The following is a 57,671-nucleotide window of genomic DNA, read 5'->3' as shown; positions in this document are numbered from 1 at the left end:
GGGTTTCTCAGAAGGCGAATGCCTATGCTTAGGCATAGCTCTCCCGATTGACTCCCCTTTGCCAGCCTCTCTGGACTGTCTTTAAAAGGGTAATATGAAATTTTCATGTTGTTTAGTTTTCTAATATAGTAACTTGATCTATTTCATCTACTTCTGTTAATGTAACGGTAATTTTTTCAGATTGGGAAGTCGGAACGTTTTTGCCGACGAAATCCGCTCGAATCGGCAATTCCCTATGTCCCCTATCCACTAATACGGCAAGCTGGATCTGCGAAGGTCTTCCCAAATCCACCAGAGCATCCATTGCCGCTCTAACGGTTCTGCCTGTGAAAAGAACATCATCCACTAAAATCACTTTCTTGTCAGTGATATTGACCGGAATGTCTGAACCTTTTACGATGGGTTCCCCATCATTGGTCTTTTTCGAAAGGTCATCGCGATAAAGCGTAATATCCAGTTCACCCAGTTCTATTTCCTTGCCTTCTATTTGATTGATGCGCTTTGCAAGTCGGTCAGCGAGGAAAATCCCGCGTGTACGTATCCCGATTAAGACGCAATCTTCTATACCCTTATTTTTCTCAATAATTTCATGGGCAATTCTCGTCAAGGCTCTGCTAATGGCCTTCTCATCAAGTACTATGGCTTTCTCATTCAACACGTCGGCCACCCCGATTCCATTTTTCTGATAGGTCAATTTCAACAAAAAATCCTCATGCCAAGAAGGCATGAGGATTTTATCGCCATGGGCATAATTATCCCATTTTGCGTATCCGTTTCCTTCTCAGTCTCTCTGAACTGTGTTAAAGGTTCTTATTAAGTTGTTATTATAATATATCAGAAAAACGAATTTGTCAATCCTTACTTCTACGCAATTGATTAATTAGATTTTCTAACTCTTCCGGAATCGGAGCTTCGAATTCCATATACTCATTTGTACGAGGGTGAATGAAACCTAGAAGTCCGGCGTGCAATGCTTGTCCATCTAATTTCAGGGTCTTTTTCGGACCATATTTAGGATCACCCGCTAGCGGGAAGCCAATGTATTTCATGTGAACACGAATTTGATGTGTCCTTCCTGTTTCAAGCTGGCATTCCACTAAAGTGAAATCCTTGAAGCGTTCGATGACCCGGAAATGCGTGACAGCATTTTTGGCATTCGAATCTGTGACAGTCATGCTTTGGCGATCTTTTTTATCGCGGCCGATCGGAGCATCGATCGTTCCGAAGTCATGTGGGATCACACCATGAACTACAGCTTGATACTTACGGGTAACCGTTTTGTCCACAAGCTGCTGTACCAGTTTTTCATGTGCCATATCATTTTTGGCAACCATCAATAGACCTGAAGTATCTTTATCGATTCGATGGACGATTCCAGGCCGCATGACACCGTTGATTCCAGAAAGGTCCTTGCAGTGTGCCATCAATCCATTTACAAGCGTACCGGATACATGACCAGGTGCAGGATGGACGACCATACCGCTCGGTTTATTTACCACAAGTACATCTGCATCTTCATAATAGATATCCAAATCCATTTCCTCTGCTACCGCATCCAATTCCTCAAGTTCAGGAATCGTCACTTCGATTGTATCGCCAGGAACAGCTTTGTAATTCGTCTTTATCGCCGTGCCATTTACCAAAACATGATCATCCTTAATCCATTGCTGGACCTGAGTACGTGACCATTCCTCATTCAAAGTGGAAAGAGCCTTATCAATCCTGACTCCTTTTAGTGTTTCATCGATGCTGTATAACCTTTTATCCATTATCTTTCTCCTTAGCGTTTTTTTCTTCTAAAAACATATGAATCACGAGCAGTCCGACACCAATTGAAAGCGCAGCATCAGCAACATTAAATACCGGGAAACTGTAGCTGAAAATATAGGTATGAACGAAATCCACCACTTCCTGACGAACAACACGATCGATGAAATTACCAATCGCACCGCCTAGCATGAGAGCAAGTGCAGCTCCAAGCAAAACGCTTTCCTTCGCCATTTTCTGAATATAATAGACAAGTCCAATAATGACAGCGATGGTGATGATGTAGAAAAACCACATTTGACCTTGTAGAATTCCCCATGCTGCCCCACGATTACGATGCGAGGTGATATATAGAAGGTTTTCAATAATTTCAATGCTTTCTCCGTACTCCATTTTTTTCACAATCATCCATTTTGTCAGCTGATCGAGAGCTATGACCAAAAGGGCAATCAAATAATAAAACACATTTTTTCCCCCAAACTAATCAAATCTTCACTTTTGAATTGTAGCATAAACTAGAAATAATGACTAATCCGAAAAGCAGAATCTGCTGTCGGTACCTGAAGAATATAGGGCAGATTGAATAAAGGCAATTCCCTATTGAGGTTAAACACAAAAAAGCCGGTCCCTTCATGAAGGGACCGGCTTTCCTTTTTTGAATTATTGATTCACGAAATGCTCTTTCACGACTGTAGCACAACGCGGGCAAAGTGTCGGATGTTCTTCCACTTGACCTACTTCCTTCGAAACATTCCAGCAACGTTCACACGTTCCACCTTCTGCTTTTGTAACAAGGATCGCTATATCCTCAAGTTTAACCGCTTCTGCCGGGGCACTTGCCACATCACCAGCGATTTCGAATTCGGATACGATGAATAGCTGTTCAAAGCTTTCCTTGATGCCATCAAGCAGATTCTTCGTTTCTTCATTAACATAGACCATCACTTTAGCGTTCAGTGATTTTCCGATGACCTTCTGGTTACGGGCTTCTTCTAATGCTTTAAGTACATTATCACGGACATCCATGAACGCCGTCCATTTTTCTTCAATGACTTCAGCATCATCAATTGAAATTTCTTCAGGCATCAATGTCAGCTGTACACTTTCTTCCGTTACACCCGGAATGAACGCCCATACTTCATCAGCTGTATGCGAAAGGATCGGTGACACCAATTTCGTTAAGCTGACCAATGATTCGTAAAGGACCGTTTGAATAGCCAAACGCTCTTTACCATTTGGTGCTTCACAATAAAGAATGTCTTTTGCATAATCAAGGTAGAATGAACTTAAATCCTGTGTACAGAAATTATTGACCATATTATAAATTGTAGCAAACTCATAATTTTCATAACTTAACTTCGACTGTTTGATCAGTTTATTCAATTTAACCAGCATGTATCGATCGACTTCAGGCAATTCTTGAACTGCCACTTTATCGGTTTTTGGATTGAATCCATCCAAGTTCCCTAACAGGAAGCGGAATGTATTACGGATTTTACGATAAACTTCCGAAACTTGTTTTAAAATAGGATCGGAAACCCTGACATCCGATTGGTAATCCACCGAAGCTACCCAAAGGCGTAAGATATCTGCTCCAAGTTGGTTCATGACCTTTGATGGCAGCACAACGTTCCCAATTGACTTACTCATTTTACGGCCTTCTCCATCCAATGCGAACCCGTGGCTAAGTACACCTTTATATGGCGCTTTGCCTGTAACCGCAACACTTGTTGAAAGTGATGAGTTAAACCAGCCGCGATATTGATCGGAACCTTCTAAATAAAGGTCAGCAGGACGCTGCAAGTCATCTCTTTCTTCAAGTACCGCTTGATGGGAAGAACCGGAATCGAACCATACGTCCATGATATCCGTTTCTTTCGTGAAAATACCATTCGGGCTGCCTTCATGTGTATAGCCTTCAGGCAGAAGTTCTTTCGCTTCACGCTCAAACCAGATGTTTGAACCGTGTTCGCGGAATAGGTTTGAAATATGGTCGATGGTTTCATCCGTAATGATCGGCTCGCCATTTTCTGCATAAAACACTGGAATTGGCACGCCCCAAGCGCGTTGGCGGGAAATACACCAATCCCCGCGGTCACGAACCATATTGAATAGGCGCGTTTCGCCCCAAGCCGGTACCCATTTGGTTTCTTCAATCGCTTCCAGAAGCTCACTGCGGAAGTCTTTGATTGAAGCGAACCATTGTGCTGTTGCACGGAAGATCGTCGGCTTCTTCGTCCGCCAGTCATGTGGGTAAGAGTGCGTAATGAACGTCAAGTTCAATAACGCGCCTGCTTCAGTTAATTTTTCGGTAATTGGTTTATTCGCTTGATCATAAAATAATCCGGCAAATTCCCCTGCCTCTTCCGTCATGACTCCTTTTTCATCTACAGGACAAAGTACGTCCAAGCCATATTTTTGCCCAATGATAAAGTCATCTTCACCATGGCCAGGCGCCGTATGAACACAGCCCGTTCCAGCTTCAGTCGTTACGTGCTCACCTAACATCACTAAAGATTCGCGGTCATAAAGAGGATGTTTGGCAACAGCGCGGTCCAACTCGCTACCTTTTACCGTTTTTTCGATAGACGGGTTTTCCCAGCCTAATGTTTCCGTTACCGATTCAAGCAGTGCCTCAGCAAGTAAGAATTTTTCATTTTCGACAGCCACTACTACGTAATTTAATTGCGGATGCAATGAGATACCAAGATTGGCAGGAATCGTCCATGGAGTTGTCGTCCAGATGATGATTTTGACGCCTTCATCGATTACACCTTTGCCATCTGTGACTTCAAAAGCAACATAGATCGACGCAGAGCGTTTGTCTTGATATTCAATTTCAGCTTCGGCTAGCGCTGATTCACTTGAAGGGGACCAGTAAACAGGTTTTTTCCCTTTATAAATGTAGCCCTTTTTCGCCATTTCACCGAATACCTTGATTTGCTGCGCTTCATATTCAGGCTTTAATGTGATATAAGGATTATCCCAATCACCACGGACCCCTATTCTCTTAAACTGCTCACGTTGATTGTCAATCTGACCATAAGCATACTCTTCACAAAGCTTTCTGAATTCGGCAACGCTCATCTCTTTCCGTTTCACGCCTTTTTTTGTCAATGCCGTTTCGATTGGAAGACCATGCGTATCCCAGCCAGGTACATATGGTGCTTGAAAACCGCTCATCGATTTAAATCGGACAATGAAATCCTTTAAAACCTTATTCATTGCATGGCCCATATGGATATCGCCATTGGCATATGGAGGTCCATCATGCAAAATGAATAAAGGACGTCCTTCCGTTTGTTCTTGCACTTTTTTATAGATGTTCATTTCTTTCCATTTTTCTTGGATTTCCGGTTCACGTTTCGGTAAATTCCCCCGCATTGGAAATTCAGTTTTAGGCATCAATAAGGTATCTTTGTATTCCATCATAAAATCCTCCATCCGTCTTTTAAAAAAATTCATTCGAACCGATGACTTGATATCCGGCCAAAATAAAAAGCCCTCTCATCCCTGAAAAAGGGACGAGAAAGCTTTGCTTCCCGCGGTACCACCCTGGCTAGAAAGATCCACATAGTGAATCCAACCTCTCGAGCATTCGTAACGTGAATGAAACGCTTCATTTACTTGCTGCCTAGGCAGTTTCAACTCAGAACTCAAGGGTGATCTTCAATATCTTCGCTTATTCCGGGCTTTCACCATCCCCGGTTCGCTAAAAATAAGTGTGTGAAGAATTTACTTTCCCTGTCATCGTCTAATTTCATAATGAATAGTATTGTTAAAAAATTATATGCGAAAAAAGTGTTCAAAGTCAAGGAATCGTTTAAATTTCCTCTTCCACTCTCTCATTTAATTCTATTTCAGTCGCATCCACTTCATAATCCAGAAGATGATCCCAATCGTCATTATCCAGCAAATCCAGCTGTGCACCGACAAGCATTTTGAAACGTGTCCGGAATACTTTGGATTGCTTTTTCAAATCCTCAATATCCATCGCTATTTTCCTTGCTTTCACTAGTGACTCATTGACGATCCTGTCAGCATTTTTCTCTGCTTCCTTTATGATCAGTTTCGCTTCTTTTTGGGCATTGCGCCTTAATTCTTCGGCTGCTTCCTGAGCGACAATAATCGACTTGTTAAGTGTACCCTCAATTGTCGTAAAATGTCCCAAACGATCAAAAGTCTCGTTCAGTTTATCTTCAAGTTCTTTCTTCTCCCTCAAAATCAGTTCATAATCTTTAATGACCTGGTCGAGAAATTCATTTACTTCATCTTCATCATACCCACGAAATACTTTGTTAAATTCCTTGTTATGTATATCTATCGGGGTTAAGGGCATTACGGCACCTCCAGAACGGTTTCTACTCTAGTATGTTAAAACTCTATATTCGACAATAAATTTATAAATCCTGCTTTTTATTGAATTATTTTTGTCTGCCTAACGAGATTCTCCACTTATCCTTCTTGGTTTTCCCATCGATTGAAGCTATTTTACACCTGCCAAAACCTCTGATGGAAAGTGTGTCACCTTCACGGCATTCTTCCGAAACGTTTTCCGTCTGCTTGAAATTCACCTTTACTTTTCCTGACGTTATCAAGGCCTGCGTCTTTTGACGGGACATATTCAGGACGGACGATAGCACACTGTCAAGTCTAAGGGAACTGACGGTGGTTACTTGCTCTTCCCACTTTTCCTTAACTTGAACGATATTCTCGATTGGAAGCCGTTTGATGGAAACGGAAGCTTTACCTATTTTCTCAAGATTTCCAGTGAGATATGAATCCATCTCTTCGGCAGCTATAAATTGAATATGCTCCTCCGTCACTATTATATCACCAAATTTTTCACGCTTTACCCCAAGTGACATCAAGGTTCCAAGTATTTGCCTATGTTCAAGCGTTACAAATTTTTTTGGATAGGAGATATCGTATAAGGAGATATTGAAATCCGATGGATCAGGAGAGTAATAATCAGGATAAATAAGCACACGTTTTCGCTCTACGAAATCGCTTCCGCCATTGAATTGCAGTTTCACATCCGGATCATTCCCAATTAAGGAAGTAAGGATTTCCTGCTGACGCGGATCAAGAAAATCAGATAGTTTCGGAGCGTAGGAATTTTTAACCTGATCAATCCAATTCATAGCCTGGTCAATAAAATCTTTTTCCTCCGGCCTGAAATGCTGATAAATACTCATGATTGAATAAATGCTCCTTAGTTATCAAATTAATGGTCGACCATAAGGAATGAATTAAATTCATTCTGCGTTGCTACTACACAGCGGAGGATTTTCCGACTGTGTAGTAAGATGCATGTCAGGTTAATTGTCGATCATCCTATCAAAGTCTGTAAGTAATAGATCCCATAACCGCTGGCAAAATTAAGAACCAGCAAGGCCACAAGTGGTGAAAGATCGATCATGCCAAGCGTCGGAATGAACTTTCTGAACGGTTCTAAATATGGTTCGCAAATCTTTTCCAGAAATTGACCAATCGACGTCTCCCTTGCATTGGGGAACCATGACATCAATATGTAAACGATTAATGCCATTGAATAAATTTCAATTAAATAATATAAACCCTGAAGCACTAAACCCATTAACCATTACCACCTCGCTTCTTCGTACTCCTCTTCGGCGGCGAAGCCGGTAATATTACCGGAAACATCGACGTTGTCCGGGGTACATAAGAATATATCTGTTCCGATTTTTTGGATATCCCCGCTGATTGCATAGACAGTCCCACTTAGAAAATCGATGATTCGCTTTCCTTGGTCATGCTGGATTCGTTGAAGGTTCACGACTACAGCACGCCTGTTTTTTAAATGGTCAGCTACCTCCTGGGCTTCTGCATAAGCACGAGGCTCCAATAATACTACTTTAGAAGATTTCTGTACGCTTTGCAAACTTACGATATTCTGATTTGTATTATTCCCTGCAGAAGCTGACTGCTGCTGTTTAGCTGACTTCACGACTTTTGGTTCAGCCTCCTCTTCTTCCACTACTTCTTCCCTGTACTCATACTCATCATCCAGCGCGAAATAAGATTTAAATTTTGATACGAACGACATCTATTGCGTACCTCCTTAAAATTATTCGCCTACAAGTGCTGTACCAATCCTGATCATTGTAGCGCCTTCTTCAATGGCAATCATGAAATCATTGGACATTCCCATGGACAATTCAGTGCAGGGGGCATGCTTCAACGCTAAATTTTGTATTTCAACCTGGATGCCCTTCAGTTTCCGGAAGCATTCCCGCAAAACCTGTTCATCATCGGTCAATGGAGCCATCGTCATCAATCCTGCAACATTCACCTTATCAAAGTCGGATAACCCTTTTATGAAATCCATTGTCGCGTCAGGATCCAGACCATGTTTTGATTCCTCACCAGAAACATTCACCTGCACTAAACAGTTTATCGGCTCTTTTGCGCGCTTTTGAATTTCTTCTGCCAAAGAAATGCGATCCAATGAATGGATATACGAGATTTTATCGATGACATTCTTTACTTTGCGTGTTTGCATGGAACCAATATAATGCCAGGTGGGCTTGTCCTTGAGCACTTCATATTTAGTCAAAAGCCCTTCGTCACGGTTTTCACCCAAATCGAGTATTCCCGCTTCCAAAGCTTCATTCGCTCTCTCGACCGAAACATATTTCGTTACTGCGATCAACTTTATCGCTTCGCGGTCCCTTCCACTATTTTCACATGCTCTATTTATTTTTTCTTCGATGTTTTTTAAATTGTCCACTACTTTCACTATTACTCTAAATCCTCCTTCCAACCGATAAAGCTCATCAATCTGCCTGTCTTCCCGTTATCACGGCGATGTGAAAAAAACAATTCATGATCACAGCTTGTACAGTATGATGTAACGTCGATCTGACTTTTTGGAATTCCTAATTTTTGAAGAATCAATGCATTAAGTTGCTTAAGGTCTAACTGATATTGTCCTTCACTGATTAAATTATAGGGCTTTTCGTCAATATCTACCAGCAAATTCTGCACTAAATCCATGACATAATCATCAACTACATAGCATTTCGAACAAATCGACGGTCCAATAACAGCAAATATCTCACTTGCTTTTATACCCTCACTAAGCCAAGCCTCAACCATTTTTCGTGCAATTCCATTAACGGTACCCTTCCAGCCAGCATGTGCCACCCCAATCATACCATGCGCCGGAGCAAGAAAGTATAAGGGCACGCAGTCTGCATAGCATAGGGTCAATAGAGCGTTTTGGTCCTTCGTATAGAAGCCGTCAGTCGCTTTAAAGGCAGAATCATAATCCATAGCACCTCTCCCGCCATCACGGCTGGTAACTTGACGGATTTTCGTTTCATGTGTCTGCTCGGCACCTACCCATTCATTAAGCGGAAACATCAGCTTATCGGCTATGATCCTGCGGTTTCCCTGGACATCTTCAAGTTTATCACCGACATGAAAACCGGTATTCAATGTTTGAAAATCGCCTGTACTGACTCCCCCATTTTTTGTGGTGAAGCCCGCTACGAGCTGGAGATTTTTTTGTCTCCAGCTGTCAATGAGCATATATTGATCTTTTATTAAAACAAATGGCTCTTTCATGCTATAAACCTCTTTATTTTTAGTCTAGTGTATCATATATTTGCGCCATGCACCTTAAAACCGTTCATCTTTCAGTTCTGCTTGAAATACCGTCTGATGTTCAACAAGTATGACATCTGCACCGATTTTTTTTATTTTGCGCCACGGAATCACAATATCCTGATCCTTGCCAAAAAAACCCATCAATCTGGTTCCATTCGAAACGACGATGGCCTCTATTTTCCCCGTGGCCGTATTGATTTCAAGATCTGACATATTACCTAATTTCTTACCATCCGCTATATTGACGATATCCTTAATTTGAAATTCGGAAATCCTGGTCACATCACTCAGCTCCTCAAAATTTCATCATAGATGAAGGTCCTATTCCTATGTATATGACATGATGCGCTCAAGGATGAAGAATACGATAAATAAACGTCCATTCGATTCACGGAAGGGCTTTTCTACAAAATAAAAAAGCCGCTATGGATAAGTAGCTGATAAGCGGGTATCGACATTTTTGCCCTACCCGCTTCAGCTAACTACTTCTCATGCTCAGCTTCTACTGTTGGATATTTTTATTCATTTGCTTGATTGCCGCTTTTTCCAATCGGGAGACCTGTGCTTGTGAAATGCCGATTTCCTCGGCTACCTCCATTTGCGTCTTCCCTTGGAAAAACCGTTTACGAAGGATCATTTTTTCCCGGTCATTCAACCGTCTCATGCCTTCATTTATAGCTATTTCATCAATCCAGGTACTATCTTTATTTTTTTCATCACTCAGTTGGTCGAGTACATAAATCGGATCCCCGCCATCATTATAAATCGGTTCAAAAAGTGAAACTGGATCTTGTATAGCATCTAGTGCAAAAACAATTTCTTCATGAGGTACTTCCAACACCTTGGCGATTTCTTCAGCTGTCGGCTCACGAAGGGTCTGGCTTATGAGCTTCTCTTTTACCTGCAAAGCTTTGTAAGCGATGTCTCTTAAAGAACGGGATACCCGAATTGGATTATTGTCACGAAGATATCTTCTGATTTCTCCAATAATCATCGGTACAGCATACGTTGAAAACTTAACATTTTGACCTAGGTCAAAGTTATCTATCGACTTCATCAACCCTATACAGCCTACCTGAAATAGATCATCTACATACTCTCCCCGATTGTTGAAGCGTTGAATGACGCTTAGAACGAGTCGAAGATTCCCGTTTACCAGTTTCTCTCTTGCTGAAATATCGCCATCTTGCAGTTCTTTAAAGAGTTTTCTCATTTCTTCATTCTTTAAAACCGGTAATTTTGATGTATCCACACCGCAGATTTCAACCTTATTACGAGACAAAATTATTCCCTCCTCACAGGAGCGCTGTACAAAAAACAGTATCTCCGCGGGAGGAAAAAATATGCACATGGCTAGAATAGAAATCCGCCATTATTTTTCAATATTGCTACCAAAGTATTGATTTGATTGACATTTAAGCAAAATATTTTTTTACACCATTTTATTAAATTCTTTACGAAGCCTCTTAATAATCCTTTTTTCCAAACGCGAAATGTAAGATTGGGAAATCCCCAGCATGTCGGCAACGTCCTTTTGGGTTTTTTCTTCTCCGCCCGCAAGTCCAAAACGGAGTTCCATTATCTGTTTTTCACGCTCGGATAACTGTGTAAGTGCTTTTGTCAGCAGCTTACGGTCAACGTTTGCCTCAAGATCTTTCGTGATAATGTCATCGTCCGTTCCAAGTACATCGGATAACAGAAGTTCATTACCATCCCAATCAATATTCAAAGGTTCATCAAAAGAAACTTCAGAACGGATTTTGTTATTTCTGCGTAAATACATTAATATTTCATTCTCGATGCATCTCGAAGCATATGTAGCCAGTTTTATTTTCTTCTCAGGATTGAATGTATTCACAGCTTTGATTAAACCTATGGTACCAATGCTGATTAAATCTTCAATATTGATGCCGGTGTTTTCGAATTTCCTGGCAATATAAACCACCAGCCTTAAATTACGTTCAATCAAGATCGAGCGTGCAGCTTCATCGCCATTGGGTAATTTATTGATCAGTATTGCCTCTTCTTCCTTTGAAAGGGGAGGCGGCAGTGCCTCACTCCCTCCTATATAAAATATTTCGTCCGTTTTCAATCCGAGCTTGAACAATAGTTTGTACCAAAAATAAGTGAGCCGAAGAATGAATTTCTTCAAAATAATTCTCCCTTCTAATAAACGGATTATGGGTCAAATTTAAGAGTGAATCGATGGTTCAGGAGGCATTTTGCACCGGTATCCCGGTTAACATTTTCGGGTGAACGATAGATTGATAGCTATTGTCTGGAGAGAGTTGCTGAAAGGTAAACGAAACGAGACCCTGCTTGACGTGAAATTCCTTTTCTCCTTGAACGATTTTGATGTAATCCGGTTTGATTGCGGTTAACAGCTGATGTTCATGACCCACGACTTTATAAGGGATGACACGCATTCTTCCTGTCCATGAATATTCGGGCTGCTCTTCCTGACTAATCAGGTTATCAGGGTTTTTAAAAAGCTCCAGCATATCGTCCGGAATTCCTGCTTCCCCGCCAGAAAGAGAGATGATCATTACTGGGGAACGTGTAATCGGGTCATATAGTTGATTGCCGCTATCCACCAATCCATGAAATTTTCCTTCGAAGTCAGAAATTTTAACCGAGACCGAAACCATTTGTTCATGTGTAAGTTTTGTCATCTCCATTCCTTCAAGTGTCCGCTTGGAAAATTGCCATGCGAGCGGGAACCCGATCATTACGAATATCCAGCTGACAGGATCCCCAAAACGGTTGATTCCTGCATATTGACCAGGGTCCTTTGACACGATTTGGAATTCAAATAGGTAATGTAGTCCCAGAAGGATTCCTCCCGATAAAAACGTCACGAAATATAAAGTGGCCACCGATTTCATGAAAAGTTTTAACCTATTAAACCCAAAGGTTGCCAGCACCATGACCAGGGATACTAAAATCTTCATATACACTCGGTCGGCAATTGCATAAAAAGGAGTGAATGCCAATACGATAATGAAGGAACCAATCAGCCCGCCGATGCATACCCGCCAAAGAGCTACCCTTCGTTTGAGAATAATTGCGGTCCAATATAAAAGGAGGCAGTCAAATAACCAATTCAACAACCAGATCACATCTAAATATAAAGTCAAAAACCCTCCCCTCCTTTTATGAACTAACCTTCCACTAGCAAAAAGTATAGCGTACCTGCCCTTAGAAAGTGTGTCACTTTTTGTACTGAAAACTTAAGAGTTTTTCAGTCATTTTTACCCTTTTTGTAGAAAAACAGCTATTGATATTTTCATTACAGTCATGGAGACTATCCTGCTCCCTTTTACTTCTGTCGATTTATGTTATAAAAGTTTAATAATTTATTGCTCTCATCTTTTTGGATTCCTTCTGCCAAGGCAATCCGTCAGATACCGCTGAGTGACATGCAGGCAGGAACAAAGATACTATTATGCAGATTGCGCCCTGCACTTCGGTCAGAGTGATAAAGCTGAAGAATGCCCCCATTATGATTGGACACTACTGCTTTTAAGGAATTCATTTAAACGACAAAAAACCGTCCCCAAATGGGGACGGCATGTGACGTCGATATTAACGGCGTCTATTACGGTTACGGAGGAATGTTGGAATATCCAAGGCCTCATCACCTTGATTTGCATTACGTGCAGGCTGTTCATTGACTTCTTCCCTTTTCACTTCCCGCTTCACGTTTTGCTGTGGCGTTTGTTGTTGTGTCTGAGGTCTTGATTGCTGCTGTTGTCCGAGTGTTGGACGTCCAGTAGGCCGTATTGAAGCTTCAACCTCGTTAAAGCCTGTTGCAATTACCGTAACGACGATTTCATCTTTTAAGTTTTCATTGATAACCGAACCAAAGATCATGTTTACGTCTTGATCGGATGCAGTAGCCACGATATCGGCCGCTTCCTGGACTTCAAATAGACTTAGGTTCGTACCACCGGTAATATTCATCAGTACGCCTTGGGCACCATCAATCGATGTTTCAAGCAACGGACTGGAAATGGCTTTTTTCGCCGCTTCCGCCGCACGGTTTTCCCCTGATGAGATCCCGATTCCCATAAGTGCGGAACCTTTGTTGGACATGATGGTCTTCACATCGGCAAAGTCCAAGTTAATTAGACCTGGAACAGCAATTAGATCTGAAATCCCTTGTACACCTTGACGAAGCACATTATCTGCTTCACGGAATGCTTCAAGCATTGGCGTGCTTTTATCGACGATTTCAAGGAGGCGGTCGTTTGGAATGACGATCAGTGTGTCAACCGATTCCTTCATGGATGAAATGCCGCCTTGTGCCTGTGTTGCACGTTTTCGGCCTTCGAAGGTAAATGGACGCGTAACTACGCCCACTGTAAGTGCTCCTAGATCTTTAGCAATGCCCGCTATGACAGGAGCAGCCCCCGTTCCCGTACCGCCGCCCATTCCAGCCGTTACGAATACCATATCGGCACCTTTAAGCGCTTCTTCGATCTGCTCTTTGCTTTCTTCTGCAGCTTTTTTTCCTACCTCGGGATTGGCACCTGCACCCAAACCGCGTGTAAGCTTTCCACCGATTTGCATTTTGATTTCTGCTTTTGATAGATTAAGAGCCTGTGCATCAGTATTGACAGAAATAAACTCAACACCCTGTACTCCATGCTCGATCATTCTGTTTACCGCATTGTTTCCGCCGCCGCCAACACCTATTACTTTTATCGTTGCTAATTGTTCTAGATTAGAATCAAACTCCAACATGACAATCCTCCTATTTTGACGAAATTCCCGATTCTTAATGATTGTTATTCAAAAAAGTAACCTAGGATTTTTTTGAATTTAGATTCACCTTTTTCACCTTGTTTTTTAGCCGTGTTCTCTTTGTTTTTCTGAGAAACCTTCTGGCTGCGCTGGTCGTTATCTTCTTGTGCTTGTCCAGCTGCTACAGGAGTTTTATTAGCGGTGTTTTTTTGCATTCTCTCTTTCTTGCATGCGTGTTTAATCAAACCAACAGCCGTGGTGTATTGGGGTTCCCTAACACCGATGTAATTGGGTTCAGCTGTCCTTACTCGGTTTTGGAATACATATTGAGCTAGCTCCAGGACACCCGGCATCTTGACGACGCCCCCGGTCAACACGAAACCACCCGGTATATCCTGGAAGCCAAGTCTCTTCAAATCATCTTGAATCAACTCGAATATTTCGGTCACCCGCGCTTCAATGATATCCGAAAGCATTAACTGGTTGCAGGTCTGTTGCTGATCGCTGCCGATGATCGGTATTTGGAATACTTCATCTTCAGACGCGTCATCATAAAAGGCATGTCCATGCTTTACTTTTATTTTCTCAGCTTCTTCCATCGTCGTCCTTAGAACGATGGAAAGGTCTTTCGTAAGTGTTTCCCCGCCTATAGGTATCACAGACGTATATTGTAAATAGCCTTGTTCGAAAATTGCCAGAGTCGTGGAACCTCCGCCAATATCGACAAGTGCCACACCAAGTTCTTTTTCATCCTTGGATAAAACAAGGGAACCTGCGGCTAAAGGCTGAAGGGCGATATCGGTTATTTCCAATCCTGCCCTTTCCACACAGCGCAGCGTATTATGTAAAATTGTCCGAAGACCTGTGATTAAAATCCCTCTCATTTCCAACCGGACACCTATCATGCCCCGTGGATCACTGATTTCATCAAGTTCATCAACTTTGTAGTGAATCGGCACCACGTCGATGATTTCCCTGTCGGATGGTATCGTTATTAACTCCGCTGCTTCCCTGACACGGAAAACGTCATGCTCGGTAATCTCTTTATTGTCACTGGATACCGCTACTACCCCATGACACGGCTGAAGCGTCACATGATTTCCGCTTATGCCGACGATTACCTTTGTTATCTCCATCCCTATCATCCGTTCTGCTTGCTCTATAGCCTTTTGAATGGATTGGACGGTTTCATCTATACCGACGATCGAACCCTTTTTGAGCCCTTCTGATTTAACATTTCCTACACCGATTATATTTAATGTGTCATTGACCATTTCCCCAATGATAACTTTTACACTGGATGTACCGATGTCAAGACTTACGTATATTTCGTTGCTGTTCATTCCATGGCACCTCCTTCAGTTTTATACATGTATTAGTAGAATAACATTTTTATATCGAAGACTTATACATTATAGAATAACAGAACTGTTTACAACAACTGACGAATTACATAGATAAGCGTTTCATTTTGTATTTCCCGAACAAAACTCGTACTTTATGGTGCATATTGTTCGCTTCTCTACGAGACTGATTTACTAAAAAAACTAGATACTGCCATAAACTATTCGTCATTTATAACTTAATTCCCTTTAAAATTATAGATTTTTTTTCTGCTTTTTCCGGGAAATGGACCATTTTTCAATCAGGATCCTTCTAATCAGGGCAATATTTTGAAAGAGCCTGACACCGAATACAAAGATTGCGGCTAAATATAAGTCTACACCAAGATGTACACCTAGAAAAGCCAAACCTGCGGCTAAAATAATATTAAAGAAGAATCCTGTTACAAATACAACTTCATCATAAAGATTTTGCAAATGAGCCCGTATTCCCCCAAATAAGGTATCAAAAGCAGCAAGCACGGCTATGGAGAGATAATTTGAATATTCATGGGGAATATCAAAATCCACCAAAAAACCAAGGGTGATTCCAATCAACAGACCAAAAACTGAAAGCCACATCACGATTCCCCCCCATCCATAATGGGTTCCATATGTTCCACGTTAATAGCATTTTGGTAAGCCGGCAATGTCAACTCGCCGGAAGGCACCTTAATCTGCACTTCAAAATTGTCTATAAAGAAATCATCCATAAGTTCGGAACCTTCAATGCGCTGCTTCAGTCTCTTTGGATTCACGGTTATTGCCTGCAGTTCGACCGGGTAATGAACAAGAGGATATCCGTCCATTTTCGGCTGCCCATTAATATCACGAATAACCGATGTTGATATATACCTTTGTCCTGAAATGGAAATTTCGTCAGCGCCATACCTATACATTTCATTAATGAGCCGAATGATCAATACTGGTGAAATATACTCGACCTTCTCACCAAGAAGGATATCGGCTTTGATAGGCTGTATGGAAATGATGACCCCTTTACCTTTTATTTCCGTCAAACCTGCGTCAGTCTTCAATTCGATCAGGGTGTCACGCAAGACTTCTTCCTTACTCTCATTTTTCTTTGTTTCATAAGATGCTATTTTTCCCTCAAGCTTACTGATACCCTCTATTAATTCCGCCTGGGTCTGCTGTTCTTTCAATAAATCATTTTTCAGTTCCCACATATCCCTTGTATCGGATACGACAGGCTGATTCACCAAATTGAATTGAATAGCGAGCATGAAGCCAGCAATCAACGTAACCAAACTAAAAGAAAGCTTTTTTTTCATTTCCAGTTTCTCACCAATCTTTCATCGAATCCGGCGGTCACGATCACCCTCCAATAATTGGATCAAAAATGATATTCTTTTGCTTTTCCACTGTAAAGATAATATTCTCATTAACCAGCTGTTCCTTGATGCCACCCGGTAAATCCAGTGAAGCACCCAGGACTTCCGGGTCCCCTATCGCAGATATGATGAAGGGAGCAGGATGCTGATGGCCATCGATTGTAATCACAGGCCCATTACAGATTATGTATGAATCATGATTTAACCTTTGACCGTTAATCGCAACAGCCTCTGCACCTGATATGTATAGTTCATTGACGACCTTGAAGACATGCTGTTCATGAACGAGGTAGTTATTAACATTGGCTTCCGACTCCATATCTGTACCATCTTCAAGCGTCACCTGAAGGCCTGAGCCTTTCACCTTCACTTTTCCGAGAAACATTCGGTATTTTTCCGTATCCTTTGCCAAATTGAAAAAAAGCTGTTTTTCCTGCGCTAGGTCCTTTTCTATTTGGGACACATTTTCCTGCTTCTGAAGGAGTTCCTTCTGAAGTTCCCGATTCTGTTTCTCTTGTTCGATCAGCTGCTGCCTGAGCTCATATTCCTGGTCCCAGTCTTTGCCCTTCCCTGCACCTTCACCATCTTTGGTCAGATTGTAAGAGAAGGCAATCATGAATCCGAGAACCACGCAAACCAGGGGCAAAACCACCCGTTTGCCATTAATTTTCCTCATTGGTGTCTTCCTTTTGTTCAGCGTCTTCATATGCTTTAAAATAAGAACCCACTTCCAGATCGATGACTCCCTTTACCTCTGGATCCAACTGGCTGACTATCGATGGATAGTGAATCATTTTCTCGTATAAAGTACGGCTTGTCGCACTTACTTCAAACCCATCGTTCATATACATGACGATATGATAGTCATCGGTTTTGGTTGGAGAATAATGAATTTCTGAAATGGCATTCTGAATCTCGACAGGAAGCTTGTCCAGCTCTTCTAAAAGCAACTTTAATGCTTTACCCTCTTTGAAACCAATTAAAACAGGGGCAAATACTGGAATTTCGCCTGTTGCTAGCTCCTCTAAAACGGACCCGTTTTCCAAAATGGGTGCAAACTTCCCATTATTGGACAGATATGCCATCCTGTTATGTTCCGAAACCGTGATTTTAATGGAATTGGGAAATACCGGAGTCACCTTAACGCTTTTTATTTCTTGATTTTTTTTGATATTGGCTGCTGCTGCCCCTGTATCAACCTTCCAGATGCTTCGATCCTTCTTCACCTTACTCAATTTAATGATCTGTTTGGAAGTAATATAACGATTCCCCTCTACCTGCACGGATTTCACATAGCTCAACGGGGATAAGAAATATAGCACACAAGCAACCAGAATGAAGAAAAGGGAAAGCAAAAGAACAAGCCGCCTGTTTGCTTTGCTTTTTCTTAATTGTTTTAATTTCGGGATGCGGTCCTCAATGGAAACGATTTTCCCCTTTTCCATCCCCTTCACCTCTTCCTGAAAAAATGGATGGTTCTTGAAAGTGTGAAATCAAAGACAAACTCAATATTTGGCTATTTACAAACTTTAAAAGGTAACACATTATATCACAATATCTGGATATAATGAATCCATTATTTTCTGCCGATAATTTCCACTTCTGTTTCCATTTCAATTTCAAATTTATCATACACAGTATCCTTCACATGCTGTATCAAGGCTTGAACATCCGCTGCACTTCCATTACCTGTGTTAACGATAAAGTTCCCGTGCATCGGTGAAATCTGGGCTCCTCCAATAGAATGTCCCTTCAGGCCTGCATTCTCGACCAATTTACCCGCATGATGTGGAAGTGGATTCCTAAATATGCTCCCGGCACATGGAAGATTATACGGCTGGGTATCTTTACGGTAATTCTTGTTATTCTGCATTCTTTCGACGATTTCGGTTTTATCGCCCTCTGTCAATTGAAATATTGCTTCCAGTACGATACCCGGTCTTTTCTTCTGAAGCAGAGAAGTTCGATAAGAAAACTCCATTTCTTCCTTCGAAAGCCATGCTAAAGTTCCATCTTCGAAAAGAACATGTGCCTCCTTGAGAATTTCACTCATATCGGAACCGTGTGCACCAGCGTTCATATAGACTGCTCCGCCGACGGAACCAGGAATTCCACTGGCAAATTCCAATCCTGCATACCCTTTTTTACTGATTTGCACGGACAGGCTGACAAGTGATACCCCAGCTCCTGCTTTTATCTCCGTCCCATTTATCTCGAGATGATCAAGTCCTTTACCCAATTTAAGAACGGCACCTTCAATTCCGCCATCACTGACAAGTAGGTTCGAGCCCCTGCCGATTACCCTCCATGGCATCCCATGATCTTTAATGACCTGCATCGTTTTTTCTATATTTTCAATGGATGACGGCACGATGAATAAATCAGCCGGCCCCCCAATTTTCATAGTTGTATGATTCGCAAGCGGTTCCTGTTCAAGAACTTTGCCGATTTTCATTTCAGTTAATTGCTTTATCACATTATCCATGATAAACCTCCTTGTTGTTCCAAAAATTCCAAGTTATAAATTTTCATTTCCTCTTCCATGAGGTCCCTTATATTACAAGATTAATAACGCCTTTTAGCAGAAAAATGAACAGAAGCAAGCCCCAGTACGGCCTAACCCTCTTATACTATAGTCTAAACAAAGCCGTATTGCCAATATTTATTGTGGATTCCTCAACATTCATACATGGTAATATTTAAGCGACATTTCATTTATTTCTAAATTTCGGCAAGGCTCCCTCCAAAATCGTTTTCCGGCAAGGGTTTTCAATGTAAAAAAAGGGAAGCCCTGCGTTTAACAGGACTTCCCTTTTGCTCAACCATATATTTTTCTTATTTCAGAACCTTGAATAACGGCTAATATTCAGGAGCACCCCAATCGCCATCAACATGAGCGTCAGTGATGAACCGCCATAGCTTAAGAGGGGCAAGGTGATCCCCGTAACTGGCATCAGTCCCGTTACCACCCCTATATTGATCATCACTTGTATGGCGACCATCGCAATGATTCCCACCGCTACAAGGCTCCCATATAAATCAGGGGCACCAAGTGCGATCCGAATTCCCCGCCAAAGCATGAGCGCAAATAATAAAATGACAAGAGAGCCCCCGATGAAGCCAAGTTCCTCTGAAAGGATGGCAAAAATGAAATCAGTCTGCGGTTCTGGTAAATAGAAAAACTTTTGGCGACTTTGCCCGAGTCCCAGGCCGAACAATCCACCGGGCCCGATTGCATAAAACGATTGAATCATTTGAAACCCGCTGCCTAAAGGGTCTTCCCAAGGATCCAGGAAAGACGTGATCCTCTTTATCCGGTAGGGCGCCGACAAAATCAAACCGATAAAACCTGCTACCCCGATTAGCCCCAACCCGACAAAGTGACTGATCTTTGCCCCGGAAATAAAAATCATGACGATGCACGTTCCAACCATTACCGTTCCCGTTCCAAGGTCCGGCTGTAACATGATCAAACCAAATGCCAAAAACACTAAACCCAAGGATGGAAGCATCCCTTTTTTAAAGGAGGTGATCAGCTTTTGCCGTTCTGATAAAAACTTAGCTAAAAAAGCGATCATTGCCAGCTTCATGAACTCAGAAGGCTGGACCGAAAAGGCACCTACACCAATCCAGCTCCTCGAACCATTTCTCGCCATCCCTATACCCGGTACAAGTACAGCCAGTAACATAATGAAACAAATGATGATAAGGATCTTGGCCCATGTCCGCCACGTCCAGTAATCCACATTCATGATGAAAAACATGGCTATGACACCAACGCACGCAAATAGCAACTGTCTTTTAGCAAAATAAAACGAATCATCAAATTTATATGTTGCCCATATGGCACTCGCGCTGTAAACCATGATTAATCCAACAGTCAAAAGACTTAAGGTGACGATAATGAGAATGAGATCAGGATTCGATTTTTTTAATGGCACGGACATCCACCTCTAGGAAGTTTTTCGAGCCTGCGAATATAAACATCTATGCTGATTGCTTGTCAGCACTTTAGTCAAAAAAAAAGCGATAACGGCTCATTATCGCTTTTTTCCAAGGTGTCAACGTAGAAGTAGGTTCACTTCTCTTTTGCGTAAGCTCTTACTTAAGTTTATGCACGGCCTCCATAAACATGTCTCCTCTTTGCTCAAAAGTTTTATATTGATCCCAGCTTGCACAAGCCGGGGAGAGAAGAATGCAGTCGCCTTCATTTGATAATTCAAATGCAGCCGGCACGGCCTTTTCTACATTATCGACACGTTTTATATTCGCTATTCCTATTTCTTTTGCTATCCGTTCAATTTTTTCTGCAGTTTCACCAAAAGTTATCACGGCTTTGACATTTTTCATCGCCGGTTTCAACTCATCGAATTCATTTCCGCGATCCAAACCGCCTGCCAATAAGATGACAGGTTCCGTAAAGGATGTTAATGCTTTGGAAGCTGCAAGAATGTTCGTCGCTTTCGAATCATTATAAAATTTACGGTTATCTATCGTTGCGACAAACTGCAGACGGTGCTCCACACCATAAAATGTTTTCAGTACAGTCTGAATGGCTTCGTTAGCTACACCCTTCAGTTTTGCCGCCGAGATGGCCGCGAGCACATTTTCCAAATTATGCTTTCCGGGAAGGGCTATCTCTGAAACTTCAATGATTTTTTCTCCTCGGAAACAGGCGGCGCCATTTTCCACATAGGCTCCATTTTCATGTTTCACTTCAGCTGAAAAAGGAACAAGTTCAGCCTTGGTCTTTTTCGCCATGGATAAAACAAGATCTTGATCTGCATTATAAATCATGAAATCTGAGGCTATTTGATTTTTTGTAATGGCAGCTTTTGCTTCGACATATTCCTGTTTGGAACTGTGATAATCCAAATGTGCATCATACAAATTTGTCACGATTGAGATTTCAGGACGAAATTCGTCTATTCCCATTAGCTGAAACGACGACAATTCAATGACGATCGAGTCATCGGGTTTTGCTTTTTGGGCAACACCAGAAGCCACTGTCCCGATATTACCGGCAATCAGCGGGGATTTTTCACCGGTTTTCAACATTTCGTATATCAATGTTGTCGTGGTCGTTTTCCCATTTGTACCAGTGATTCCTATGAAAGGTGCCTCACTTATCTGATAGGCCAGTTCAACTTCCGTTATAACTGGAATCCCTTTTTCCAATGCCCCTTTTATAATAGGGTTCCGATAAGGGATTCCCGGGTTTTTCACGATCAGCTCGAAACCTTCATCAAGGAGCTCGATCGGATGACTGCCGCAGATGACTTTGATTCCCTGTTCAAGAAGTCCTTGAGCCTCAGGATTTTCCGATAATGGCTTCATGTCATTGACTGTCACGAATGCACCTAATTTATGTAGAAGCGAAGCTGCCATCACTCCGCTTTTTGCCAAACCCAATACTAATATCTTTTTCTCTGAATACTTTGCAGTCTCTTTCAATTATATCCACACCTCTAAATAGATTCCGAGTACCGCACACAGCAGCCCCACTGTCCAGAAAGTCACGACGACGCGCCATTCCGACCAGCCGGAAAGCTCATAATGGTGGTGAAGCGGACTCATTTTAAAAATACGTTTACCAGTCGTTTTAAAAGATCCTACCTGCAGGATGACCGAGAGCGTCTCTATGACGAAGACTCCGCCAATGATTACCAGGAGGATTTCAAGCTTCGTTAACAAAGCGATGGTTGCGATCGCTCCTCCAAGGGCCAAGGAACCTGTATCCCCCATGAAAACCTTTGCTGGGTGTGCATTGAATACCAAGAATCCAAGTACTGCACCGACAACCGCCACCGAAAAAATAGCGACATCATATTGTGACTGACTCCAGGCCAAAATGGCAAAAGCACCAAAGGCAATGGCTGATGTTCCTGAGACAAGTCCATCAAGCCCATCCGTCAAATTGACGGCATTCGAAAAACCTACAAGCCAGAAAATAACGATAAACAGATAAAACCAGCCAAAATCAAAAGCAAAGTCAGTGCCTGGAATCGTCAATTCAGGATTAAAACGGTCTGTCTGCTTAAAGACGAAGTAAAAGATGACCGAAATCACAATTTGTCCAAGCAGTTTTTGCTTGGAGGTCAGTCCCAGGTTTCGCTTCATGACCACTTTGATGAAATCATCCAAGAAACCTAATAAACCAAAACCTAAAGTAACGAATAGTAATAAATACGTTTCGGTTGAAGGTGCCGAGAATTTCAAAGTCATGATCAGTGTAGCGATGGTAACAGATAATAATATGACCAAACCGCCCATGGTGGGTGTTCCCGTTTTCTTCAGATGCGATTGTGGGCCTTCTTCCCTGATACTTTGCCCGAATTTCAATCTTCTTAAAAACGGGATGAAAATCGGCGAAAGAAGAACGGTTACTAAAAACGCCACCAAAATCGTATAAAAAATCACTTGTTCCAACATTCCTTACTCCCTCATTCCTAACACAATTCAAATATAAAATTCTGCTTGATGTCTTTTCTTATTTGCTCCAGGGCAATTTAGCGCCGGTTCAAACTGAACCTAAACGACTTTGAATCGCCTTTTCCGCTTCTTCACGGTCATCGAAGTGAAGCACTTCGTCACCGACCAATTGATATGTTTCATGACCCTTTCCAGCTATTAATATAACGTCGCCCTCTTCCGCCTTGGAAACAGCGTAAGCTATCGCCTGCCTGCGGTCTTCGATAACCGTATATTCTTTGCCTGCTACACCAGCTTCCATATCCCGGAGGATCTGGGCAGCATCTTCACTTCGCGGATTATCCGAAGTGAAGATCGGGTCAGTCGCCAAGCTGCAAGCAATTTCGGCCATGATGGGACGCTTTGTCTTGTCTCGGTCCCCGCCGCAGCCCACTATCACAAAGATTTTCTTTCTAGCAAACTCACCAACAGTCTTGAGTACATTTTCTAAGCTGTCCGGAGTATGAGCATAATCAACAATGACCGGGAAGTCCTGATTCGCTGTAATGAGCTCAAAACGGCCTGCAACACCTTTTATTTCCTCGATGGATTTAATTGTCTCATCCAGATCGTTACCGGCGCACAGAGCGGCAGAGATGGCAGATAGTACATTATAAACACTGAATTTACCAATTAGCTTCAGCTGAATGTAACGCTCTTCTTTACCTGCTGTCAAGGTGAAAGATGTGCCATTTGCATCAATTTTTATATCCGTGGCCCTGATATCCGCTTCTTTGTCTATGCCGTATGTTACCACTGTCGCAGCAGTCGCTTTAATGAAATCGGCTGTTGCCTCATCATCAGCATTAAGCACAGCATATTTAGGACGATTTTCTATGTAAGCATTGCCGAGCTGTGAGAAAAACAAGGATTTTGCTTGCCTGTATCTGTCCATGGTCTTATGAAAATCCAAATGATCCTGTGTAAGATTCGTAAAGACGGCAATATCATAATCACAGCCATGGACACGTCCAAGCTCAAGTGCATGAGATGAAACTTCCATGATGGCCGTTGTAACTGATGCTTCGGTCATTTCATGAAAAGCCTTCTGCAGCGTAACGCTATCTGGCGTCGTATTCTTGGTTTCATATACCGTATCGGCAATTTTTGTATACATCGTGCCAATCAAGCCTGTTTTTTCTTGTCGATCCTCGAAAATCTTTTCCAATAAGTGACTGGTCGTCGTCTTTCCATTCGTACCTGTAATTCCGATCAAGCGCATCTTTTGAGTCGGATGGCCATAAAATGCATCGGCAAGCACCGCCATCGCCCTGCTCGAATCCCTGACTACGATCACGGGAACATCGAGGTCAAGCGGCCTTTCGGCAATGACTGCTGCAGCTCCATGTTCTACAGCAAGTTGGGCAAAATCATGACCATCGACTGTATAACCTTTTATACAAACAAATAAACTTCCGTCTATGACTTTACGGTTATCATTTTCAATGGAGGTGATTTCAGGATTCTCTCCTTCATACGGAAATAAGGAGTGTAAATAAGATAGTAATTTGTGAAGCTTCATTTTTCCATCCCTCTCAACTTAATTTGAGGATTCATTATATGTGATTAGCCTCGGCTTGTCGAGAAAACCAATTTCAATTATACGGGGTTATCCCGACTCCGTAAACAAAGCGGCTGATGATTCTTCAGCCGCTTTAACTATTCATATATATATTATACTTATTCTGTATTTTCGCCAAGATAAATTCTTATTGTAGAGCCTTGTTTTACTTTAACGCCTGGATCCGGGGCTTGATTTATGACTTTATCCCCATTTCCGGCAATATCCAGCTTAAGGTCGATGAGCTGGGTTTGCAACTCTTTTTTGCTGAGACCCACAACGTCAGGTACCTCGACCATTACGGGATCCGTCCAGACCGTTTCCTTCTCAATCTGGTTTTTCCTTGGCTTGACGCCCATGGCCCTAAGTGAATCCTCCATGATGTTCCCAACGATCGGTGCGGCTACTACCCCACCGAATTGTACCGTCCCTTTCGGATTATCCACAGCTATATAAACGACGATTTGCGGATCATCCGCTGGAGCGACACCTATGAATGAGAGAATATAATTATTTTCAAGGTATCGGCCATTTTCAGCTTTTTGGGCAGTACCCGTTTTCCCGCCGACCCGGTACGACTCCACGAAAGCTCCTTTACCGCTACCTTGGGCGACAACGGATTCAAGTGCTTGACGGACTTTCTTAGAGGTTGCTTCTGAAATCACCTTTTTCTTCGCCTGTGGGGTCTTTCGCATCAGCACTTCCCCATTTTTGGGGTTCACTAGTTCCTTCGCGATATAAGGTGTATACAAAGTTCCGCCATTCACAGCAGCCGATACCGCTGTCACCTGCTGAATGGGCGTTACGGCAACACCTTGTCCAAACGCAGTCGTTGCCTGCTCAACCGGACCCACTTGATCCATGTTGAACATGATTCCTTTTCCTTCTCCGGTTAAATCTATCCCCGTCTTTTGCCCAAACCCGAAATCATTTATATATTTAAACAGCTTGTCTTTACCAAGCCGGTTCCCTAATTCAACAAACCCCGGGTTACATGAATTCTCGACGACTTCAAGAAAAGTTTGGTCACCATGTCCTCCGCTTTTCCAGCAGTGCAGTGTAGACCCTGACACTTCCACATGACCGGAATCATAAAAATGTTCCTTTTCTAAGTCGACCTTCCCTTCCTCAAGCGCCGCAGCAAGCGTGATGATCTTAAAAGTCGAACCTGGTTCATATATACTCCAAACAGGTAAATTACGATTATACACTTCTGAAGGTACATTTTGGAAATTGGCTGGGTCGAAGGTCGGCCTGCTGGACATTGCCAATATTTCCCCGGTATTCGGGTTCATTGCAATGGCAATTATCCCATCGGGATCATATGTCGCCTCCGCATTATCGAGCTCCCTCTCCACGATTGTCTGGATTTTGCTATCGATTGTTAGCTTCAGGTTATCGCCATCAACAGGAGGCTTATAGTCATCGGCCATATTCTCAAGCCTTTTCCCTTTCGCATCCGAGTAAAATTTAACGAATCCTTTTTCCCCGCTTAGTTCCTTATCATAAGACAATTCAATACCCATCAACCCTTGATTATCGGAGCCCGTAAAGCCAAGAACATGCGAAAGGTATTCACCAAATGGGTAATGCCGCTTTGAATCTTCAGCGATATAAACACCCTTTATCCCTAATGCTTTAATTTCCTTCGCCTTTTCATGAGATATCTTTCTGCCTTCCGGAATCCTGACGCTCATCGCCTGTTTCGTTAACCATTGATAAGCCTTTTCCTTTGTCATATCCAATATTGAAGCAAGCTGTTCCGCCGTCTCCCCTGGATTCTCAATCTGCCTTGGGATGACATAGACCGTTGGCGCAGATATATTCGTTGCCAGCTCGACACCATTCCGATCGAGGATTTCTCCTCGTTTGGCTTCAAAAGGAATATTCCTGCTCCAGGAATCTTTAGCCAGCCCCGTCAACTTATCCCCAAGATAAAACTGTACAATTCCCAATCGGATATCAATGATAAAAAAAACAACGATACCGATCGCCAATGCGATTGCCAGCCGTTTTCGGACAGTAACATTCGAAACACGCAAAAACAGGCACCTCCATTTCATACATGCTTCAATATATGCTTGTCTAATCGATGCTAGACTAGAAACCTTGAAAGAAATAAAGAGGGAATCCATTTGGGATCCCCTCTTTATCTTCACTCTGTTTTCTCTTTAGTCGGTATATCTACACCAGCCCCTTCAGGCTGGGATAATTCAATATTGATGGTTTCTCCTTCCTTTACTTTTTTCCCGGCCTCAAGACTTTGTTTACTCACATATCCAGCACCTTCAGTTTTCAGATCCAGTTTTGCAACCTTAGCCAATTTCATAACATCGCGCAGGGACCATCCCTTCATGTCAGGAACATTCATTTCTCCTTCAGTCCGAAGTATTATCTTTTCACCCTGTAAGAGTATACTCCCGGCTTTTGGGGATTGATCGAGTACTTTACGCCCACTTCCGATCGTACTTGCATCATAGCCAAGTTCCTTCAGTTCTTTGACAGCTGAACTCTCGGTTTGATTCGTATAGTCTTTGATTTTATTTGCTTTTTGTTTTTTAACATCAGAAGGTTTGATGTTTAGATATTGCAGGCTATTTTGCATGACAGGATTAAATATCTCTGACAATGGATCAGCCCCAACATAAGATGCACCTAACTTCGGCTGCTTGACCGCCACATACATGACCAACTGTGGATCATCTTTTGGAGCCATGCCTAAAAAGGAGAATACATAGTTATTTTTCCCTTCTAAATATCTACCTGTCGGACCTGGAATTTGTGCGGTACCGGTTTTTCCCGCTACTTCATAACCATCAATGGCATATTTTTTCCCAGTTCCTTTTTTCGCGGAAATTACCGTTTCCAAATAATCACGTACCTGTTTTGCAGTTTCTTCCGAAATCGGTTGCCCTGTCACTTTCGGCTTTGTCGTTTTCAAAGTTTTTCCGGTATCTTGATCGGAGATGCTTTTTATTACGTATGGCCGCATCATTTTTCCGTCATTGGCAATTGCGGATGCAGCTTGGATTTGTTGAATCGGTGTAACGGTCGAACCCTGTCCAAAGGCAGTAGTCACTTTTTCAAGCTTATACTTGTATTGAATTTTACCGGTTATCTCGTTCGGCAGGTCAATTCCCGTTTTTTTATCAAATCCGAACTTAGTCAAATACTCACGAAAAGTATCCGCTCCTATCTTATCCATTGCAAGTGTTGCGAAAGCTACGTTGGAGGAACGCTGAACCCCTTCAAGAAAGGTCATGCTCTTCCCTCTATCGATTCCGCTATGATCTCCGATTTTTCCCGATCCGGCTTTGTAGGTACCTGCCACAAAACTTTCATTCGGATTAAAGACCCCTTCCTCAACAGCAGCGGCAAGGGTGAATGTTTTCATGGTTGAACCCGGTTCGAATGTTTCTTCAATAGCCAGGTTACGCCATGTATCCGTAAGCCCGACTTTCGTTGTCGGATGGAAGGTAGGCCTTTGCCCCATCGCCACTATCTCCCCCGTTTTTGGATTGGAGACAATCGCTATGATTTGTTCGGGATCGTATTTTTCCTGCACTTTGCTCATCGAATCTTCCAAGAACGTTTGTATTTTCTTATCGATGGTCAGCATGACATCATTTCCATTATCCGGGGCAACCACCTTTTCCTCCTTATCTGGTAAAAGGAAGCCCCATGAGTCACTGTCATATGTCAGCTTCCCATCCGTTTCCTGCAATTCTTTATTGAGGTATCTTTCAATGCCGAACTTACCAGCCATTTCTTCCGTTTCTTCATCCTTTTCTACATAGCCAATCAGATGGGAGGCGAAAATCCCATTAGGATAGAAACGTTTATTGGTTCTTCCGAATGTAATTCCCGGCAGTTCCAATTTTTCTATTTTCTGCTTGACGACCTGAGTCAAGTCCTTGCCGGCACTGCCAAATTCCACTTGGTATGCCCCTTTTTTCGTAAGTCTTTCATAAATGTCCTGTTCATCCATGTCGATATATTTTGCAAGCTTACTAGCGGTCATCTCCGGATCCTTGACATGCTCGGGCTCCTTTTCACTGAGTACAGCCCTTAAGATATAGGAGGAAGTATCCTCGGCGATGACTTCCCCCTTTGTATCGAGTATGCTTCCCCTTTTGGCTTCTATGACCTGTTTTTTTTCATATTTCTTGTCGATTTTCGAAGCCAGTACCTCCCCGCCTGCTGTTCCCGTCACCTGAATATACAAAAAGCGGCAGACTAATACAAAAAAGAGCAGGCCGAATAAGAAGAATAATCCGGCTGCCCCATGCTTCATATTTTTTTGTTTCTGCATTATCACTGCACACCCTTCACATTATTCTCATTTAACTTGAACCCTAGCGCTGCAGCTTTTTTCCAAATTCTTTCGTATGTACTAAGTTCAGCAACCTGCACTTTCAAATCATCATTCACTTTACCCTGTTCTTCAATCGACGTTTCCACTAGCTGGATCTCTTTATTCGTTTCATAGATGGCCGCTTGATTTGAGACAATTTTCACTCCCATGAAGGTAACCATTATAGCAAGGGCACATAGTAAGAAAACTTCACCAATGGATATCTTCGCTTTACGGATGACCACCGTTTGATGTGTCTGTTGCTGCTGTTGGTCTTCATATTGCTGTTCTTGTATTTTTTTGGCTATGGAACTCATTCATGTTCCCCCTTACTGTTTTTTTCTGTAATTATTGCTTTTCGGCGATTCTTAGCTTGGCCGACCGGGAACGATTATTCCCTTCCAATTCTTCTTCCGAAGGTAAAATCGGTTTTCTCGTAATTATTTTCATGGTTGGCTTGAATTCATCCGGGATAACTGGAAGTCCAGGCGGAAGGTCAGGAATGCTACTGGCCTTTTTAAATACCGTTTTACAAATTCTATCTTCAAGAGAATGAAATGTAATGACAGATATTCTTCCCTCTTTATCCAAAAGCGATATGGCCTGCTCCAAGGAATCTTCAAAGACACCAAGTTCGTCATTCACAGCGATCCTTATTGCTTGGAACACTCGTTTCGCAGGGTGTCCGCCTTTACGTCTGGCCGGTGCCGGTATCCCATCCTTTATTAACTCCACAAGCTCGAACGTCGTTTCAATCGGCTTTATTTCACGTGCCGCTTCAATTTTCCTGGCAATTTGTTTCGAAAACTTTTCTTCTCCATATTGGAAGAAAATTCTCAGCAAATCATGGAATGACCAAGTATTCACGACATCATAGGCAGAAATGGCAGCACTTTGGTCCATCCTCATATCCAAGGGTGCATCATGGTTATAGCTGAAACCACGCTCTGGTGTATCCAATTGTGGGGATGACACGCCTAAATCATAAAGGATCCCGTCCACTTTCTCGATTCCCCGGGCATTCAACTCTTCTTTTAAGTATTTAAAATTATTAGGAACAAGAACAATACGTTCGCCATAGCTTTCCAATTTTTCCTTAGCATTCCGAATTGCCGTTTCGTCCTGATCAAAAGCATAAAGCCTGCCTTTATCAGAGAGCTGTGAAAGCAAGTATTCGCTGTGACCGGCTCCTCCTAAAGTACAATCCACATAAATTCCATCAGGTTTGATGTTCAATCCATCAACCGTCTCTTTTAATAACACTGTTGTATGTTGAAACATGCTAGACATCCTTCCAATCGGTTATTGAGTGACTCTATTTCTGAGGGCAGCCTTAAATATCAAAGCCAATCATATTTTCTGCTATCTCAGCGAAAGAATCCTCCGAAGCTGAAAAATAGTTTTCCCAAAGGGATTTGCTCCAAATCTCAATACGATTGGTAACACCAAGAATTACACATTCTTTTTCCAATTGGCCATATGAAGTAAGCGGCGTGGGGATATTAATTCGCCCTTGTTTATCAATTTCGCATTCTGTAGCTGCAGAAAAGAAAAAACGGGTAAAGGCTCGGGCATCTTTTTTTGTTAAGGGCAGGGCTTTCAGCTTTTCTTCAAGCAGCTTCCACTCTTCCATAGGATAACCAAATAAACATTGATCGAGTCCGCGGGTAAGAACAAATTGCTCCCCGAGATTTTCCCTGAATTTCACCGGGACTATCAAACGGCCCTTAATATCGATGTTATGATGGTACTCTCCCATGAACATACCCACTACCCCCACATTCTAATCTCAATGTACCACATTCCCCCACCTTTCTCCACTTGTTTTTACTTTCTCCTTCCAAGTAAAAATTCCCTTCTTTTCTTCTTAAGTTTATTTAGGCAAATTATTCAAAGAACCGCGCGTTTCCCTCGAATGGACTCAGACTAAGACGCAGACCCTCTATTACTGTCGAAGGACTACCGGACAAGTGCCCAGGAAACAAAAAAAAGACAGGCTTTAGCACCTGTCTTTTTTTTTTACTTTTTAATCCCTCCGTCAGGATTGGTAAGTCGCAACCCATTAAAAAAATGATTAGTCCGCCACTTTTCCCCAAAACGGATGATTTTCTAAATGAAAATCAATTTATGCTGATTATTGAACCGGTATTCCAGTTTCATCATATCCCGAACGAACTCTGGTCCATATTGATTCAAGTAATAAAACACATTCCAAATCCGCTCCTGGGGTGATTCAAGAGGGTAAAGTGAATTTGCTATCCGTTCATATTTCTTCAATATGACCGAATGCCGTTCCTTTGTACGGTCACCGATTTTGCCATACATGAAATTCAATTGCTTTTGGATGAATTCGATGTTTTTGTTCAACATCGGCTCAAGTCCTCTATCTAAAGAGACAGCATGGACAAATAGCTTTTCATGGTTCTCTTCAAGCTGCGATTTCAGCGTCCCAAACAGATTGTCAATCGTCTCATCCTTTACGGAATCAAGGTAACTTTTCACCGCATTAGCGGTTCCTTCAGTCAGAACAGTTTCCAAACTGAGTTCCATTTCTTCAAGATCGCTATGGATACTGCGCTCCACCAGCGTGATGTTTAACCTAGGAATGATTAGCGGCATCTTCATGGAAAACAACTCAAATACCTTTTTCAATTCGGCCCAATAAGCTATTTCCCCTGGCCCCGAAACGAAAGCCAATACAGGGAAAAGCATTTCCTGCATAAGCGGGCGTGTAATGACATTGTTGCTTAATCGTTCCGGATGGTTTTTGGCTATCTGCAAGAGTTCCAGCTCGGTAAATGATACCTCACCGTTTTTTCCGCTGAAACCGCCTTCTACACGCTCGAGTAAACATCGATCTTTTTTTTCTGGATCATAATAAAATAAATTAGCAGCCTGTTTATCCATTTCAATCATTTTTGCATACCCTTTCGCATGCATGAATGATTGCTGTTCCCCGACCATTTCAGCAATCCGTCCACTTTCATTGACCATCGATTCAAAATATGCCTTCTCAATTCGCCTTAATTCCGGATCTCCGGCATCGACTAGTAAAAGTCCATATTCTTTGAACCATTCATGAATCAGCCTGGCGAAGAATTCGACGAAGGTATTCGATTGCTTAATGGTTTCCTTCATATCAATCAGGAGTTTATTCGTAAAGGCCGTTTCTCCATATGTTTCAATGATTTCCTCAAGCCATTTCTCTGCCTTTTCCGTTTCCAGCTCCACGTCAGAAACCATTGTTTTATACGGTTGATAGGAAGGATAGGATTTTTTATCGGGTTTACCATTTTTCATGACATAAACATGATTGACTTCAGCTAAATCATGATCTTCTCCAGCTATCCAAAAAACTGGAATGACTGGCTGCCCCAATTCTTTTTCCTGTTCTTCAGCAAGCTTAATGATCGAAATCACTTTATGAATGGTATACAGCGGCCCTGATAATAACCCAGCCTGCTGTCCTCCAATCACAACCACGGAATCATCCCTGCGCAACCTTTCAATATTCCCATTAACTGCCTCACTGAATGAAAGACGAGACATGTATTGTTGTATGTAATCCGACAATTCATCACGTGAAAAAGAGCGGTTCATCAATTCACTATATCTATTGTGATAAATGTCAGGCTTTGCTAAGTCATAGTGAAAATAATCCTCCGTTTCAAGACGGTTTTGTAAATAGTCCGATGCAAAACGGTTTAAAGATGGTAACGCGAGATCTTTCATCTCCATTTCTGTTCTCCCTTTCTCTGCAACTACAATTCTTTTTAGAGTATAACATTCCGGTTTAAGAAAACAAAAGAAGTTGCCCAGCAGCAGAAAATTGATGCGATGTTCTATGTTATGTAGTCAATATCTTCGTAATACTTGTTATTATACCAATGGAAAATAATAGAAGGTAAGCCACAAAAAAGAAGGCGAAGTTCACTCTCCAAAAACCCTTTAATACCTTATGGAAAACGATTTCTTCTTTTACCTTGTAATGGACAAGGACCACCAAGAATGCGTTAACGATCATGATGAGCATGATCACCCAAAGAATTTGCTTATCCCAAATCGTAATGATCAAATAATGGACGGATAATACGAACAGCAGCGTACTCATGTCCATTGCAAATTGAACGGAGCGCCTATGGTTCCCAGTGAATTGTTTGGCACTAATAAAAAAAAGTATATACCCTGCGAAAGGCAAGGTAATAAATATCGCGGCAAGATTTGAAACTACGTACGGCACATCCTCATCCCCCCTGAGACTCTTTTCCTTTGACCATCTTATATAGAGAAGACGTCAGGCAATAACTTTTCCCTTTGCTCTTTGCCTCCGAGAGGATATGACCCAAAATGGCATCAATTTCCGTTTGACGGCCATTTTCCAAATCTTTTAGCATCGATGATCGATTTCCAGCTGTTGCCATACAAACGGACCTCAAATTTCCGAATGACTCATCCTTATTTTGAACTTCCAAAATACCGGAGACTTCTTCAAAAAGGTCTTGAAACAATTGGTAATAAAAAGGATTGGTGATCAAACCTCCATTTTCCACGCCAAGTATCGCTGTTAATGGATTTATCACTGCATTGACGACAAGCTTATCCATCAGCATCGAGTGAAAATCCTCACTCTTCGTAAAAGGAAAATGATCGATCCTTTCATCCACTAACGATAGTTGCTCAAGTTCCCCTTTAAAGGAAGCGACCCTTGTTATGCCGAGCCCTGTATGCTCGACGGTATTCCCGTCATGTTTCAATGCCCCATGCTCCACTACCCCCACATATATGCTCGGGGATTGAAGCTGCTTTAAATAAGAAATATGGCCATAACCATTCTGCAAGAATAGCAATGGAACCTGAATACCTTTGATTCTAGGCAATATTTGCGGCAGGTGATATTGCTTGACGGCCAATATAAGAAAATCCACATCCGATATCCCTTCATCCAGCCCCATAGAAATGATGCTTGTCAGCAGCCGGCTTTCACCACCCGCAATAAGGCGGATTCCATCACGTTGGATGATGGACGCCTGATCCGCAGTATGAGTATAGAGAGTCACACTATGTTTCTCACTTAAATGAGACGCAAACAGCAGCCCGATGGCCCCTCCCCCAATGATTCCAATTCTCATAATACCCTTCCTTACTTTTTGAAATATATTAACTATTTTATCACATTATCTTTTTTATCCTGCATCAATTTCACATCAACAACTTTGGAAACGCCGTCAACCTGATTGCATGGAGTTTACCTGCCATCAACAAGGCTCGCCATAAAATATCAATGGAAAGAATTATTAATAAGCCATTGAAGATATATTCTCTTCTTTAAGCGTTAATTTAATGGTATATTAGATACGAAAAGCTTAGCCATTTTGAAGACTTTATAGGAACAAAAGATAACTCCAATCTCTACCCACGAATTTTGAAGGGAAAAGGGCGGGGGATAAAAGGCTATAAGCATTTAATCAGCTAGGATAAATCGATGATGTCATACTAGATATAACCTAAGCTGGAATTCCACATGGTAAAGGTCAGTGGGATGACTTTCAAAGGGTACTATCGGAAGAGGTTTATCAGAATTAAGGGGGAGCTTTTTTATGGAATACAAGGTTGAACGATTACTTGTAAATTTTAAAACGCTTGAGGAATTCAAAAAATTCAAAGAATACGGGATACAGGAACTGTCCATGCTCGATGATTTAGAGGCTAACATCATTGAAAATGACAGCCAATCACCTTTTTACGGAATCTTTTATGGCGACAAACTTGTAGCCCGCATGAGCCTGTATAAAAGAAGCGCTAAATTTGACCGGTACTTTGACAATTCTAGGGACTTCCTTGTTCTCTGGAAACTTGAAGTCCTGCCTAACTATCAGAAAAAAGGTTATGGAAGAGCTTTGGTTGAATTCGCCAAAAGCCTGAACATGCCTATCAAAACCAACCCAAGAGTTCATTCACAAGACTTTTGGAAAAAGATGGGCTTTTCTGCTGTTTCCTATGATTTGGACAGGGACCTTGGAGAAAACCCGCTGATTTGGAGCCCATTTGACATACAAGATAAAAAAGAAATAGATACGCAGGAATAGGAATACCAAGAAAAATGCGGGCGGATTTTCCCACCCGCATTTTTCATTTATTGACCCTTTCCAAATTACCATTCTTATCCATTTGGAAACTTACCTTCGGATTCGTCTTTTCGTCCTCTTGTACACTAAGCTTTCTTGCACGCTCCATGATCTGCATTAACGCACGATAATCTTCCTCAACAGCTTTCAGGTTTTCTTGAAGCAAAGCATTCTCTTCCAGCAATCGGACATTTTCCTGTTCAAGAAATAGGGACCGCTCAGAAATCCGTTCTTTTTCCTTATTATCAACCTGAAAGAATTCATCCATTTTGGTTAAATATAATATAACTTCCTGAAGGGTGATAGATTCTTTATCTTCATGCCGGGGGGGCTTTTCTTCAATCGTGACATTTTCCACCGCCGCAACCGAATCCCTTTCCATTTCAGGATTATTGACCACCTGTTCTTTCCTTTGTTTTTTCGCCAGCTCTATCCCTGATTTATATTGCTTCCTTACAAATGAGTTCCAACGGAACCCACAAGCAGCAGATGTTCTCGATAGCTGTTTCCCCACTTCTTCAAACGCCTTTAATTGTGTACTGCCTTCTCGTATATGCCTTAGCACCACTTCAGCCAACAACAGATCCTCATCATGAGTCCATGCATCTTGTCTCGCAATCGTCATCTCTCTACCTCCTTAGCAAGTTTTAATTCATAATATGCACATGCTAGGGAAGATAGAAGATATATAGAGCGTGTAATATTTATTTTTTCTTATTTAAAAAACGATCGACTGCAGCGTGATGCTCATCACTCGCCCACAGTTTAGAACATTCCCGGATTTCCGCATCCATTCTTCCTCTAAGCCCGCTACCCTGCCATTTATGGACCAGCAATCGCTTATAGGCCATCAATACCCCTGTCTCATGGCGAAGAAAATCTTCTGCGAACCTTTCCCATCCATCCGCACCTTCTCCGACTATCTCATCTACGAAACCCAATTCCTTTGCTTCCTCGGCTTTATGTATTTTCGCATCCAATAATAGCTTTAGCGCTTTTTGCCCTGATATTTTTTCAAGTAAAAGTGAAGCTCCGCCCCAGCCTGTCGTTATTCCCAGAGTACCTTGTACAAACCCCAGCTTAACTTCCCTCTTTGCTAATCTGAAATCACAAGCTGTCGCAATTTCGCATCCACCGCCTAAAGCACTTCCATTGATGAGCGCTATTGTTGGTTTTGGGAAAACTGCTAGTTTATACAGAATTTCACCCATTTTCGATAGCATAGCAAAGGCCTCTTCTTCTGTACGCAAATCCTGAAATTCCCTTAGATCCCCGCCTGAACAGAATGCCTCGGAGCCCGCCCCTGTCAGGACCAACAACTTAACTTCATCATCGCATGCAGCTTCTGACAATATCGACTCGAGTTCGTCCATCAATTGATAATTCACGGCGTTCCTTTTCTCCGGTCTATTAAACAGGAGCTTCATGAAACCGCGTTCATCCTTTTCAACATTAATTACTTGATCCACGTAAACACCATCTCCGAAACCATCGGCAAACATAGATGATTCAAAATATTCTGCCAAATATATTTGTAAAAAAAGCACAGAGAAAAATCCCTGCGCTTTGATTAGTGTGTTGCATCAAGAAAGCAAAGCTCTCAAGTAGGTCAAGAAATTATTTTGCGACAACTTCTTTTCCTTTATATGTTCCACATTCTTTACAAACGTGATGTGAAAGAGTCATTCCACCACAGCTCGGGCATTCTACCATACCAGGTACTTGAAGCTTGAAGTGTGTACGACGTTTTCTTTTTACAGTTTTCGACGTTCTTCTAAAAGGTACAGCCATTATTCCCACCTCCTTAAAAAATATAAAAAAGCTGGAAAAATCGGATTAACGATTTTTCGTTCCAATCAAGATTCTTTATTGTTGTCAAAAAAGTCGGCAAGCTTTGCAAATCTCGGATCAACCTTATGCTCATTTTCCTCTTCAGAAATAACAGCCCAGTCTTTGCCGGATTGAGGAGCAGCTTCATTCGAATCGACATCCTCACAAAAAACCTGCATCGGAATTTCTAGCAATAAATTTTCTTTAATTACCGGTATTAAGTCTACAACGTCACCTTCCACAACAGTGACATCGTCTCCGTAGAAATCGGCGCCATCTGCCTTTAAAAGAAAGGTTTCCTTTGTATCAATATCAATCGGATATTTAACGTCTACCAGTGTACGGGAGCAAGGTAATGTTAATTCACCTGAAAGATGCAAGTGAAAAGTAATCTCGGTCGAGCTGATATCAGCTCTTCCTGCTACTCTGATCGGAGAAACATCGCGAATTTGCGGGTCTCTTTCTCTAATGTCCAAGACATCCACCAGTTCATCAAACCGTAAATCTTTGTCCCGAATTTTTTGAAGTTGACTAATCGTCCATTTCAATTGAAATCACCTCAAGGCAACAAAAATAATTATAGCTTTCAATTATAAGTTTGTCAATATTTTTTCTTTACACTATAATGTAGTCATCCTAACTGATTGTCTAGGTTTAAGAATCATTACAAACAAAAAAATCCGGACGAATACTTATAGTTATTTTACTTGAAATACTATTTTAGCACTAAGTTGATAAAATACAAAGTTTTTCTCTGAGGTGATCAAATGAAAGCTTGCGGTTTAGTAGTCGAATATAACCCTTTTCATAATGGACATGTTTTACATGCAAGAGAAAGTAGAGAAAAAACAGGGGCAGATGTAGTGGTGGCTGTCATGAGCGGGCCCTTTTTACAGCGCGGCGAGCCCGCTATCGTCAGCAAGTGGACCCGTGCCGAAATGGCCTTGAATGGCGGCATAGATCTTGTCATTGAACTTCCCTATGCTTTCGCGACACAGAAGGCGGAGATATTTGCAAAAGGATCTATTTCCCTTTTGGAATCCCTTGGCTGTGACTCCTTTTGCTTCGGAAGCGAAGATGGCCGAATTGAACCATTCATCACCGCACACAGAATTCTTTCGGATAATTCCGATGAATTCAATACTGCAATTAAATCGGCTATGGATGCCGGTAATAGTTATCCGGCCAGTGCTGCCCAGGCTTATCGTTCGATCATCAATGATGAGGCGGCATTGGATTTGACGAAGCCAAATAATATTCTTGGAAAGGAATATGTAAGTGCTGCCCTATCAAATGGCTACTCCATTCGCCCTTATACGATTCAAAGGGTCGCTGCCGGATACCATGAAACAAAGTTGTCCAAAGACCCTATTGCCAGCGCAACGGGGATACGTAAAGCCATTCATGAACACAGGGAATTAAATCCTGTTTCCAGTTATATTCCTCAGCCGACAATGAATGGTCTTGAGCAATATTTAACGCGCTACCAAGCCTTGCATGACTGGGAAATGTATTGGCCCCTTTTGAAATACCGAATCCTTTCTTCCTCTTTAATCGAATTGGCAGGGATATACGAAATCGAGGAAGGCATAGAACACCGAATAAAGGAGATGGCCAAACAATCTTCGAGCTTTTCTGGATTCATGGCAGATCTGAAGACAAAACGCTACACATGGACACGACTACAGCGGATGTGCGTCCACATACTGACCCATACATTAAAAGAACAGATGATTCACAATGAACAACCAGCCTATATCAGACTTCTTGGCATGAATGGCCGGGGACAAGAATACCTTCGCAATGTAAAAAAAGGCTTACCCCTCCCGCTCATCTCTAAACTTTCGTCCTATCAGAAGCAGGACATCGATACGGACTTGCGAGCGGCACAGGTGTATGCACTTGGCTTGTCCGAACCGTATCAGGCTGCCTTGATGAAACGGGAATATGAATCCCCCATCATTTTCAAATGAAGAAAGGTTTAAGCTTGGCCCTTCCATCCTTAATAGTAAAAAAAAAGCGCAAACAGTAGTTGACTGCCTGCGCTTTTTTCATTTTTCCTTTCCTTTCAGCTTCGTTAAATAGGCTATTGCATCATCAAAGTTGTCAACCGGTACGATCTTCATATCCGTGTCGATATCCTTTGCTGCAATGAGTGCATCTTCATAATTCGAACCTGCTGCTCCGTTTTCATTTGGGGCAAAGAATATTTCCGCTCCAGATTTATCGGCTGCAACTATTTTCTGTTGAATTCCGCCAATTGGACCGACTGTCCCATCATCAGACATCGTTCCCGTACCCGCTATGTCATAGCCACTTGTAAGATCGCCTTTTGTTAATTGATTATAAATCTCCAATGAAAACATTAAACCAGCCGAAGGACCGCCTATTTGTTCTGAATCTATGGCAATCGCCGGTTTTGTGATCACTTTTCGATTGTCATCCAGCGAAATGCCTATTCCGACCCTATTTGGGTCATTTTTAAAAGGCTGCAATGAAAGAACGGCCGTTTTCTCCGTCTCTTCCCGCTTATACACTATTTTCACTTCATCTCCAGCCTTTTTTCCGTTAATGTAGTCCATGAATTCCTGTGCAGACTTGAATTTAACGTCATCGACCTGTATGATTTGATCGCCCGCTTTCAGTTCTTTAGCTGCCGGCATTCCTTTTAGCACGTCCAAGACATATACACCCAGGTACTCGTAATCGACTTCTTTCCCTGCTTTTTCATATGCGATCTGAATGGCATTATTTTTAGAACCATCCATTAAGTGCAGCTGCCTGATATTATATTCTTCATCTGTTTCATCTTCGCTTCGAATGGAGGTTTCCGGATAAAGCTCCTGATATTTGCTCCATTTCGCCAGCATGTAGGAATATATATTCGCCCGGCCCATCCTTACAGTGGTTAACATAAAGCTTCCTTTTGCTTCATCTCCTCCGGACACCTCAATGATTGGCTCCAATTCTTTAGCCATTCCTGGTTTTGATACATAAAAAGGTAGGGAATAAAGGGCTGATGCTATGAGAAGTATAGCCACCACCAGGAAAGTGCGTACATATATTTTACGGCTCATCTTCAAAGGACTCCTTCCAAGTAACAATACACTGCTTAATTTGATCTATCTTACCTCTTGCAGCTTCTTCTCCAATACTAATTATTTCCTGAACGTTTGTAAATGATTTAGAGCTGTATTTCTCAACCCTGGGGCGTATCATGACGTCTGAAGCAAACTCCCTGCTTTTAACAAGTTCCATTTGCAGGATATCGAGGCTTTGCATGATGACATCATAGATGGAGTTTATCTCCATATCCTGTTTCACGTGGGCTACATCCACACCAATTATGATGTCTGCTCCCATATCCTTCACGACTGAAACAGGAACCCTGTCAACAACGCCGCCATCAACAAGCAGTCTGTTTCCGATTTTTTCGGGAATGAAAATGCCGGGAATGGAAATGCTTGCCCTTACAGCCGATGCGATTGGGCCTTCCTGAAAAATGACTTTTTCCCCAGTTTTTATATCAGTGGCGACGACCGCCACAGGAATATCAAGTTCTTCAAATTTCTTGCCATATGTAAATACCCTGATTAAATCCTTTGTCCGTTTACCCGAAATGAAGCCCATTTTAGGTATGGTGAAGTCTAAATAATACTTTCGCTTAAATGCACGGGACAACTTATACAGCCTCTCGATATCCGAACCCGCTCCATAAAAGGCTGCAACCATAGCTCCCATGCTGCTTCCAGCAATCATATCTATCGGAATGCCTTCTTGCTGTAATACCTTTATCACGCCAATATGTGCAAACCCCCTAGCTCCTCCTGACCCAAGTGCAAGCCCGACTTTTGGTTTCGACAAAGATATCCCTCCCGCTATAACTAGTTCAAAATATTGAAATAACACTCATTCAAAGTTATGGTCTTAAACGGATTTATAGAAGCATATTATTTATATTGACAGTGAAACAAGCATGGCAGATATAAACTATGCCAGCAAATAAAGTGCAGGGTTTCATTGAAATTCCATTGTGAGGAACATCCTCATTTATACATGTCGGAACAATCCACATTTCATCATGCGCTTACTTTTCGAGAAAAGGAAGTTCATATTTTATTATATACGAAACGAACTGCCCTTATTTAGTAACCTTCAAGAGGAGGCTGAATTTTGCTAAAATCAAAATCTAAAACAGTACTGTTAGCTACCTCCGTCACGATGATGGCAGTTGGCTTGATCATCTTCCCCCAAGAATCCTTTGAAGCTTCCAAAGGCGGACTCAATATTTGGTGGACAATTGTGTTTCCTTCGCTTCTACCTTTCTTGATTTTCTCGGAGTTATTAATCAGTTTTGGGGTTGTCAGGTTCATTGGTGTCATGCTAGAACCATTTATGCGTCCCTTATTCCGTGTACCAGGAGTGGGCGGTTTCGTTTGGGCGATGGGACTTGCATCAGGATTTCCAGCTGGAGCGAAATACACCGTGAGGCTTCGTCAGGAAGAACAATTGACCCGCATTGAAGCCGAAAGACTCGTTTGTTTTACTAATTCATCTAATCCATTGTTCTTGTTCGTTGCCGTTGCCGTAGGGTTTTTCCACAATCCTCATTTAGGGATCATCCTTGCACTTTCCCACTACCTAGGAAATTTTTGTGTAGGCATCATCATGCGTTTTTACCGTTGGAAAGAAGAAAAATCGCATACTAAAGTAATGACCAAGCTCCCCTCCATAAGACAAGCTTTTAGCCAAATGCATCGAACCAGAATAAAAGAAACAAGACCATTTGGCAGTTTACTTGGAGATGCGGTACTCTCATCCATCCAAACCCTATTAATGATCGGGGGATTCATCATTCTCTTTTCGGTGGTGAACAAGCTTTTATTTCACATGAACATTACCGGATTGCTAGCATCGTGGGTCGGAGGAATTTTACATATTTTTAATTTCCCGGATTCCTTAAGCCTCCCCTTCATATCAGGCATGTTTGAAATGACTCTTGGTTCAAAATTAACCAGTACGGTCGAAGATGCGACACTCTTTCAGCAAACTGTGATGACTAGTTTCATCTTAGCTTTCAACGGTTTCAGCATTCAAGCGCAGGTTGCCAGCATCATAGCCGCAACAGACATTCGTTTCACTCCCTTTTTTCTTGCTAGGATAGCACATGGCCTTTTGGCATCCATTATTACCATCTTGCTTTGGGAGCCATTCTATAAAGGCAATATGTACAGCGGCAGCCCGTTAAACGCATTCCCAGTCAGCGGATCCGGTGAACACGTGAATTCCCTATATCAGAACATGCTTGATTTCGGCCCCATTTTAACACTCTTGTTCTTGATCCTATACATCATCATATTTACCAAAAGGCTATTCAAAGGCCTTTCTTAAACCGAAAAAAAGAGCATTGCGCGTAGGCAATGCTCTTTTTTCTATCCTTTCAGTTCCTCGTACTTTTTGGCCAGGGCTTTCTGGACGACGTTTGGCACTAGTTCGGAGATATCTCCGCCATACTTCGCTACCTCTTTCACGATACTTGAACTCAAGAAAGAATATTGATTTTTCGTCATGATAAAGAATGACTCTATTTTATTGTTTAGGAATCGGTTCATCGAAGTTCCCTGCATTTCATATTCAAAGTCGGAAGTCGCCCTCAATCCCCTGATAATGGCATTCGCGGAAACGCTTTCAGCATAGTCGACCGTCAATCCCTGATAGAAATCCACTTTAACATTCGGCATATGGGCAGTCGCCTCAGTAATCAATTCCAGTCTCTCCTCCACTGTAAAAAGTGAATTTTTCGCTGAATTGTTCACGATGACCACATATACCTCATCAAAAACATTCGCTCCCCTTTGAATGATATCAAGATGACCAAAAGTTATTGGATCAAAACTCCCCGGACAAATCGCTATTTTGGACATTCATAGTTCCCCCTGTTCGTGTACATTTCCCCATTGATAAATCGTAACGGCAATGACGCCATAAACTTCTTTTCTCTTAACGGTAAAGTCACCAACTTTTTCTGGCAATGTAACATCATGGCCATGCTCACAAACAATGTATCCCATATCGTTCAGCAATCGGTATTTATGTATTTCTTCAAGAATCTCGACTAGCTTTTGTTTCTTATAAGGTGGATCAAGAAAAATCAATTCAAAAGTCATTTCCCTTTTCACCAAAGCCTTCAGTGCACGCTCTGAATCATTTTTATAAACTTCTGCACGGTCTGAAAACTTGCATAGTTCCAAATTGGCCTTAACCGTTTGATTTGCTTTAAAATCCCGGTCGACAAATATGGCTTTATCCATGCCTCTGCTTAACGCTTCAATTCCCAGTCCACCGCTCCCGGCAAACAAGTCGAGGACCAGCCCTCCTTCGAAATAAGGACCAATCATATTGAAAATGGATTCCTTGACTTTATCAGTAGTCGGCCGGGTTCCTGTACCCGGTACAGCCTTAAGTGGTCTTCCTTTGCAAATTCCGGAAACGACCCTCATAATCCTCACCACATTTTATGACAAATTTCTGTTACTTTCCTATCCTAACATATTAGAAAAAGCTAGCCAATATTTAAACCCATTTGGCTTCATTTCCAAGATGAAAATCAAAGTATCATTTCGGACCATGGATTCTTTTTATAAATCTTTTACATTTTGAATAATAATGTGGTTTTTGGCAATAATGTGAATAACAACATTCCTTTTTAGGTGTTGTTGCCAACCGCGGAGAAGGCTTACGTTTCCCCATAAGCTCTTCCTCCGGTTTCTCCTCTCCCTTTGCCTTCTGGTCCTTAGTTAGACATAGAAGGACCCTGCATATTTTTGCAGGGCTTTTTTTTGTTAAATCTCTGATATCTAAGTGTCTTTGTCATGCTTCATCAATGAAGTTGTCCTTCTCTTTTATGAGGGATAATGATAAAGTAATGAATAATAAGTTAGTTAGGAGAGGTTTAATTGATTCAACGTTTTATTGAAATTGGACAAGGATATTCCGATATATATGAGTTGCTGGAAGTAGGACGCAATCAGAAACATCGAGTTGCAAGGCTTTTGGCCATGCATACTACTATAAATGATAAAAAGGTAACGTCATTGGTAATCGTCATGCACCCAACGGATCCCGGGAAATTCCAGCCGCTTTACATTTGCCGCGAAGGTATACCGAACCCTCATGCCACCAAAAACAAACGCTATGAGCTTTTTGAGAGCTTGGCGGAGGAACTGGATAGACCGATTATTGAAATCGACGTGAAACCTTCGGTGCTCTATGCAGAAATCGAGTTGTACTACCAACACTTAATCGGCATTTTGCGAATGAATAGATATCTGCCCCCATTAGGTTGAGAAATGTTGATGCCCTGAAATGAAAAAGGCTGACTCCGCATGAGTCAGCTTTTTTTAAATTCCCATTTTATAATCATATTCTTTCGCTTTATCCGGTTTGGAGTTTTCGAACTCCACCTTCAAAAAAGGCTTGTAAGAAAGGTCCACTTTTTTAACGAACGAATAATTATTCAGCTTTTCCACTAGTGGCTCCACTTCATCCATATTCGTATAAAGCACCACATATTTCAACTTTTTTGAAACATAATGGATATTTCCAAATTTCCTAAGCATTTTGGCTTGTTTTAATGTATGTAAATAGACGATGATTCCCTGTCTCGCTCCAAGCATATCAATAACTCCCTTTTATAAAGGTTTTAACTAAGTGTAGCATAGCAGAATCTTTACTTTCAACCAAGAAAAAAGATTATAAACGAAATTCTCTCACTATTATGAATATAAACACTGTGAAGGGAGCCTAACAAACGATGGATTTAAACCAAATTTGGCATAAATTTATTGATCATCTATTAGATAATGAAGAAATTACACAAGCTTCGATAAAAAAGTTCACAGGTATACCATTTTTATATATCCATTATCATCCGGCTCAAAATAATAATAGTAAGCTTTCTTTGTTAATAAAAAAAGCCGCAAGCCTTTCAATGCGTGGCAAGCAGCTTCATTGTGAAACCATTTTCGTACGGCAGGAAGAACATTTATATGTATTCCGGCACCGTTTTTATGTGCCGCAGCAAAAGATGTTTTGCTGCGGCAACCTATGTCCGGATTGTATTTTATATCGCAGTTAATCCCTTTGTCACGTATCCGGAATATAAATAACAAGAAAATCTTTATACATTCATCGGTTCATTGAACAATGTCTCGACGAAGGTTCCTTACATGACACAGCCACCGAACTCCGTAGTAATTTCGAATTTCGATGGCTGCATTCAATATTGTTCACAATATGGCCATTACCTTAAGCAGAGCATCCGCAGCTTCCGCCGGTTCCGCAGCTTCCCGTTGAACATCCACCGGATGAAACAAAAAATGGATTCCCCGCTGGAGTTTTGACCTGTTCAGAAACAGCTCGGCCAATCCTTCCGCTTATTTCATCAAGAACGGATTGCAATTCGGTCTCAGCCCGCTTAAACTCAGCAACGGCAGGATGCATATCCATGTCTCGTTTAGCTTGCCTGGTTTCTAAATTGATGCGTTTATAATCCGGATGATATTTACCGAACCTTTGAACATCTTCAAATAGATCCTTTAGCGAAGTAAACTTGGAAATTTTCCGCTGGGCCTCTTTGTCGCTTTGTAATTTATATAAACTAAGGAGGTATTCTTCCCCTATTTCAGAATGAAGGATCATTTCAGCTAATCCATCAGCCTGTTGTAAAATGTCGATGATTTCCATAGTAGCAAGCATTAACAAGCTCACCTCCACAACCATTTTACCATTTCTCCCTGTTAGATGCTAATGGTTTGATTAAATCGAAGAAGTGATATGTACCTCAATCTCTTTTTGCAGCCCTGTTTTTTCACCTGAACCATTCAAAATCTCCAGCTTGATTTTATGCTTGCCATTCGGGACTTCCTTTAAGATAAATGCTGCCGTTTTCATATCGACTTTCTTTTGATTATCAATAAATACGGACACAGTTGCCAACTGTTCTGGATTTGATTCAGAAAAACCATAGTTTTTCAAGTAGCACTCTACATAGACAGAGTTGCCTTTTACAAAAGTTTTTACCCGAAAGTCCTCATCTGAATTTCGGATGCCCGATACAGTGGTGGCAGCTTTAAGTGTAGAAACACTCTGTATGGCTACTCCTGAATTCTCAGGTTCCGGTATTTTCTTCCCACAACCCGACGCTGCCATCAACACTGTTAGAGCCAATATCAACTTTCTCATTCCATCGTCCCCCTTTTGCCTTTATTGTTCGCCAAAAGGAGTAATTTACTCTTTTTTTCTTCATTCACCTGAAACATTCATCGCTTGAAACATATGAAGCATCATGGAGGCGACCTGAACGCTTTCCGAAAATTTAGAGACCCGATGCGGAATCGACTTTTCAAAATAATATTTCGCCTCGGTTTCAAACACATCCACTTCATGGGGATTACGCATTAACCTTCTGTACCATCCAGGCTGAACCCTCAAGTAATTTCGCATATCTTCGTTTGTTTGGATGAATTCATATATATTCTGACGCATGAAAAACCCTCCTTAATCTTTTGTGAATAAAAAAGGGTTAGCTCTCTGCTCTTTTTCTTTTGGGGGAGGACTTGTATCACCTGATTTATTCCCTTGGAAAGCAGATAGCACTCCTTGGATTGCACCGATGGCCTGATTGGCATTCGTAATATATTGTTGAATCTGCCCCATATCCATATTTTTAACTGCACTCATTAACGAACCGATCAACTCAGTGCTTTGGTCCCCCTTTTCGTCCGGCGGTGATGGGGATTCTGTATTCACTTTGGTCTCACCCACACTGCCTTCAGCCTGCCAGCGTGGATGATCATCCCCGAGTAAATACCACTCTTCAAAAAGTTCCTGCCATGTTGCTTGTTTGCTTCTCACTTCATTCACTAAATGAGGATGCTCCTTTACAAACTCCCGAAATCGATCCACGGAGGGCCGTTTTCTTTTTGCCATTACTCTCACCTCACACTTAGACATCGCCTATTGCACCATATGCTAAAGGTAAATAAAAAGTGCATCACATTCCATTTTAAATCCCATTGGATGTGTTCCAAAGCAAAAAAGGATGTATTTTCATGCGCGTGAATGTGACTTAATCAATGACATCCAGAACCTAGCTGAAGCTGCAGATGAAATAGAGTTATCTGATTCATCGGGAATTGTTTCAGGGTTAAAAGCCAAAGTAGAGCAAGGGAACCGCTCTTATTTTTCAATCCCGCTGCAATTAAATAAGGATGTAAGCGAACAGGGGACGACACTCACGATGTGTCCATGCCTGACACACCTCTTGATTGAACATGACTCATGAAGGCATGATGGCCACCTTCCGTTACTGCGGATATCCAAGTTCGTTACGTAATACCTTCCATTGCCGTTTGCGTGCAAATGCAAATTGACGTAGGCAAACTTATCATAGAGGGGAAGGTCCAGCGCGAGGATGGATGGGGAACTTTGCGCTATATCCAGAACAAGAAAACGGACCCAAACGGATCCGTTTTTTTTATCTCTTTATGAAATTCTGAGTGTAATACTTTTTATATACCCCGACGCCCAGACCTGTAAATTCCTCGTTCAGCATCGCATCCCGATGACCTTTGCTATTTAGCCAGCCTTCCATGACTGCAGCTGCGTCCACATAATTAGCCGCTATATTTTCACCTGCTGCCCTGTATTTTACATGACCTGCATCGAGACGCTTTTCCAAATCCCCATTTGTTTCAGAAACATGGGTTCCTTCAGGTGTGTCCGTCATTTCACGGCTATGAAGGTAGGCAACCCTTGCTGTTGGAGCATCCCATTCTAAAGGCTCCAAATCAAACCGGCTGCGCATTATATTCGTAATATCGAATATTTGCTGCTCATTGCCATCTTCCACTTTCGCCATGTCTTCCTCAGAAAGATCCTTAATTGTCACAAGCTCACCATGATAGGTCAACTCATACGGCTGTTGTTTCAATAGGGCCGAATCATTCAAAAATCGGATGCTTGAAACAGTCCCTGTGAATTTATCCAAATAAAGCTGAACATTGATATTCCCTAAATCAATCAACGGTCTCATGTTCATGTCTTCCTCCGACAATTCGAAACGATAGGAACTGTCACCCACTTCAATATCAACAGTAGGTTCCACATATAAGCTGGAATAGATGGCATCAATCGATTGTCCAATTTTAAAAGGAGCGACATTGACCTCATCACCGATCCCATAAGCAGATACCACTTTTCCATTTTCAACGGCTAATTGAAAATAATTATTATAATTCTTTTTATATACCCACCATTCATATCCATATGCGGACATATCAATTCGATCTGGCTTACCGTATTCCTTTTCTATCTCTTTTGCATTTTTCCCGATTGTTACTGCCAGACCTTCTGTCACTTTAGTAACCCCATCCTTTTCAGAGGAAGGGCTTTTTTCATTTATATGTCCATTGGGGTTAACACCTTTGTTACCATCAATAAGAGGGTTCCCTTCATCTTCATCGCCGATATTAAGATAAATACCGATTACGAAAAAAATAACGATCAACACCAACACCTTACCTAAATTGCGCAGAGGAACACTCCCTCTCTCTATCTAATTTATGTATCCAATGCAAAAAACCTTTCTTTCCTGATTATATCACTGTTCAATCATAATTTTCTAATTTACGATAGACTGCCCCTTCATTAAATTTATTTTTAAAATGGAACTTTTGTGAATGATTGAAATACCATGGTTGAGTTCATTGCAACTTCCACCATTTCGTACTATTATAAAATATAGGATAAAATGGTATATTATAAACATACTTGGAGATTTTTAATATATTCATGTACATAATATTTTCCCGGTATGTCATTTTAATTCCCAATAGTAAACATAGGAGGTACTACTCGTGAAATTTGAAAGCTTTGGAATCGAAAACATCACAGCCGACTTAAACCGATTAGATGACCTAATGCCGCAATATGGTTTAATACGTGCAGAACAATGGGATTACGAAAGAGTCAGTTACGATCGTAAGTTCGAATTAAAAGAAGGCACGTTTTACCTGAGAATACTTGGCTATGCTACAGAGGGCGATGTAGGCTCTCACAGGGCCGTCATTAAACTTATGGTCCCTCTATTAGGAAAACACTATTATCCACACGGAGTTGAATATGGTGAAGGAGAGGATTTCCCTGCATCACTAGTTAAACAAAGTGAAAAAATCCTCTCTCAAATCAAAGAAGAACTTACACAATTCAACGGCCTGTAAAAGCCGTAAGTTAAAAGTGAGGTAAAAAGAGAGATCATGTGTGATGCTCTCTTTTTTTCGTATCCATTACAAAAGCCTGATGCTTTTTTGCACCAGGCTTTTTCGTTATTTTAAAATCCCAGGATCGCCTTTATTAAAGATGTTGTTTCGCCGCCATGATAAATGACATAAAGCAGGATGTAAACAGCTACACCAGTAATCCCAGTGAAAAACCAAATGATGCTTGTAGCAGGTCCGATTTTTTTATGAATGGCGAATTTACCTTTAAAACCAGTGGTAAGCATGATGATTCCCAAAACTGCTCCAGTTGTCGCAAGCGTTATATGGAAGATCAAAAAAATTGTATAATAAATTTTAATGTCATCAGGTCCGCCAAATGACGTACTGCCAATGAAGACCGTCCGGGAAAGATATATAGTGAAAAAGATTACCGCAAAAACCGCAGCCGCCATCATGGTTTTTTTATGGGTCTCGATTTTGCGTTGTTTAATTTGATACCAGCCTATTGCAACAGTGATTGCACTTAATACAATGAAAGCTGTACTTATCGTTGGAAGGATTGGTAAAGACATATGTATTGTAGTCCTCTCTATATTTATTAATCAACTACCATTTTATAAGAGGCAATCATAAAATTCAATAAAATCAAGGATTATTAACAGAATGCTCACTTTTATAGAATAGCCAAGTCGAATCACTGGCTATTTTCTTTAAATCAAAAAACAGGCAAGGCAGATAAAAGACTTGTCCGTCCCAAGACAAGTCTTTTATCGTACAATTATTCTACAGTCTGAAAATCCGAAGGTATCGGATCGATATCATTTTGGCCGCCATTCTCCTTTTTGAACCAAGCAAAGAAAATGACACCTAATACATAGCCTAAAACGATTTCTTGGATCACCTTCATCAGAACCCCGCCAAGCTGTTGATCCTCAAGCAATGGCAGTCCATTGAACATTTCCGGGCCACTGAGCGTTAAGCCTGACAGTGCTGAAGCCGGAACGCAAAGTTCCATGGCACTCGCCCAAGATTCCGCATTGGTAAATGTATCATACATCGGATCATTAGCAAAAATGATCAAAGCGCAAGCAGGGGTCATTAGAATGCCACTTCCGAAAATATAAGCTACTTTTTTCACACCTGACAGACTTTCACGTTCCGGAAGTTGATTGACAAGCGGGAACCACATCAAAACGGCAGTGGTAAATAAAAGGACCGTGTATCCGGCATGAAACCACATCCCCGTTTTGATAAAGTCGAACACTAACGGGATATGGTACAACGAGAAAAGAACATTAAACAGTAAAAGGGCGACAAGAGGTCTAGTGAAAAATTGAAATAACGGCTTCACTCCCCTTGAGTTTATGAAAGTTCTCATAAGCCAATCTGGAATCGCTATGATAAATAAAGGCGGAATCACGAGATAGAGCAGTGCCATTTGAAACATGTGGGCACTGAACATGATATGGCTCAATAAATCCAGTGGTGATCCTTTTACTGCATATAGAAGGAACATGGCTATCAAAAAATAAGTTGCCTGTTTAACGGATAGCACTGAACTGCCCGAAAACTTCTCCCCTTTTTTTGTCACCAGCCAAAAATAGCCAACGGTTATAAGTACGAGGACGGCAAAATAATAAGGACTCCACAAAGCGCGAAATCCGAAAATATCAATAGACAAAAAAATCACCTCGTTCATAAACTTTTTCTTACTTTCATTATACCTAAAATGAAACATGGTAACAAATATAGATAAACTTGGATTCTTTTTCTAGCTAATCAACACATAAAGAAAACCGGCTATCATTCAATAGCCGATTTCCTTTATGGTCTATAGCCAAACAATCGTTGTGAACACAAGGACAGTTATCAAACCGACTGCAAGGCCCGAAAATAAGAACAATGCAATGGTGCCATGCCCTTTATGTTTCATGTGCATGAAATAATACAATTGGAAAATCACTTGTACAACTGCCAGCAGCAAAATGACTGGTTTAATGAACCAATGTGAAAAACCCTCGATTCCTACAGCAGCAAAAGCAAGTAATGTAAAGAAAATCATAAGTGTAAATGATATCACTTGGTGTTTCATCTCTTCAGCATTTTTCTTACGGCGATATTTTAAATCGACATTCGGGTTCGCTGAATTTGATTGTTCATTCGCCATCAGTTATCCCACCATTCCCATTAAGTATACGACAGTAAAGATAAACACCCAGACTACGTCAATGAAATGCCAATAAAGACTTGCAACAAAAAATTTAGGAGCGTTATACAAATTCAAGCCCCTTCCTGCATTACGCACCATAAGACATATGATCCAAACCAAACCGAAAGCAACGTGTCCTCCGTGAAAACCAACTAACGTATAAAACGCGGAGCCGAAGGCACTGCTCGTAAATGTATGATGGAATTCATGAACATAGTGATTAAATTCATAAATCTCGAGTCCAAGAAAACCAAATCCAAGTGCAACCGTAATCACAAGCCAAGCCTGCATTTGTTTGAAATGGTTATTTTTCATATGGTACATCGCATACACACTAGTCAATGAACTGGTCAATAACAGCATGGTTGCAACAAAAGTAAGCGGTAATTCGAATAAATCTTTAGCTAGGGCTGCATCACCATTTGGAACTTTATCCTTCAATGCTAGGTAAGTTGCAAATAGTGAGGCGAATAATACCGTCTCTCCACCAAGAAACAACCAGAATCCCAAATACTTATTTTTACCTTCTAAAGTCGCTTTCTCGGGAGAAGCAGGCCAAGTAGCATCCGTGAATCTTTCATCTGCTTGCATTATGCCTTACCTCCCTTGTCTTTATCGTCCATAAGGTCTTCTTTATGAATATGGTATCCATGATCGTCCTTAACGGAACGGATAAACATTGAACCAAATGTTACCAAAAGTCCAACAATCATTATAGGCAGGGTCCATGTCTTATCATCCATATGGTATAAAGCACCGAATGCGGCGATAAATAAACCGGATGCAATCGTTAAAGGAAGAATGGATGAATTGGGCATATGGATATCCCCAAGTGGTTCTGCAGGAGTCATTTCCTTTTTCCCTTCCATTTTTTCAACCCAGTAAGGATCTAATCCGCGGACAAGCGGCAGTTGTTTAAAATTATAAAACGGCGGTGGTGATGGAATGGCCCATTCCAGTGTACGGCCATCTCCCCAAGGATCATTGCCGACTTTTTCATTCTTCACAGATGTAATGATGATATTGATGACCATAACCAAGACTCCAAATGCCATCAAAAAGGCTCCAACAGTACTAATCATATTACCTGTATTGAACCCTTGATCGTCCAAGAATGTAAATACGCGGCGAGGCATCCCCATCAAACCTAAGAAATGTTGAATGAAGAATGTTAAATGGAAACCAATCAAGAACGTCCAAAATGTGATTTGCCCCAATTTTTCGCTTAACATTGTTCCAAACATCTTCGGCCAATAGAAATTGATTCCAGCCAGTAAACCTAATACAACCCCACCGACGATTACATAGTGGAAATGAGCAACAACGAAATAACTGTCATGGTATTGATAATCAGCAGGTGCAGATGCGAGCATGATACCTGTCACGCCACCCATTGTAAATGTAGGAATAAAGGCAACTGCATAAAGCATCGGAACCGTGAACTTGACGCTTCCTCCCCACATCGTAAAAATCCAGTTGAATATCTTAATACCCGTCGGTACGGCGATAGCCATGGTCGCCACGGCAAAGATTGCATTTGCGATCGGACCTAGACCAGTGGTAAACATATGATGCGCCCAAACCATGAAACCTAAGAAACCGATTAAAACGGTTGCAAATACCATCGATGAATAACCAAACAATCTTTTTCTGGAGAATGTAGCGAAAATTTCGGAAAAAATACCGAACGCCGGAAGAATCAGGATATAAACTTCCGGGTGACCGAATATCCAGAATAAATGCTCCCAAATGATCGTATTCCCGCCTGCTGCTACATCAAAGAAATTCGCTCCAAACATCCGATCGAACATCATTAACACCAATCCCACGGTAAGCGGAGGAAAAGCGAATAATATCAATGCAGAAACAACGAAAGTTGACCAGGTAAACAGCGGCATACGCATATATGTCATACCAGGCGTACGCATATTAATAATGGTAACAAGGAAATTGATCCCTGCAATTAGTGTTCCAAAACCTGAAATTTGTAGTCCGAGGACGTAAAAATCAATGCCATGGCCTTCGGAGTGCAGGGAAAGTGATGCATACGATGTCCAGCCTGCATCTGGAGCCCCCCCTAAAAACCATGAAAGATTCAGAAAGACTCCTCCAAAGAAAAACAACCAAAAACCTAATGAGTTCAAAAATGGGAACGCAACATCACGTGCCCCTATCTGTAATGGTACAACCGCATTCATAACAGCAAATACCAATGGCATGGCCGCCAGAAATATCATTGTCGTACCGTGCATGGTCAATATTTCATTATAAAATCCGGCACTTACGAAGTCATTATTTGGGATTGCAAGCTGGATACGGATAAACATCGCTTCCAAACCGCCGATTACAAAGAATAACCCGCCAGAGATAAGATATAAAATGGCGATTTTCTTATGGTCTACCGTCGTAAGATAATCCCAAAGCGTAGCGCCAAATCCTTTTTTATTAGCGTACGTACTCACGATTTAACCTCCTTAATCAATGCTCTATTTGTCTTCCACCTTAAGCTCTAATAAATAAGCTGCCAGTGCATTAATATCTGAATCCGAAAGTTCGCCGTAAGTACCGGTCATCGTGTTGCCCGGTTTATACTTCTCAGGATCCTTGATCCATTTTTTCACATTTTCTTCCGTATGATCCAATACGCCAGCCACTTTTTGACGTTCACCGAATGTAGCAAGGTTCGGAGCCTGACGAGCAGCTTCAGGCCTGCTGTCATTTGGTGTCACCGCATGGCAGCCTATACAACTTTGATTAAAGACATCTTCACCCTGTTTGGCTAGATCACCTTCAACGACAGGTTCCTTCGCGGCTTTCATATCTTTAGTCCAAGCTTCAAAATCGCTTTTGGTCTTCGGTACGACCTTAAAATCCATCAAAGCATGTGAAGGACCGCAAAGTTCAGCACATTTTCCGTAAAACAAGTTGTTCGAATCTTCTGCCTTTTTACTATCGAATTCTAAGAAAAACTGGTTGACCCCTTCTGTATTGGTATCCATCTTTCCTCCGACAGACGGTACCCAGAATGAATGCTTAACATCTGAAGCAGTTAGATTGAAGTACACTTTTTGATCGGTTGGCACAACCAAATCCTGACTAGTTACAACGCCAAGGTCCGGATATTCAAACTCCCACCAATAAAGGTTCGCCCTGACATTCACGACAAGTGCATTCTTCGTTTTTCCATCCTTATCTTTCTTATCCATTGCCTTTGTGTCGGCTAAGTCGAAAGTCGTGACGACGGTTGGAACAGCCAGAACAATTAAAAGAAGGATAGGAATAACAGTCCAGATAATTTCGAGTTTATGACTTCCTTCAATTTGTTTCGGTATTGTTTCGTCGCCTTCCTTCCGACGGAAGCGTAGTAAAACTACAACGAACAAAATAATCACAACAATAATAACCAGTACCATGATTAGTGTACTCAATATCAGTAAGTCATACTGAGATTGCGCAACATCGCCAGCTGGCTTCAGTGCGGATAGAAATGGTTCGCCGCAGCCCGAAAGGACAAGTCCTACAATACCCAGCAGAGCAATTAGGCGCCATTTGTGCAGCCTTTTTTTCATAGCTTCAGAAACCCCTCTTTCGTCAAAATTTTCTCACAAAAATAAAAATGGGCGCAATTGCGAATATTCTCTCTATGTCAATTTCTAAAAAAGAAAGAATCCCTAAACTAAGGAATTATTAAGATGATCCATGTAACCGCTCTTATGTATGACTCCGTTGGTTCCGTTAATATGTATGAGTGGCGGTCAGTGCAATATATATCAGTAAGCTGGAGCCTGTATAAGAACAGGCCGCCAGCTTATTTTAACCAAAACTAGATGAGAGTGACAATAACCATCGCTACAAATAAAATGGTCATATAATTTAAAGAATATACAAACATGGATGTTGCCCATTTAACATCATCTTTCTTTTTATACCCCTTAATTCCCAAAATAAGCCACCCCGTGCTCAATAATGCAGCAAGAATAACTAGCGGAGTTCCTAATGGAGTTAAAAAGAAAGGAACGAACATTAAACAGACGATCCATAGCATGATCGACCTTTTTGCGGCCTTGAAGCCTTTTACGACCGGAAGCATAGGTACCCCGGCTGCACGATATTCTTCGACACGCCTCATTGCTAGTGCATAAAAATGAGGCGGCTGCCACAAGAACATGATCGCGAACAGGACCCAGGCGATCTTATCAAGGCCCGGGTCGACTGCAGCCCACCCGATAAGTGGAGGCACGGCTCCGGATATACTGCCTATAATCGTATTCGATACAAATCTACGCTTGAAAACCATGGTATATAAAACAACATAGGCGAAGACGCCGAATGCACCTAGTATGGCAGTTGTCATATTAGTCAATGCAAGTAAAATCAGCCCTGCAGCAATTAAGCCGAAACTTAACGCCAATACCTTTGAAGGCTGTACTTTTCCAGTTACCGTTGGACGGTTTTTCGTTCTTTCCATTAAATGATCGATATCTCGGTCATAATAATTATTGAAACTGCAAGATCCAGCCATAATGAGCGCCGAACCTGCAAGTGTATAAAACACTACATCTAGATTGTTTAAGAAGCTAAGCCCCGAAAAATGAAGAGCTAACCACACGCCGGTAAAAGCTGTAATTATATTTGAATTGACAATCCCCACTTTTATAAGTGCGAGAAAATCCTTCCAAGCTGTTGTTTCAGGTATATCCGATTGAAGGGCGGCTTTACTGTCCTCCATGACAGCTTCTGACAAACCCCTTGTTTCTGACATTTGTTTTCCTCCTTTAAATCATTCAGCACAGACGCAAATGCAAAAAAATACTTACATATGCTATAGAACATTATTTCATACTTTTCGATATTTGTAACCAAGGAAGCGTAAACAAAAAGTAAATTATTTACCAATGACCGTTGTCAATGGAATCCATCGAGAGCTATCATTCTTAATATCATGCTTAATAACAGTAAAATTTAGTAAAATCATTTCTTCAATATATTAAAACACATTTTTGGAAGCTTTTGTGAAAATTTTTCGGATAATTTTTGACCAATTTGTGTCTCAATAATTTACTGCTGTTAATTAGATGTTCATCAAGAACATGAATAGTATGCTGTTATCATCATCCCCTAGGCTCTATCCCTATTTTGCTCCTACTTGAAGGTTTACACTCCCTTTATTTCTATCAAAGTCTTTTGCAACTTTCAACTATTTCAGGCATTTTAATTAATAGCTATAATATAAACTGAACTTGTAAAATCATTCTATTTTGTGTAATATCGAGGAAGTTCGACAAATATTATGAAAAACCTTATGCTATTATTAATTTTAAGAACAATCCTATTTGCTACAGAGAAAAAGGTGGGACTACTAGTGAAATCGTCTCTTAAATGGTTTGCTGTTTTAACAACGATTGTAATGCTTTTCATCTTACTTGGTGGAGCTTTAGTCACGAAGACGGATTCCGGCATGGGTTGCGGCAGGTCCTGGCCATTGTGCAATGGCCAATTGATCCCGGACAAAATCACGATTGAATTGGTCATTGAGCTTTCCCATCGGCTCGTTTCAGGTGCTGGAGGATTCTTGGTTTTAATTTTATCTTATATGTCTTGGAAAAAAATCGGCCATATCCGTGAAGCGCGTTTCTTATCCGTCCTTTCTTTTGGTTTTCTGTTACTGCAAGGGTTGATTGGAGCCGCTGCCGTCATTTGGTCACAATCCGATTTCGTCCTTGCCCTTCATTTTGGCATATCGCTCATTTCCTTTGCATCCGTCTTTTTACTGACATTGTTGATTTTTGAAGTAGACAAGAAGTTCGAAGCCGAAAAACTTATAGTTGACAAACGTATGAAATTCCATATTATTGGCGTATTGATTTTTTGTCTGGCAGTCGTCTATACGGGTGCTCTTGTAAGGCATACAGAATCCAGTCTTATCTGTAAGGATTGGCCTTTATGTGTAAATGACAG

Annotated in this window: 62 protein-coding genes (1 of these 62 cut by a window edge); 8 read left to right on the top strand and 54 right to left on the bottom strand. The window is 41.5% G+C overall.

The window, feature by feature from the left end; genetic code table 11:
• Positions 1 to 112: 112 nt before the first annotated feature.
• The 33 genes from pyrR to ACQKMF_RS16135 form a co-directional block, all read right to left on the bottom strand.
• A complete protein-coding gene (gene pyrR, locus ACQKMF_RS16295; protein ID WP_230177693.1) occupies positions 113 to 655 on the bottom strand; it encodes a bifunctional pyr operon transcriptional regulator/uracil phosphoribosyltransferase PyrR in 543 nt (180 codons plus the stop codon).
• A 196-nt stretch (positions 656 to 851) separates the two neighbouring features.
• Positions 852 to 1,769, bottom strand: a complete 918-nt coding sequence (locus ACQKMF_RS16290; protein ID WP_402941751.1) for an RluA family pseudouridine synthase — start codon at positions 1,767 to 1,769, stop codon at positions 852 to 854.
• Positions 1,762 to 2,232: a signal peptidase II gene (gene lspA / locus ACQKMF_RS16285; protein WP_101224594.1), complete on the bottom strand. Its 471-nt coding sequence runs from the start codon at positions 2,230 to 2,232 to the stop codon at positions 1,762 to 1,764. Before lspA ends, ACQKMF_RS16290 begins: the two co-directional genes overlap by 8 nt.
• 195 nt (positions 2,233 to 2,427) lie before the next feature.
• Complete coding sequence (ileS, locus tag ACQKMF_RS16280) at positions 2,428 to 5,196, bottom strand: isoleucine--tRNA ligase (protein ID WP_427574175.1); 2,769 nt, start codon at positions 5,194 to 5,196, stop codon at positions 2,428 to 2,430.
• Between the two features lie 394 nt (positions 5,197 to 5,590).
• Positions 5,591 to 6,106: a DivIVA domain-containing protein gene (locus ACQKMF_RS16275; protein WP_034313857.1), complete on the bottom strand. Its 516-nt coding sequence runs from the start codon at positions 6,104 to 6,106 to the stop codon at positions 5,591 to 5,593.
• Between the two features lie 85 nt (positions 6,107 to 6,191).
• The gene (locus ACQKMF_RS16270) at positions 6,192 to 6,965 is read right to left on the bottom strand and encodes an RNA-binding protein (protein ID WP_427574052.1); all 774 of its coding nucleotides are present in this window, start codon (positions 6,963 to 6,965) and stop codon (positions 6,192 to 6,194) included.
• Between the two features lie 134 nt (positions 6,966 to 7,099).
• Positions 7,100 to 7,366 carry a YggT family protein gene (locus ACQKMF_RS16265; RefSeq protein WP_101224591.1) on the bottom strand — a complete coding sequence of 89 codons (267 nt, stop codon included), beginning with the start codon at positions 7,364 to 7,366 and terminating at the stop codon, positions 7,100 to 7,102.
• A 6-nt stretch (positions 7,367 to 7,372) separates the two neighbouring features.
• A complete protein-coding gene (locus tag ACQKMF_RS16260) occupies positions 7,373 to 7,837 on the bottom strand; it encodes a cell division protein SepF (protein WP_057278438.1) in 465 nt (154 codons plus the stop codon).
• Between the two features lie 21 nt (positions 7,838 to 7,858).
• Entirely contained in the window at positions 7,859 to 8,530 is a 672-nt protein-coding gene (locus ACQKMF_RS16255) for a YggS family pyridoxal phosphate-dependent enzyme (protein WP_427574051.1), read from the bottom strand.
• A gap of 2 nt (positions 8,531 to 8,532) precedes the next feature.
• A complete protein-coding gene (gene pgeF, locus ACQKMF_RS16250; RefSeq protein WP_427574049.1) occupies positions 8,533 to 9,360 on the bottom strand; it encodes a peptidoglycan editing factor PgeF in 828 nt (275 codons plus the stop codon).
• A 54-nt stretch (positions 9,361 to 9,414) separates the two neighbouring features.
• Entirely contained in the window at positions 9,415 to 9,684 is a 270-nt protein-coding gene (locus ACQKMF_RS16245) for a YlmC/YmxH family sporulation protein (RefSeq protein WP_230158217.1), read from the bottom strand.
• Between the two features lie 220 nt (positions 9,685 to 9,904).
• Positions 9,905 to 10,684 (bottom strand): RNA polymerase sporulation sigma factor SigG, encoded by a 780-nt coding sequence (gene sigG / locus ACQKMF_RS16240; RefSeq protein ID WP_034313871.1) that lies wholly within the window; start codon positions 10,682 to 10,684, stop codon positions 9,905 to 9,907.
• A 150-nt stretch (positions 10,685 to 10,834) separates the two neighbouring features.
• On the bottom strand, positions 10,835 to 11,554 hold the full coding sequence (gene sigE, locus ACQKMF_RS16235) for an RNA polymerase sporulation sigma factor SigE (protein ID WP_034313874.1): 720 nt from the start codon (positions 11,552 to 11,554) through the stop codon (positions 10,835 to 10,837).
• A 58-nt stretch (positions 11,555 to 11,612) separates the two neighbouring features.
• Complete coding sequence (gene spoIIGA, locus ACQKMF_RS16230; RefSeq protein ID WP_101224587.1) at positions 11,613 to 12,539, bottom strand: sigma-E processing peptidase SpoIIGA; 927 nt, start codon at positions 12,537 to 12,539, stop codon at positions 11,613 to 11,615.
• 448 nt (positions 12,540 to 12,987) lie between these two features.
• Complete coding sequence (ftsZ, locus tag ACQKMF_RS16225; protein WP_230177549.1) at positions 12,988 to 14,148, bottom strand: cell division protein FtsZ; 1,161 nt, start codon at positions 14,146 to 14,148, stop codon at positions 12,988 to 12,990.
• A gap of 44 nt (positions 14,149 to 14,192) precedes the next feature.
• A complete protein-coding gene (gene ftsA / locus ACQKMF_RS16220; RefSeq protein WP_034313882.1) occupies positions 14,193 to 15,491 on the bottom strand; it encodes a cell division protein FtsA in 1,299 nt (432 codons plus the stop codon).
• 255 nt (positions 15,492 to 15,746) lie between these two features.
• The gene (locus ACQKMF_RS16215) at positions 15,747 to 16,112 is read right to left on the bottom strand and encodes a small basic family protein (RefSeq protein ID WP_034313884.1); all 366 of its coding nucleotides are present in this window, start codon (positions 16,110 to 16,112) and stop codon (positions 15,747 to 15,749) included.
• Entirely contained in the window at positions 16,112 to 16,822 is a 711-nt protein-coding gene (locus ACQKMF_RS16210) for a DUF881 domain-containing protein (protein ID WP_402941740.1), read from the bottom strand. The genes ACQKMF_RS16215 and ACQKMF_RS16210 overlap by 1 nt, the downstream gene beginning before the upstream one ends.
• 43 nt (positions 16,823 to 16,865) lie before the next feature.
• A complete protein-coding gene (locus ACQKMF_RS16205) occupies positions 16,866 to 17,558 on the bottom strand; it encodes a DUF881 domain-containing protein (protein WP_402941738.1) in 693 nt (230 codons plus the stop codon).
• Positions 17,545 to 18,327, bottom strand: coding sequence for a cell division protein FtsQ/DivIB (locus ACQKMF_RS16200; protein ID WP_402941737.1), 783 nt, complete (start codon positions 18,325 to 18,327; stop codon positions 17,545 to 17,547). Before ACQKMF_RS16200 ends, ACQKMF_RS16205 begins: the two co-directional genes overlap by 14 nt.
• Before the next feature lie 131 nt (positions 18,328 to 18,458).
• Entirely contained in the window at positions 18,459 to 19,367 is a 909-nt protein-coding gene (gene murB / locus ACQKMF_RS16195) for a UDP-N-acetylmuramate dehydrogenase (RefSeq protein WP_260357038.1), read from the bottom strand.
• 355 nt (positions 19,368 to 19,722) lie between these two features.
• Positions 19,723 to 20,829: a stage V sporulation protein E gene (gene spoVE / locus ACQKMF_RS16190; protein WP_245406448.1), complete on the bottom strand. Its 1,107-nt coding sequence runs from the start codon at positions 20,827 to 20,829 to the stop codon at positions 19,723 to 19,725.
• Positions 20,830 to 20,983: 154 nt separating this feature from the next.
• Positions 20,984 to 22,336, bottom strand: a complete 1,353-nt coding sequence (murD, locus tag ACQKMF_RS16185; RefSeq protein ID WP_230177553.1) for a UDP-N-acetylmuramoyl-L-alanine--D-glutamate ligase — start codon at positions 22,334 to 22,336, stop codon at positions 20,984 to 20,986.
• Complete coding sequence (gene mraY / locus ACQKMF_RS16180; protein ID WP_101224579.1) at positions 22,337 to 23,314, bottom strand: phospho-N-acetylmuramoyl-pentapeptide-transferase; 978 nt, start codon at positions 23,312 to 23,314, stop codon at positions 22,337 to 22,339. It lies immediately after the preceding gene.
• An 88-nt stretch (positions 23,315 to 23,402) separates the two neighbouring features.
• Positions 23,403 to 24,875 carry a UDP-N-acetylmuramoyl-L-alanyl-D-glutamate--2,6-diaminopimelate ligase gene (locus tag ACQKMF_RS16175; RefSeq protein ID WP_101224578.1) on the bottom strand — a complete coding sequence of 491 codons (1,473 nt, stop codon included), beginning with the start codon at positions 24,873 to 24,875 and terminating at the stop codon, positions 23,403 to 23,405.
• A gap of 158 nt (positions 24,876 to 25,033) precedes the next feature.
• The gene (locus ACQKMF_RS16170; RefSeq protein ID WP_230177554.1) at positions 25,034 to 26,956 is read right to left on the bottom strand and encodes a stage V sporulation protein D; all 1,923 of its coding nucleotides are present in this window, start codon (positions 26,954 to 26,956) and stop codon (positions 25,034 to 25,036) included.
• 113 nt (positions 26,957 to 27,069) lie between these two features.
• The gene (locus ACQKMF_RS16165) at positions 27,070 to 29,226 is read right to left on the bottom strand and encodes a penicillin-binding transpeptidase domain-containing protein (RefSeq protein WP_427574042.1); all 2,157 of its coding nucleotides are present in this window, start codon (positions 29,224 to 29,226) and stop codon (positions 27,070 to 27,072) included.
• Positions 29,227 to 29,228: 2 nt separating this feature from the next.
• The gene (ftsL, locus tag ACQKMF_RS16160) at positions 29,229 to 29,585 is read right to left on the bottom strand and encodes a cell division protein FtsL (protein ID WP_101224576.1); all 357 of its coding nucleotides are present in this window, start codon (positions 29,583 to 29,585) and stop codon (positions 29,229 to 29,231) included.
• Between the two features lie 31 nt (positions 29,586 to 29,616).
• A complete protein-coding gene (gene rsmH, locus ACQKMF_RS16155; protein WP_101224575.1) occupies positions 29,617 to 30,549 on the bottom strand; it encodes a 16S rRNA (cytosine(1402)-N(4))-methyltransferase RsmH in 933 nt (310 codons plus the stop codon).
• A gap of 52 nt (positions 30,550 to 30,601) precedes the next feature.
• Positions 30,602 to 31,033, bottom strand: coding sequence for a division/cell wall cluster transcriptional repressor MraZ (gene mraZ / locus ACQKMF_RS16150; protein ID WP_034313914.1), 432 nt, complete (start codon positions 31,031 to 31,033; stop codon positions 30,602 to 30,604).
• 344 nt (positions 31,034 to 31,377) lie between these two features.
• Positions 31,378 to 33,006, bottom strand: coding sequence for a bacillithiol biosynthesis cysteine-adding enzyme BshC (bshC, locus tag ACQKMF_RS16145; protein ID WP_427574039.1), 1,629 nt, complete (start codon positions 33,004 to 33,006; stop codon positions 31,378 to 31,380).
• A gap of 109 nt (positions 33,007 to 33,115) precedes the next feature.
• Complete coding sequence (locus ACQKMF_RS16140) at positions 33,116 to 33,508, bottom strand: DUF3397 domain-containing protein (protein WP_402941728.1); 393 nt, start codon at positions 33,506 to 33,508, stop codon at positions 33,116 to 33,118.
• A gap of 4 nt (positions 33,509 to 33,512) precedes the next feature.
• Positions 33,513 to 34,397 (bottom strand): 2-dehydropantoate 2-reductase, encoded by an 885-nt coding sequence (locus ACQKMF_RS16135; protein ID WP_427574037.1) that lies wholly within the window; start codon positions 34,395 to 34,397, stop codon positions 33,513 to 33,515.
• A gap of 468 nt (positions 34,398 to 34,865) precedes the next feature.
• Between ACQKMF_RS16135 and ACQKMF_RS16130 the strand changes: the two genes are divergently transcribed.
• A complete protein-coding gene (locus ACQKMF_RS16130) occupies positions 34,866 to 35,354 on the top strand; it encodes an N-acetyltransferase (protein ID WP_101224571.1) in 489 nt (162 codons plus the stop codon).
• Between the two features lie 43 nt (positions 35,355 to 35,397).
• Here the strand turns inward: ACQKMF_RS16130 and ACQKMF_RS16125 are convergent, their stop codons facing one another.
• From ACQKMF_RS16125 to ACQKMF_RS16110, 4 genes are all read right to left on the bottom strand, one after another.
• The gene (locus ACQKMF_RS16125) at positions 35,398 to 36,018 is read right to left on the bottom strand and encodes an RsfA family transcriptional regulator (protein WP_230177558.1); all 621 of its coding nucleotides are present in this window, start codon (positions 36,016 to 36,018) and stop codon (positions 35,398 to 35,400) included.
• 79 nt (positions 36,019 to 36,097) lie between these two features.
• Positions 36,098 to 36,940: an enoyl-CoA hydratase/isomerase family protein gene (locus ACQKMF_RS16120; protein ID WP_230177560.1), complete on the bottom strand. Its 843-nt coding sequence runs from the start codon at positions 36,938 to 36,940 to the stop codon at positions 36,098 to 36,100.
• A gap of 70 nt (positions 36,941 to 37,010) precedes the next feature.
• The gene (rpmF, locus tag ACQKMF_RS16115) at positions 37,011 to 37,184 is read right to left on the bottom strand and encodes a 50S ribosomal protein L32 (protein ID WP_034313929.1); all 174 of its coding nucleotides are present in this window, start codon (positions 37,182 to 37,184) and stop codon (positions 37,011 to 37,013) included.
• 65 nt (positions 37,185 to 37,249) lie between these two features.
• Positions 37,250 to 37,771 carry a YceD family protein gene (locus tag ACQKMF_RS16110; protein WP_098371093.1) on the bottom strand — a complete coding sequence of 174 codons (522 nt, stop codon included), beginning with the start codon at positions 37,769 to 37,771 and terminating at the stop codon, positions 37,250 to 37,252.
• Between the two features lie 219 nt (positions 37,772 to 37,990).
• Here ACQKMF_RS16110 and ACQKMF_RS16105 point away from each other — a divergent pair, with 219 nt between their 5' ends.
• Positions 37,991 to 39,196: a nucleotidyltransferase gene (locus ACQKMF_RS16105; RefSeq protein WP_427574033.1), complete on the top strand. Its 1,206-nt coding sequence runs from the start codon at positions 37,991 to 37,993 to the stop codon at positions 39,194 to 39,196.
• A 78-nt stretch (positions 39,197 to 39,274) separates the two neighbouring features.
• Here the strand turns inward: ACQKMF_RS16105 and ACQKMF_RS16100 are convergent, their stop codons facing one another.
• Positions 39,275 to 40,300 (bottom strand): SepM family pheromone-processing serine protease, encoded by a 1,026-nt coding sequence (locus ACQKMF_RS16100; protein ID WP_230177563.1) that lies wholly within the window; start codon positions 40,298 to 40,300, stop codon positions 39,275 to 39,277.
• The gene (locus ACQKMF_RS16095; protein WP_427574030.1) at positions 40,290 to 41,087 is read right to left on the bottom strand and encodes a patatin-like phospholipase family protein; all 798 of its coding nucleotides are present in this window, start codon (positions 41,085 to 41,087) and stop codon (positions 40,290 to 40,292) included. The genes ACQKMF_RS16100 and ACQKMF_RS16095 overlap by 11 nt, the downstream gene beginning before the upstream one ends.
• 309 nt (positions 41,088 to 41,396) lie before the next feature.
• On the opposite strand from ACQKMF_RS16095, the gene ylbJ reads away from it, so the two are divergent.
• Positions 41,397 to 42,614 carry a sporulation integral membrane protein YlbJ gene (gene ylbJ, locus ACQKMF_RS16090; RefSeq protein ID WP_101224566.1) on the top strand — a complete coding sequence of 406 codons (1,218 nt, stop codon included), beginning with the start codon at positions 41,397 to 41,399 and terminating at the stop codon, positions 42,612 to 42,614.
• Between the two features lie 41 nt (positions 42,615 to 42,655).
• Here the strand turns inward: ylbJ and coaD are convergent, their stop codons facing one another.
• Together coaD and rsmD are read right to left on the bottom strand one after the other, a co-directional pair.
• Positions 42,656 to 43,147: a pantetheine-phosphate adenylyltransferase gene (coaD, locus tag ACQKMF_RS16085; RefSeq protein WP_098865200.1), complete on the bottom strand. Its 492-nt coding sequence runs from the start codon at positions 43,145 to 43,147 to the stop codon at positions 42,656 to 42,658.
• The gene (gene rsmD, locus ACQKMF_RS16080) at positions 43,148 to 43,723 is read right to left on the bottom strand and encodes a 16S rRNA (guanine(966)-N(2))-methyltransferase RsmD (RefSeq protein WP_034313946.1); all 576 of its coding nucleotides are present in this window, start codon (positions 43,721 to 43,723) and stop codon (positions 43,148 to 43,150) included.
• A gap of 456 nt (positions 43,724 to 44,179) precedes the next feature.
• Here rsmD and ACQKMF_RS16075 point away from each other — a divergent pair, with 456 nt between their 5' ends.
• Positions 44,180 to 44,569: a DUF7147 family protein gene (locus tag ACQKMF_RS16075; protein WP_427574027.1), complete on the top strand. Its 390-nt coding sequence runs from the start codon at positions 44,180 to 44,182 to the stop codon at positions 44,567 to 44,569.
• 54 nt (positions 44,570 to 44,623) lie between these two features.
• Here the strand turns inward: ACQKMF_RS16075 and ACQKMF_RS16070 are convergent, their stop codons facing one another.
• On the bottom strand, positions 44,624 to 44,899 hold the full coding sequence (locus ACQKMF_RS16070; RefSeq protein ID WP_048684554.1) for a YlbG family protein: 276 nt from the start codon (positions 44,897 to 44,899) through the stop codon (positions 44,624 to 44,626).
• Positions 44,900 to 45,036: 137 nt separating this feature from the next.
• Here ACQKMF_RS16070 and ACQKMF_RS16065 point away from each other — a divergent pair, with 137 nt between their 5' ends.
• Positions 45,037 to 45,360, top strand: coding sequence for a hypothetical protein (locus ACQKMF_RS16065; protein ID WP_402941716.1), 324 nt, complete (start codon positions 45,037 to 45,039; stop codon positions 45,358 to 45,360).
• Positions 45,361 to 45,530: 170 nt separating this feature from the next.
• Here the strand turns inward: ACQKMF_RS16065 and ACQKMF_RS16060 are convergent, their stop codons facing one another.
• Genes ACQKMF_RS16060 through ACQKMF_RS16045 form a run of 4 tightly spaced genes read right to left on the bottom strand, consistent with a single transcriptional unit; the run spans position 45,531 to position 47,213 of the window.
• On the bottom strand, positions 45,531 to 45,980 hold the full coding sequence (locus ACQKMF_RS16060; RefSeq protein ID WP_063232132.1) for a YlbF family regulator: 450 nt from the start codon (positions 45,978 to 45,980) through the stop codon (positions 45,531 to 45,533).
• A gap of 60 nt (positions 45,981 to 46,040) precedes the next feature.
• Complete coding sequence (locus ACQKMF_RS16055) at positions 46,041 to 46,466, bottom strand: hypothetical protein (protein ID WP_101224563.1); 426 nt, start codon at positions 46,464 to 46,466, stop codon at positions 46,041 to 46,043.
• Between the two features lie 60 nt (positions 46,467 to 46,526).
• A complete protein-coding gene (locus tag ACQKMF_RS16050) occupies positions 46,527 to 46,769 on the bottom strand; it encodes a YlbE-like family protein (protein ID WP_101224562.1) in 243 nt (80 codons plus the stop codon).
• Positions 46,770 to 46,781: 12 nt separating this feature from the next.
• Positions 46,782 to 47,213, bottom strand: coding sequence for a YlbD family protein (locus ACQKMF_RS16045; RefSeq protein WP_230177569.1), 432 nt, complete (start codon positions 47,211 to 47,213; stop codon positions 46,782 to 46,784).
• A 112-nt stretch (positions 47,214 to 47,325) separates the two neighbouring features.
• Between ACQKMF_RS16045 and ACQKMF_RS16040 the strand changes: the two genes are divergently transcribed.
• Positions 47,326 to 47,568, top strand: coding sequence for a hypothetical protein (locus ACQKMF_RS16040; RefSeq protein ID WP_427574023.1), 243 nt, complete (start codon positions 47,326 to 47,328; stop codon positions 47,566 to 47,568).
• Positions 47,569 to 47,760: 192 nt separating this feature from the next.
• On the opposite strand, the gene ACQKMF_RS16035 is transcribed toward ACQKMF_RS16040, so the two are convergent.
• Entirely contained in the window at positions 47,761 to 48,795 is a 1,035-nt protein-coding gene (locus tag ACQKMF_RS16035) for a CAP domain-containing protein (RefSeq protein WP_427574021.1), read from the bottom strand.
• A gap of 346 nt (positions 48,796 to 49,141) precedes the next feature.
• Between ACQKMF_RS16035 and ACQKMF_RS16030 the strand changes: the two genes are divergently transcribed.
• Positions 49,142 to 49,504: a YugN family protein gene (locus ACQKMF_RS16030; RefSeq protein WP_101224559.1), complete on the top strand. Its 363-nt coding sequence runs from the start codon at positions 49,142 to 49,144 to the stop codon at positions 49,502 to 49,504.
• A gap of 110 nt (positions 49,505 to 49,614) precedes the next feature.
• Here the strand turns inward: ACQKMF_RS16030 and ACQKMF_RS16025 are convergent, their stop codons facing one another.
• The 7 genes from ACQKMF_RS16025 to cyoE all read right to left on the bottom strand — a co-directional run bounded on the left by ACQKMF_RS16025 (position 49,615) and on the right by cyoE (position 56,475).
• Entirely contained in the window at positions 49,615 to 50,076 is a 462-nt protein-coding gene (locus tag ACQKMF_RS16025; protein ID WP_057278459.1) for a DUF420 domain-containing protein, read from the bottom strand.
• Between the two features lie 206 nt (positions 50,077 to 50,282).
• Positions 50,283 to 51,194: a cytochrome c oxidase assembly factor CtaG gene (gene ctaG, locus ACQKMF_RS16020; RefSeq protein WP_402942942.1), complete on the bottom strand. Its 912-nt coding sequence runs from the start codon at positions 51,192 to 51,194 to the stop codon at positions 50,283 to 50,285.
• Positions 51,195 to 51,335: 141 nt separating this feature from the next.
• Positions 51,336 to 51,671 (bottom strand): cytochrome c oxidase subunit IVB, encoded by a 336-nt coding sequence (gene ctaF, locus ACQKMF_RS16015; protein ID WP_048684534.1) that lies wholly within the window; start codon positions 51,669 to 51,671, stop codon positions 51,336 to 51,338.
• Between the two features lie 3 nt (positions 51,672 to 51,674).
• On the bottom strand, positions 51,675 to 52,304 hold the full coding sequence (locus ACQKMF_RS16010) for a cytochrome (ubi)quinol oxidase subunit III (RefSeq protein ID WP_402941709.1): 630 nt from the start codon (positions 52,302 to 52,304) through the stop codon (positions 51,675 to 51,677).
• Complete coding sequence (gene ctaD / locus ACQKMF_RS16005) at positions 52,304 to 54,175, bottom strand: cytochrome c oxidase subunit I (RefSeq protein WP_402941707.1); 1,872 nt, start codon at positions 54,173 to 54,175, stop codon at positions 52,304 to 52,306. The genes ACQKMF_RS16010 and ctaD overlap by 1 nt, the downstream gene beginning before the upstream one ends.
• Positions 54,176 to 54,199: 24 nt before the next feature.
• On the bottom strand, positions 54,200 to 55,282 hold the full coding sequence (gene coxB, locus ACQKMF_RS16000; protein ID WP_427574018.1) for a cytochrome c oxidase subunit II: 1,083 nt from the start codon (positions 55,280 to 55,282) through the stop codon (positions 54,200 to 54,202).
• Between the two features lie 254 nt (positions 55,283 to 55,536).
• Positions 55,537 to 56,475 (bottom strand): heme o synthase, encoded by a 939-nt coding sequence (gene cyoE / locus ACQKMF_RS15995; protein WP_101224553.1) that lies wholly within the window; start codon positions 56,473 to 56,475, stop codon positions 55,537 to 55,539.
• A 600-nt stretch (positions 56,476 to 57,075) separates the two neighbouring features.
• On the opposite strand from cyoE, the gene ACQKMF_RS15990 reads away from it, so the two are divergent.
• On the top strand, positions 57,076 to 57,671 hold the 5' portion of the coding sequence (locus tag ACQKMF_RS15990) for a COX15/CtaA family protein (RefSeq protein WP_427574016.1). 391 nt of this gene lie beyond the right edge of the window; only the first 596 of its 987 coding nucleotides appear in the window; its start codon is at positions 57,076 to 57,078; the stop codon falls past the right edge of the window.

Source organism: Peribacillus sp. NPDC101480 (genome assembly GCF_050277335.1).
Classification (GTDB): Bacteria; Bacillota; Bacilli; order Bacillales; family DSM-1321; genus Peribacillus.
Note: the sequence above shows the minus strand (reverse complement) of the source record. Positions and strands in the feature narration are given on the sequence as shown.

Bases quoted from the DNA above. Each gene is read 5' to 3' on its own strand.
- ACQKMF_RS16290 (WP_402941751.1), bottom strand. From the start codon at position 1,769: ATGGATAAAAGGTTATACAGCATCGATGAAACACTAAAAGGAGTCAGG.
- ileS (WP_427574175.1), bottom strand. From the start codon at position 5,196: ATGGAATACAAAGATACCTTATTGATGCCTAAAACTGAATTTCCAATG.
- ACQKMF_RS16275 (WP_034313857.1), bottom strand. From the start codon at position 6,106: ATGCCCTTAACCCCGATAGATATACATAACAAGGAATTTAACAAAGTA.
- ACQKMF_RS16270 (WP_427574052.1), bottom strand. From the start codon at position 6,965: ATGAGTATTTATCAGCATTTCAGGCCGGAGGAAAAAGATTTTATTGAC.
- ACQKMF_RS16265 (WP_101224591.1), bottom strand. From the start codon at position 7,366: ATGGGTTTAGTGCTTCAGGGTTTATATTATTTAATTGAAATTTATTCA.
- ACQKMF_RS16260 (WP_057278438.1), bottom strand. From the start codon at position 7,837: ATGTCGTTCGTATCAAAATTTAAATCTTATTTCGCGCTGGATGATGAG.
- pgeF (WP_427574049.1), bottom strand. From the start codon at position 9,360: ATGAAAGAGCCATTTGTTTTAATAAAAGATCAATATATGCTCATTGAC.
- ftsZ (WP_230177549.1), bottom strand. From the start codon at position 14,148: ATGTTGGAGTTTGATTCTAATCTAGAACAATTAGCAACGATAAAAGTA.
- ftsA (WP_034313882.1), bottom strand. From the start codon at position 15,491: ATGAACAGCAACGAAATATACGTAAGTCTTGACATCGGTACATCCAGT.
- ACQKMF_RS16215 (WP_034313884.1), bottom strand. From the start codon at position 16,112: ATGTGGCTTTCAGTTTTTGGTCTGTTGATTGGAATCACCCTTGGTTTT.
- ACQKMF_RS16210 (WP_402941740.1), bottom strand. From the start codon at position 16,822: ATGAAAAAAAAGCTTTCTTTTAGTTTGGTTACGTTGATTGCTGGCTTC.
- ACQKMF_RS16205 (WP_402941738.1), bottom strand. From the start codon at position 17,558: ATGAGGAAAATTAATGGCAAACGGGTGGTTTTGCCCCTGGTTTGCGTG.
- ACQKMF_RS16200 (WP_402941737.1), bottom strand. From the start codon at position 18,327: ATGGAAAAGGGGAAAATCGTTTCCATTGAGGACCGCATCCCGAAATTA.
- murB (WP_260357038.1), bottom strand. From the start codon at position 19,367: ATGGATAATGTGATAAAGCAATTAACTGAAATGAAAATCGGCAAAGTT.
- spoVE (WP_245406448.1), bottom strand. From the start codon at position 20,829: ATGTCCGTGCCATTAAAAAAATCGAATCCTGATCTCATTCTCATTATC.
- mraY (WP_101224579.1), bottom strand. From the start codon at position 23,314: ATGTTGGAACAAGTGATTTTTTATACGATTTTGGTGGCGTTTTTAGTA.
- ACQKMF_RS16175 (WP_101224578.1), bottom strand. From the start codon at position 24,875: ATGAAGCTTCACAAATTACTATCTTATTTACACTCCTTATTTCCGTAT.
- ACQKMF_RS16165 (WP_427574042.1), bottom strand. From the start codon at position 29,226: ATGCAGAAACAAAAAAATATGAAGCATGGGGCAGCCGGATTATTCTTC.
- ftsL (WP_101224576.1), bottom strand. From the start codon at position 29,585: ATGAGTTCCATAGCCAAAAAAATACAAGAACAGCAATATGAAGACCAA.
- rsmH (WP_101224575.1), bottom strand. From the start codon at position 30,549: ATGTTTCAACATACAACAGTGTTATTAAAAGAGACGGTTGATGGATTG.
- mraZ (WP_034313914.1), bottom strand. From the start codon at position 31,033: ATGTTCATGGGAGAGTACCATCATAACATCGATATTAAGGGCCGTTTG.
- bshC (WP_427574039.1), bottom strand. From the start codon at position 33,006: ATGGAGATGAAAGATCTCGCGTTACCATCTTTAAACCGTTTTGCATCG.
- ACQKMF_RS16135 (WP_427574037.1), bottom strand. From the start codon at position 34,397: ATGAGAATTGGAATCATTGGGGGAGGGGCCATCGGGCTGCTGTTTGCG.
- ACQKMF_RS16130 (WP_101224571.1), top strand. From the start codon at position 34,866: ATGGAATACAAGGTTGAACGATTACTTGTAAATTTTAAAACGCTTGAG.
- ACQKMF_RS16125 (WP_230177558.1), bottom strand. From the start codon at position 36,018: ATGACGATTGCGAGACAAGATGCATGGACTCATGATGAGGATCTGTTG.
- rpmF (WP_034313929.1), bottom strand. From the start codon at position 37,184: ATGGCTGTACCTTTTAGAAGAACGTCGAAAACTGTAAAAAGAAAACGT.
- ACQKMF_RS16105 (WP_427574033.1), top strand. From the start codon at position 37,991: ATGAAAGCTTGCGGTTTAGTAGTCGAATATAACCCTTTTCATAATGGA.
- ACQKMF_RS16100 (WP_230177563.1), bottom strand. From the start codon at position 40,300: ATGAGCCGTAAAATATATGTACGCACTTTCCTGGTGGTGGCTATACTT.
- coaD (WP_098865200.1), bottom strand. From the start codon at position 43,147: ATGTCCAAAATAGCGATTTGTCCGGGGAGTTTTGATCCAATAACTTTT.
- rsmD (WP_034313946.1), bottom strand. From the start codon at position 43,723: ATGAGGGTCGTTTCCGGAATTTGCAAAGGAAGACCACTTAAGGCTGTA.
- ACQKMF_RS16070 (WP_048684554.1), bottom strand. From the start codon at position 44,899: ATGCTTGGAGCGAGACAGGGAATCATCGTCTATTTACATACATTAAAA.
- ACQKMF_RS16065 (WP_402941716.1), top strand. From the start codon at position 45,037: ATGGATTTAAACCAAATTTGGCATAAATTTATTGATCATCTATTAGAT.
- ACQKMF_RS16060 (WP_063232132.1), bottom strand. From the start codon at position 45,980: ATGCTTGCTACTATGGAAATCATCGACATTTTACAACAGGCTGATGGA.
- ACQKMF_RS16055 (WP_101224563.1), bottom strand. From the start codon at position 46,466: ATGAGAAAGTTGATATTGGCTCTAACAGTGTTGATGGCAGCGTCGGGT.
- ACQKMF_RS16050 (WP_101224562.1), bottom strand. From the start codon at position 46,769: ATGCGTCAGAATATATATGAATTCATCCAAACAAACGAAGATATGCGA.
- ACQKMF_RS16045 (WP_230177569.1), bottom strand. From the start codon at position 47,213: ATGGCAAAAAGAAAACGGCCCTCCGTGGATCGATTTCGGGAGTTTGTA.
- ACQKMF_RS16040 (WP_427574023.1), top strand. From the start codon at position 47,326: ATGTATTTTCATGCGCGTGAATGTGACTTAATCAATGACATCCAGAAC.
- ACQKMF_RS16025 (WP_057278459.1), bottom strand. From the start codon at position 50,076: ATGTCTTTACCAATCCTTCCAACGATAAGTACAGCTTTCATTGTATTA.
- ctaF (WP_048684534.1), bottom strand. From the start codon at position 51,671: ATGGCGAATGAACAATCAAATTCAGCGAACCCGAATGTCGATTTAAAA.
- ACQKMF_RS16010 (WP_402941709.1), bottom strand. From the start codon at position 52,304: ATGCAAGCAGATGAAAGATTCACGGATGCTACTTGGCCTGCTTCTCCC.
- coxB (WP_427574018.1), bottom strand. From the start codon at position 55,282: ATGAAAAAAAGGCTGCACAAATGGCGCCTAATTGCTCTGCTGGGTATT.
- cyoE (WP_101224553.1), bottom strand. From the start codon at position 56,475: ATGTCAGAAACAAGGGGTTTGTCAGAAGCTGTCATGGAGGACAGTAAA.